The organism is Taklimakanibacter albus (assembly GCF_016595235.1).
GTDB lineage: Bacteria > Pseudomonadota > Alphaproteobacteria > Rhizobiales > Aestuariivirgaceae > Taklimakanibacter > Taklimakanibacter albus.
In genome coordinates, this window is the sequence record NZ_JAENHL010000004.1 from 598,560 (window position 1) to 655,012 (window position 56,453).

Annotated in this window: 53 protein-coding genes (2 of these 53 cut by a window edge); 19 read left to right on the forward strand and 34 right to left on the reverse strand. The window is 62.5% G+C overall.

Annotation, left to right across the window (positions count from 1 at the left end; all coding sequences use genetic code 11):
• Positions 1–936: the 3' portion of an ornithine cyclodeaminase gene (locus tag JHL16_RS04210; protein WP_200183623.1), read on the forward strand. It extends 18 nt beyond the left edge of the window; only the last 936 of its 954 coding nucleotides appear in the window; the start codon falls outside the window, past its left edge; it ends in the stop codon at positions 934–936.
• Between the two features lie 7 nt (positions 937–943).
• Here JHL16_RS04210 and JHL16_RS04215 read toward each other — a convergent pair whose 3' ends face one another.
• From JHL16_RS04215 to JHL16_RS04235, 5 genes are read right to left on the reverse strand one after another with little or no spacing between them, the layout of a single operon-like run.
• The gene (locus tag JHL16_RS04215; protein WP_200183624.1) at positions 944–1,900 is read right to left on the reverse strand and encodes an ABC transporter ATP-binding protein; all 957 of its coding nucleotides are present in this window, start codon (positions 1,898–1,900) and stop codon (positions 944–946) included.
• A complete protein-coding gene (locus JHL16_RS04220; RefSeq protein WP_200183625.1) occupies positions 1,897–2,853 on the reverse strand; it encodes an ABC transporter ATP-binding protein in 957 nt (318 codons plus the stop codon). The genes JHL16_RS04215 and JHL16_RS04220 overlap by 4 nt, the downstream gene beginning before the upstream one ends.
• The gene (locus tag JHL16_RS04225) at positions 2,850–3,734 is read right to left on the reverse strand and encodes an ABC transporter permease (RefSeq protein WP_200183626.1); all 885 of its coding nucleotides are present in this window, start codon (positions 3,732–3,734) and stop codon (positions 2,850–2,852) included. The genes JHL16_RS04220 and JHL16_RS04225 overlap by 4 nt, the downstream gene beginning before the upstream one ends.
• Complete coding sequence (locus JHL16_RS04230; RefSeq protein ID WP_200183627.1) at positions 3,724–4,680, reverse strand: ABC transporter permease; 957 nt, start codon at positions 4,678–4,680, stop codon at positions 3,724–3,726. Before JHL16_RS04230 ends, JHL16_RS04225 begins: the two co-directional genes overlap by 11 nt.
• A 32-nt stretch (positions 4,681–4,712) precedes the next feature.
• Positions 4,713–6,380, reverse strand: coding sequence for a peptide ABC transporter substrate-binding protein (locus tag JHL16_RS04235; protein WP_200183628.1), 1,668 nt, complete (start codon positions 6,378–6,380; stop codon positions 4,713–4,715).
• Positions 6,381–6,564: 184 nt separating this feature from the next.
• On the opposite strand from JHL16_RS04235, the gene JHL16_RS04240 reads away from it, so the two are divergent.
• Genes JHL16_RS04240 through JHL16_RS04265 form a run of 6 tightly spaced genes read left to right on the forward strand, consistent with a single transcriptional unit; the run spans position 6,565 to position 14,614 of the window.
• Positions 6,565–8,979 (forward strand): GcvT family protein, encoded by a 2,415-nt coding sequence (locus JHL16_RS04240; protein WP_200183629.1) that lies wholly within the window; start codon positions 6,565–6,567, stop codon positions 8,977–8,979.
• Positions 8,980–9,022: 43 nt separating this feature from the next.
• Positions 9,023–10,276, forward strand: a complete 1,254-nt coding sequence (locus JHL16_RS04245) for a sarcosine oxidase subunit beta family protein (protein ID WP_200183630.1) — start codon at positions 9,023–9,025, stop codon at positions 10,274–10,276.
• 18 nt (positions 10,277–10,294) lie between these two features.
• A complete protein-coding gene (locus tag JHL16_RS04250; protein WP_200183631.1) occupies positions 10,295–10,564 on the forward strand; it encodes a sarcosine oxidase subunit delta in 270 nt (89 codons plus the stop codon).
• Complete coding sequence (locus tag JHL16_RS04255; RefSeq protein WP_200183632.1) at positions 10,561–13,422, forward strand: sarcosine oxidase subunit alpha family protein; 2,862 nt, start codon at positions 10,561–10,563, stop codon at positions 13,420–13,422. The genes JHL16_RS04250 and JHL16_RS04255 overlap by 4 nt, the downstream gene beginning before the upstream one ends.
• Positions 13,415–13,939 carry an aminomethyltransferase family protein gene (locus JHL16_RS04260; RefSeq protein ID WP_200183633.1) on the forward strand — a complete coding sequence of 175 codons (525 nt, stop codon included), beginning with the start codon at positions 13,415–13,417 and terminating at the stop codon, positions 13,937–13,939. Before JHL16_RS04255 ends, JHL16_RS04260 begins: the two co-directional genes overlap by 8 nt.
• Positions 13,940–13,945: 6 nt before the next feature.
• Positions 13,946–14,614 (forward strand): TetR/AcrR family transcriptional regulator, encoded by a 669-nt coding sequence (locus JHL16_RS04265; protein ID WP_246770758.1) that lies wholly within the window; start codon positions 13,946–13,948, stop codon positions 14,612–14,614.
• Positions 14,615–14,633: 19 nt separating this feature from the next.
• On the opposite strand, the gene JHL16_RS04270 is transcribed toward JHL16_RS04265, so the two are convergent.
• From JHL16_RS04270 to JHL16_RS04280, 3 genes are all read right to left on the reverse strand, one after another.
• On the reverse strand, positions 14,634–15,041 hold the full coding sequence (locus JHL16_RS04270) for a DUF930 domain-containing protein (RefSeq protein ID WP_246770759.1): 408 nt from the start codon (positions 15,039–15,041) through the stop codon (positions 14,634–14,636).
• A 132-nt stretch (positions 15,042–15,173) separates the two neighbouring features.
• Positions 15,174–15,668 (reverse strand): YybH family protein, encoded by a 495-nt coding sequence (locus tag JHL16_RS04275; RefSeq protein WP_200183634.1) that lies wholly within the window; start codon positions 15,666–15,668, stop codon positions 15,174–15,176.
• 15 nt (positions 15,669–15,683) lie between these two features.
• Positions 15,684–16,061, reverse strand: coding sequence for a YybH family protein (locus tag JHL16_RS04280; protein WP_200183635.1), 378 nt, complete (start codon positions 16,059–16,061; stop codon positions 15,684–15,686).
• 120 nt (positions 16,062–16,181) lie between these two features.
• On the opposite strand from JHL16_RS04280, the gene JHL16_RS04285 reads away from it, so the two are divergent.
• Positions 16,182–17,072, forward strand: coding sequence for a LysR family transcriptional regulator (locus tag JHL16_RS04285; RefSeq protein ID WP_200183636.1), 891 nt, complete (start codon positions 16,182–16,184; stop codon positions 17,070–17,072).
• A 15-nt stretch (positions 17,073–17,087) separates the two neighbouring features.
• Here JHL16_RS04285 and JHL16_RS04290 read toward each other — a convergent pair whose 3' ends face one another.
• Positions 17,088–18,767, reverse strand: coding sequence for a M4 family metallopeptidase (locus JHL16_RS04290; protein WP_200183637.1), 1,680 nt, complete (start codon positions 18,765–18,767; stop codon positions 17,088–17,090).
• Between the two features lie 503 nt (positions 18,768–19,270).
• Between JHL16_RS04290 and JHL16_RS04295 the strand changes: the two genes are divergently transcribed.
• Both JHL16_RS04295 and JHL16_RS04300 read left to right on the forward strand, forming a co-directional pair.
• On the forward strand, positions 19,271–20,140 hold the full coding sequence (locus JHL16_RS04295; protein ID WP_200183638.1) for an NAD-dependent epimerase/dehydratase family protein: 870 nt from the start codon (positions 19,271–19,273) through the stop codon (positions 20,138–20,140).
• Position 20,141: 1 nt separating this feature from the next.
• Positions 20,142–20,435 (forward strand): hypothetical protein, encoded by a 294-nt coding sequence (locus JHL16_RS04300; protein WP_200183639.1) that lies wholly within the window; start codon positions 20,142–20,144, stop codon positions 20,433–20,435.
• Here JHL16_RS04300 and JHL16_RS04305 read toward each other — a convergent pair.
• From JHL16_RS04305 to JHL16_RS04335, 7 genes are read right to left on the reverse strand one after another with little or no spacing between them, the layout of a single operon-like run.
• A complete protein-coding gene (locus JHL16_RS04305; protein ID WP_200183640.1) occupies positions 20,425–21,342 on the reverse strand; it encodes an ABC transporter permease in 918 nt (305 codons plus the stop codon). The two genes, JHL16_RS04300 and JHL16_RS04305, sit on opposite strands and share 11 nt — an antisense overlap.
• 12 nt (positions 21,343–21,354) lie before the next feature.
• The gene (locus JHL16_RS04310) at positions 21,355–22,602 is read right to left on the reverse strand and encodes an ABC transporter permease (RefSeq protein WP_200183641.1); all 1,248 of its coding nucleotides are present in this window, start codon (positions 22,600–22,602) and stop codon (positions 21,355–21,357) included.
• A 6-nt stretch (positions 22,603–22,608) separates the two neighbouring features.
• Positions 22,609–23,703, reverse strand: a complete 1,095-nt coding sequence (locus JHL16_RS04315) for a polyamine ABC transporter ATP-binding protein (protein WP_200183642.1) — start codon at positions 23,701–23,703, stop codon at positions 22,609–22,611.
• Positions 23,704–23,737: 34 nt separating this feature from the next.
• Entirely contained in the window at positions 23,738–24,544 is an 807-nt protein-coding gene (locus JHL16_RS04320; protein WP_200183643.1) for a PhzF family phenazine biosynthesis protein, read from the reverse strand.
• A 16-nt stretch (positions 24,545–24,560) separates the two neighbouring features.
• Positions 24,561–25,346 (reverse strand): carbon-nitrogen hydrolase family protein, encoded by a 786-nt coding sequence (locus JHL16_RS04325; protein ID WP_200183644.1) that lies wholly within the window; start codon positions 25,344–25,346, stop codon positions 24,561–24,563.
• Between the two features lie 14 nt (positions 25,347–25,360).
• Positions 25,361–26,512 carry a M24 family metallopeptidase gene (locus tag JHL16_RS04330; RefSeq protein WP_200183645.1) on the reverse strand — a complete coding sequence of 384 codons (1,152 nt, stop codon included), beginning with the start codon at positions 26,510–26,512 and terminating at the stop codon, positions 25,361–25,363.
• A 38-nt stretch (positions 26,513–26,550) separates the two neighbouring features.
• Entirely contained in the window at positions 26,551–27,627 is a 1,077-nt protein-coding gene (locus JHL16_RS04335; protein ID WP_200183646.1) for an ABC transporter substrate-binding protein, read from the reverse strand.
• Between the two features lie 237 nt (positions 27,628–27,864).
• On the opposite strand from JHL16_RS04335, the gene JHL16_RS04340 reads away from it, so the two are divergent.
• Complete coding sequence (locus JHL16_RS04340) at positions 27,865–28,548, forward strand: GntR family transcriptional regulator (RefSeq protein ID WP_200183647.1); 684 nt, start codon at positions 27,865–27,867, stop codon at positions 28,546–28,548.
• 98 nt (positions 28,549–28,646) lie between these two features.
• Here JHL16_RS04340 and JHL16_RS04345 read toward each other — a convergent pair whose 3' ends face one another.
• Entirely contained in the window at positions 28,647–29,471 is an 825-nt protein-coding gene (locus tag JHL16_RS04345; protein WP_200183648.1) for an alpha/beta fold hydrolase, read from the reverse strand.
• A 116-nt stretch (positions 29,472–29,587) separates the two neighbouring features.
• Between JHL16_RS04345 and JHL16_RS04350 the strand changes: the two genes are divergently transcribed.
• The gene (locus tag JHL16_RS04350; protein ID WP_200183649.1) at positions 29,588–30,583 is read left to right on the forward strand and encodes a GlxA family transcriptional regulator; all 996 of its coding nucleotides are present in this window, start codon (positions 29,588–29,590) and stop codon (positions 30,581–30,583) included.
• Here JHL16_RS04350 and JHL16_RS04355 read toward each other — a convergent pair.
• From JHL16_RS04355 to JHL16_RS04390, 8 genes are all read right to left on the reverse strand, one after another.
• Complete coding sequence (locus tag JHL16_RS04355; protein WP_200183650.1) at positions 30,580–32,757, reverse strand: alpha-ketoacid dehydrogenase subunit alpha/beta; 2,178 nt, start codon at positions 32,755–32,757, stop codon at positions 30,580–30,582. The genes JHL16_RS04350 and JHL16_RS04355 overlap by 4 nt on opposite strands.
• Positions 32,758–32,773: 16 nt before the next feature.
• Entirely contained in the window at positions 32,774–33,526 is a 753-nt protein-coding gene (locus JHL16_RS04360; protein ID WP_200183711.1) for an SDR family oxidoreductase, read from the reverse strand.
• A gap of 27 nt (positions 33,527–33,553) precedes the next feature.
• Positions 33,554–34,636 carry an ABC transporter ATP-binding protein gene (locus tag JHL16_RS04365; protein WP_200183651.1) on the reverse strand — a complete coding sequence of 361 codons (1,083 nt, stop codon included), beginning with the start codon at positions 34,634–34,636 and terminating at the stop codon, positions 33,554–33,556.
• The gene (locus tag JHL16_RS04370) at positions 34,633–36,264 is read right to left on the reverse strand and encodes an ABC transporter permease subunit (RefSeq protein WP_200183652.1); all 1,632 of its coding nucleotides are present in this window, start codon (positions 36,262–36,264) and stop codon (positions 34,633–34,635) included. Before JHL16_RS04370 ends, JHL16_RS04365 begins: the two co-directional genes overlap by 4 nt.
• Positions 36,265–36,366: 102 nt before the next feature.
• Entirely contained in the window at positions 36,367–37,593 is a 1,227-nt protein-coding gene (locus JHL16_RS04375; RefSeq protein ID WP_200183653.1) for an ABC transporter substrate-binding protein, read from the reverse strand.
• Complete coding sequence (locus tag JHL16_RS04380) at positions 37,496–38,215, reverse strand: FadR/GntR family transcriptional regulator (protein WP_200183654.1); 720 nt, start codon at positions 38,213–38,215, stop codon at positions 37,496–37,498. The genes JHL16_RS04375 and JHL16_RS04380 overlap by 98 nt, the downstream gene beginning before the upstream one ends.
• Before the next feature lie 25 nt (positions 38,216–38,240).
• A complete protein-coding gene (locus JHL16_RS04385) occupies positions 38,241–38,972 on the reverse strand; it encodes an SDR family NAD(P)-dependent oxidoreductase (protein WP_200183655.1) in 732 nt (243 codons plus the stop codon).
• A gap of 9 nt (positions 38,973–38,981) precedes the next feature.
• On the reverse strand, positions 38,982–41,069 hold the full coding sequence (locus tag JHL16_RS04390) for an oxidoreductase (RefSeq protein WP_200183656.1): 2,088 nt from the start codon (positions 41,067–41,069) through the stop codon (positions 38,982–38,984).
• A gap of 88 nt (positions 41,070–41,157) precedes the next feature.
• On the opposite strand from JHL16_RS04390, the gene JHL16_RS04395 reads away from it, so the two are divergent.
• Positions 41,158–41,532, forward strand: coding sequence for a hypothetical protein (locus JHL16_RS04395; RefSeq protein WP_200183657.1), 375 nt, complete (start codon positions 41,158–41,160; stop codon positions 41,530–41,532).
• Here JHL16_RS04395 and JHL16_RS04400 read toward each other — a convergent pair.
• Positions 41,510–42,220, reverse strand: coding sequence for a TetR/AcrR family transcriptional regulator (locus JHL16_RS04400; RefSeq protein WP_200183658.1), 711 nt, complete (start codon positions 42,218–42,220; stop codon positions 41,510–41,512). The genes JHL16_RS04395 and JHL16_RS04400 overlap by 23 nt on opposite strands.
• Before the next feature lie 97 nt (positions 42,221–42,317).
• Here JHL16_RS04400 and JHL16_RS04405 point away from each other — a divergent pair, with 97 nt between their 5' ends.
• On the forward strand, positions 42,318–43,118 hold the full coding sequence (locus tag JHL16_RS04405; protein WP_200183659.1) for a shikimate dehydrogenase family protein: 801 nt from the start codon (positions 42,318–42,320) through the stop codon (positions 43,116–43,118).
• On the opposite strand, the gene JHL16_RS04410 is transcribed toward JHL16_RS04405, so the two are convergent.
• Positions 43,115–43,864 (reverse strand): SDR family NAD(P)-dependent oxidoreductase, encoded by a 750-nt coding sequence (locus JHL16_RS04410; RefSeq protein WP_200183660.1) that lies wholly within the window; start codon positions 43,862–43,864, stop codon positions 43,115–43,117. The genes JHL16_RS04405 and JHL16_RS04410 overlap by 4 nt on opposite strands.
• 133 nt (positions 43,865–43,997) lie before the next feature.
• On the opposite strand from JHL16_RS04410, the gene JHL16_RS04415 reads away from it, so the two are divergent.
• Positions 43,998–44,750 (forward strand): DJ-1/PfpI family protein, encoded by a 753-nt coding sequence (locus tag JHL16_RS04415; RefSeq protein ID WP_200183661.1) that lies wholly within the window; start codon positions 43,998–44,000, stop codon positions 44,748–44,750.
• A 32-nt stretch (positions 44,751–44,782) separates the two neighbouring features.
• Here JHL16_RS04415 and JHL16_RS04420 read toward each other — a convergent pair whose 3' ends face one another.
• The 7 genes from JHL16_RS04420 to JHL16_RS04450 form a co-directional block, all read right to left on the reverse strand.
• Complete coding sequence (locus JHL16_RS04420; protein ID WP_200183662.1) at positions 44,783–45,727, reverse strand: carbohydrate kinase family protein; 945 nt, start codon at positions 45,725–45,727, stop codon at positions 44,783–44,785.
• A gap of 16 nt (positions 45,728–45,743) precedes the next feature.
• On the reverse strand, positions 45,744–46,181 hold the full coding sequence (locus JHL16_RS04425; RefSeq protein WP_200183663.1) for a hypothetical protein: 438 nt from the start codon (positions 46,179–46,181) through the stop codon (positions 45,744–45,746).
• Positions 46,178–47,266, reverse strand: coding sequence for an ABC transporter ATP-binding protein (locus JHL16_RS04430; protein ID WP_200183664.1), 1,089 nt, complete (start codon positions 47,264–47,266; stop codon positions 46,178–46,180). Before JHL16_RS04430 ends, JHL16_RS04425 begins: the two co-directional genes overlap by 4 nt.
• Position 47,267: 1 nt before the next feature.
• Positions 47,268–48,212, reverse strand: a complete 945-nt coding sequence (locus tag JHL16_RS04435; RefSeq protein ID WP_200183665.1) for a carbohydrate ABC transporter permease — start codon at positions 48,210–48,212, stop codon at positions 47,268–47,270.
• 3 nt (positions 48,213–48,215) lie between these two features.
• A complete protein-coding gene (locus tag JHL16_RS04440; RefSeq protein ID WP_200183666.1) occupies positions 48,216–49,277 on the reverse strand; it encodes a carbohydrate ABC transporter permease in 1,062 nt (353 codons plus the stop codon).
• 173 nt (positions 49,278–49,450) lie between these two features.
• Entirely contained in the window at positions 49,451–50,887 is a 1,437-nt protein-coding gene (locus JHL16_RS04445; RefSeq protein ID WP_200183667.1) for an ABC transporter substrate-binding protein, read from the reverse strand.
• Positions 50,888–50,987: 100 nt separating this feature from the next.
• Complete coding sequence (locus JHL16_RS04450) at positions 50,988–52,082, reverse strand: ABC transporter ATP-binding protein (RefSeq protein WP_348647167.1); 1,095 nt, start codon at positions 52,080–52,082, stop codon at positions 50,988–50,990.
• A 276-nt stretch (positions 52,083–52,358) separates the two neighbouring features.
• On the opposite strand from JHL16_RS04450, the gene JHL16_RS04455 reads away from it, so the two are divergent.
• From JHL16_RS04455 to JHL16_RS04470, 4 genes are all read left to right on the forward strand, one after another.
• On the forward strand, positions 52,359–53,246 hold the full coding sequence (locus JHL16_RS04455; protein WP_200183669.1) for a sugar phosphate isomerase/epimerase family protein: 888 nt from the start codon (positions 52,359–52,361) through the stop codon (positions 53,244–53,246).
• Positions 53,247–53,301: 55 nt separating this feature from the next.
• On the forward strand, positions 53,302–54,474 hold the full coding sequence (locus tag JHL16_RS04460) for a mandelate racemase/muconate lactonizing enzyme family protein (RefSeq protein ID WP_200183670.1): 1,173 nt from the start codon (positions 53,302–53,304) through the stop codon (positions 54,472–54,474).
• Positions 54,471–55,208 carry a FadR/GntR family transcriptional regulator gene (locus JHL16_RS04465; RefSeq protein ID WP_210345940.1) on the forward strand — a complete coding sequence of 246 codons (738 nt, stop codon included), beginning with the start codon at positions 54,471–54,473 and terminating at the stop codon, positions 55,206–55,208. Before JHL16_RS04460 ends, JHL16_RS04465 begins: the two co-directional genes overlap by 4 nt.
• Positions 55,209–55,494: 286 nt before the next feature.
• A protein-coding gene (locus JHL16_RS04470) for a hydroxyacid dehydrogenase (protein ID WP_200183671.1) crosses the window boundary here: on the forward strand, positions 55,495–56,453 show its 5' portion. The gene runs 13 nt beyond the window's last position; the window shows 959 of its 972 coding nt (coding positions 1–959); the start codon lies at positions 55,495–55,497; its stop codon lies off the right edge, out of view.

Consider the following 56,453-nt stretch of genomic DNA (forward strand, 5'->3'; position numbering starts at 1 on the left):
GAAACCGTCGACCGCCTGCTCGATTATCCAGGCCTGATCGAGGCGCTGCGCGCCGCCCATCGCGCAGATCTGATGCCGCAGAGCCGTGTCGAGGTGATGAGCGACGATCATGACGACGCCAACAAATTCGTCTCGCTCATCGCCTGGGCGGGCGGCGATCTCATCGCCGTCAAGCTCGTCGGGGTCTTTCCGGGCAATCTGGCGCTCAATCCTCCGCAACCCTCGGTGCAAGGAATGGTCGCGCTGATGAGTGGCAGGACGGGCGCGCCGCTTCTCACGGCAGACGGTGCGGCGCTCACCTTTCGCAAGACCGCAGCGGATTCGGCCCTGGCCGCCGATTTCCTGGCGCGAAGCGATGCGAGAACACTGCTCGTGATCGGTGCCGGTGGGCTGGCGCCGCATGTCATCGCCGCGCATCTGGCGGTCCGGCCGTCCATCACACGGGTCCTCGTCTGGAACCGTACTCTCGCGAGAGCCGAGAACCTGGTCCAAAGCCTGCGCCATCTGCCGGCCGAGCTCGCGGTCGTTTCCGATCTGCGCGCGGCCCTGCCCGAGGCCGATATTATCTCCTGCGTGACCATGGCGACCGAGCCCCTGGTGCTGGGCCGGCAGCTCAAGCCTGGAGCCCATGTCGACCTGATCGGCGCGTATCTGCCCGAGATGCGCGAGGCCGATGACGACGTCGTCCGCCGCGCCCGTCTAATTTTTGTCGACACCCGGACGAACTGCGAAGGATCGGGGGAGATTGCGGCGCCCCTGGCCCACGGGCTCGTCACGCGGGAAGACATCATCGCCGATCTTTTCGATCTATGCACTGGCCGGCATTCCGGGCGCTCGTCGGACGAGCAGGTCACGATGTACAAGAATGTCGGCGGCAGCCATCTCGATCTCTTCACCGCACGCCATTTGCTGGCGCGTTTGTCGCCGGTTACCTGATGGTCTCCTACTCCAAGGGATGATGGCAGGCGATCTGATGCTCGGTGCCGATGGATCGCAGCGGCGGATCGACACGGTGGCACAGCTCGGTGGCGCGCGGACACCTCGTATGGAAGCTGCAGCCGCTCGGCTTGTTGGCTGGATTGGGCACCTCACCCTTGAGAATGATGCGCATGCGCTGGCGCTCGCGTACCGGATCGGGGATCGGGATCGCCGACAGCAAGGCGCCGGTATAGGGATGGCGCGGTGTCTTGAACAGTGCCGCGCGGGGCGCCCGCTCGACGATGCGGCCCAGATGCATGACCGCTACGTCGCTGCACATATGCGCGACGACGCTCAGATCGTGGCTGATGAACAGCATCGTGAGCCCGCGCTCTCGCTGCAGCTGGTGCAGCAGGTTCATGATCTGCGCCCGGATCGAAACGTCGAGCGCCGAGACCGGCTCGTCGGCCACGATGAAGGCCGGATCGGTGCTGATGGCGCGCGCGATGACGGCGCGCTGGCGCTGGCCGCCTGATATCTCATGCGGATAACGTGACAGGAAGCTGGTGGCGAGGCCCGCCTGCTCGATCGCCGCCGCGGCCTGGCTTTGGGCATCGGCGCGCGACCAGCCCTGGACGCGCAGATGTTCCATCACCGTGGCACCGATCGTCATGCGCGGATTGAGGGCGCCGGACGGATCCTGGAAAATGATCTGCCGCTCCCGCCGCAGACGCGCCATGAAGGACGGCTCGGGCGTCGCCGTATCCTTGCCTTCGAACAGGACCTGGCCCAGGCTCGGCTTCTGCAGCCCGACCAGCGTGCGCCCGAGCGTGCTCTTGCCGCTGCCCGATTCACCGACAAGGCCCAGCGTCGCGCCGCGCGCCACGCCGAGATCGACGCCGTCGAGCGCACGCAGAACGCGATGGCGGCCGACCAGATAATGGCGCGCCAGGCCCTTCGCTTCGATCAGCATCTCGGTCATGGCGTATTCCAGCACGAGACGAAGTGGTTTTCACCGATCTCGCGCAGCGCCGGTGGCGTACGGCAGGCATCGCTCGCTTTGGCGCAACGCGGCGCGAAGCGGCAGCCCGTCTGCAGCTCCGCCCCTTGCACGCTGCCGGGAATGGTCGGCACCGGCTCGTCCCAGCCGCTGTCGAGCTGCGGGATCGAGCGCAGCAGTCCATGCGTGTAAGGATGCAGAGGCGTCGCGAACAGCTCTTCGGTCGCCGCCATCTCGACGATCGCCCCCGCATACATGACGGCGACGCGGTCGGTCATGCCGGCGACCACGCCCAGATCATGCGTGATCAGGATGACGCCCATCCCCTCTTCGCGCACGAGCCCCTGGAGTAATTCGAGGATCTGCGCCTGCACCGTGACGTCGAGCGCCGTCGTCGGCTCGTCCGCCAGGAGCAGCCGTGGCGCGCAGGCCATCGCCATGGCGATCACCACACGCTGGCACATGCCGCCCGACATTTCATGCGGATAGACGGAAAAACGCTCCTCGGGCGCGGCAATGCCGACCTTGCGCAGGAGATCGATGGCCCGCTTACGCGCTTCCCGGCGCGAGATATTGAGATGCGCCGTCAGCGCCTCGACGATCTGGTCGCCGACCCGGATCATCGGATGCAGCGCCGTCCCCGGATCCTGGAAGATCATGGCGACGTCGGCGCCGCGCCGTGCCCGCATCGCCGCTTCGTCGAGCCCGAGAAGCTCGACGCCGTTGAGATGCGCGGTTCCGCCGATCTCGGCATCGCGGAGGAGCCGCATCAGCGCCAGCGCCGTCGTCGACTTGCCGCAGCCCGACTCCCCGACGAGGCCCAGCATCTCGCCCGGCGCGACGTCGAAGGAAATGCCATCTACCGCCTTGGCCCGGCCGAACGCCACCAGGAGGTTCTCGACCTTGAGCAGCGGCGTGGACGCTTCACCCGTCATTTGTCGCGGATCCGCGGATCGAGCGCATCGCGCAGCCCGTCGCCGAGGAAGTTGAAGCTGGTCACCGCCAGCGTGATGGCGAGGCCGGGAAAGACGGCGAGCCACGGATCGACCTGGAAATCGCTCTGCGCGTTGGTCAGCATGTTGCCCCAGCTCGCCTCAGGCGGCTGGATGCCGTAGCCGAGAAAGCTGATATAGCTTTCGAGCAGAATGGCGTTCGCCGTGTTGAGCGTCGCGGCGACCAGAACCGGCGCCAGCGTATTGGGCAGGATCTGGCGCAGGATGATGCGCCAGGACGGCGTGCCGATCATGCGTGCCGCGGCGATGAAGTCGGCCGATTTCAACACCAGGATCTGCGAATAGACGATGCGCGCGATCTCCATCCAGCAGGTGAGCCCGATCATCAGCGCCATCGAAGCGAGGCTCGGCGTCACGAAGGCGGCGACGAACAGCAGCAGGAACACGCTCGGAAAACACAGCATGATGTCGGTGAGCCGCATCAGGATGGTGCCGATCCAGCCGCCGTAATAAGCGGCGAAGGCGCCGACCGAAAAGCCGACGATCACCGTCACCAGCATCGCCGCGATGCCGACCGACAGCGAGATCTGGCCGGCATACATGAGCCTGGTCAGCACATCGCGGCCGAGATCGTCGCTGCCGAGAATGTGGCCTTCGCTCAAAGGCGGCGCGTAGCGGTTGGCGATGTCGAGCTCTTCCGGATCATGCGGCGCCAGCCACGGCGCCCCGGCCGAGCCGATGACCAGGACGGCGAGCACGATCAGCGCCAGCAGCGCCAGGCGATGGCGCAGGAGCCGCCGGAAGGCGCTTGTACGGCGCGGCGGTGCGGCGGCCTGGATATCGAGGACGGCTTCACTCGTCATGAAGCTTCACCCTGGGATCGACAAGAGCGACGACGATGTCGGCCAGGAGATTGCCCAGCACGACGACGACGGCGCCCACCATCAGGATCGCCATGAGGACCGGATAGTCGCGGGTGCTGAGCACAGAGATGAACAGAAGCCCCATGCCGGGCCAGCTGAATACCGTCTCCGTCACCAGGGCGCCGCCGACGAGGAGCGGCAATTGCAGGCCGGCCAGCGCCACCAGCGGCACCAGCGCCGCCCTGAGCCCGTGATTGACCAGCACGCGCGACGGACTGATGCCCTTGGCGCGCGCCGTGCGCACGAAATCCTGGTCGAGAATGTCGATCATCGAGGAGCGCGTATAACGGCTCCATTGCGCCACCAGCACCAGCGCCAGCACGACGACCGGCAGCACCAGGTGATGCAGCCGGTCGAGCAGACTGCCATCGCCGATGCTCACCATGCCACCGGCCGGAAACCAGCCGAGCGTCTGCGCGAAGAAGAAAATGGCGAGAAGGCCGAACCAGAAGGTCGGCAGCGACAGAGCGATCATGGCGCCGATCGCGGTCGCATAGTCGAAGACCGAATTGCGTCTCACCGCCGCCAGCGTGCCGATGGCGACGCCGATGACGAGCGCCAGCGCGAGGCTCGTCCCCATCAGCAGGAATGTGGCCGGCAAGCGATCGAGCACGATCTCGCGCACCTGCTGCCCGCCGAAGAAGCTGTAGCCCCAATTGCCGCTGACGAGCCCGCCGGCCCATTTGAAATACTGGACATAGACAGGCTGATCGAGGCCGAACAGCACCTTGATCCGTTCGATGTCCTGGGCGGTGACGGTCGGGTTCAAAGTATAGATGGCCAGCGGTCCTCCCGGCGCCAGATGCATCAGCGCGAAGCCGACGATCGAGACGCCGAAGAGGAGGACCGCCGACTGGAGGAGCCGGTTGATCAGGAAACGGGCCATTCCCCGGATAATCTGGTTTCGTTCGGCTCAGGTCAACTCGTCGTCCAATCCGCCGGATTCCAGGTATTGATCGGCGTATAGGGATTGAGCACGAAACCACCGACCCGGTCCCTCACCCCGACGATCGTCTGATAGGCGAAGATCGGCGCGAAGGGCATCTCGTCCAGGAGGATCTCCTGGATACGGTCATAGATCGCCTTGCGCTCCTCCTGGCCGACCGTCTTCGCCCCCTTGGCGGAAAGCTCGTCGATCTCCGGGTTCTGGTACTGGACATAGTTGGAGCCGCTGCCGCCCTTGGCCGGGATCGCCGTCGAGACGATGCGGTCGCCGTAGTCGGGATCCGGATAAAGCAGCGTATCCCAGCCGACCATGAGCGTGTCGAACTCGCTCCTCACCGTGTAGTCGCCCCACACCACCGAGGCCGGCATGTTCTTGATGGTCATCTCGACGCCGACCTTCTTGAGGTTCTGCTGGACGAGCTGCTGCGCCTGCTCGCGCGCCTTGTTACCGGCGGTCGTCGACATGGTGAAGGAGAGACGCACGCCGTCCTTGGCCCGGACGCCGTCGTCGCCGGCCTTCCAGCCGGCCTCATCCAGCAGCGCCGCCGCTTTCGCCGGGTCGAAACCCGGATCGACCAACTTGCTGTTGTAGGCCCAGTGATTGGGCGGCAGGTAGCTCAAGGTCGGAATCGGCACGCCATAATAGACGGCATCGATCCAGCCCTTCTTGTCGATCGCCATATAGATCGCCTTGCGTACCCGTTTGTCCTGGAATTGCGGCTTGCCGCAGTTGAAATAGATGAACTCGACAAAGGGCGAAGCGCTCGGCTCGACCTTGCAATTGGGCAGCGCCTTGGCCTTGGCGTAGAGCAAGGGCGGAATGCCCTGCAGCTCATAGATATCGACCTCGCCGGTCTGAAACTGGGCATAGAGCGTCTGCTGGTCCGGCACATATTTCTGCACCAGCGTGGTGAGCTTCGGCGCGCCGCCGTGATAGTCCGGATTGGGCTCGAACTCGATATGGCTGCCGGCCACCCGGCTCTTGAACTTGAACGGCCCGGTGCCGATGGGCGACGTGTTGAAAGGCGCCGTGTTGATGTCGATGCCGCTCAATATGTGCTTGGGGATGATGCTGGTCTTCTGCCACGACACGACATAGGGCGCGTAGCTCTCCTTGAGCTTGACGCGCACGGTGTGGTCATCGACCGCTTCATAACTTTCGGCATGATCATGGCCATTGCGGCTGCGCACCACCACCTTCGGATCGCGCAGCACGTCGAGCGTGAAAACCACATCGGCGGAGGTGAAGGGCTTGCCGTCATGCCATTTCACGTCAGGCCTGAGCTTGATCGTCCAGGTGAGGCCGTCAGCCGAAATACCGCCATTCTCCGCTGACGGAATTTCAGCGGCGAGATTGGCGATGAGCTTGCCGGCGGGATCGAATTTCCACAGCGCGTCGAAGACGATGTATTCGACCGAGGTTTCGACGCCGGTATTGACATAGAGGAGCGGGTTGAAATTCACCGCCTCCTGGGTGACGCCGATCACCAGCTGGCCGGCGGCGGCCGCCGCTTGCGGGGCGCCAAGCCCCGTCAGGGCGCCGGCGAAGGGCAGAGTAAGACCAAGCAGGCTGCCGGTGCGCAGAAGATCCCGGCGATTGAGCGAAGCTGCTGGCATGTCATCGGCGACGTCACTCATCATTCACTCCCTTTGTTTTGCGGTCTTGCCGACCGGTGGCGCCGTCGAGGCTAACGCAACAATCGGAACTAGACAAGAATGTACATTAAATTCCTCTGACTCTGCATTGTATATTGCAGGTGCGAAGGAGGCTACTGGACATATATGTACATTAGTTTAATTTGACCCTCCGGTGAAGGAGAGCGGCATGAAATCGCATTATCGGGCAGTGGTGATCGGCGGCGGCGTGGTGGGAGCCTCCGTCCTCTATCATCTGGTGAAATTCGGCTGGACCGACGTGGTCCTGATCGAGCGCGAAGTATTGACCGCGGGCTCGAGCTGGCATGCCGCCGGCGGTTTTCACGCCCTCAATGCCGATCCCAATATAGCGGCGCTCCAGTCCTATACGATCGACCTCCTCTCGGAAGTCGAGAAGGAATCCGGCCAGAATATCGGCATGCATATGACCGGCGGCATCTCGATCGCCTCGGCGCCCGAGCGCTGGGAATGGCTCAAGGCTTCCTACCGCATCTTCCAGACCATGGGGATCGACGACGTCCATCTGGTCGGCGTCGACGAGATCCGCAAGAGCTGCCCCATCCTCAACACCGATGGCGTGCTCGGCGGCCTTTATGCCGAACGCGAGGGCCATATCGATCCGTCGGGAACCGTGCACGCTTATGCAAAAGCGGCGCGGCGCCGCGGCGCCGAAGTGATCGAGCACAATCGTGTGATCGAACTCAAAGCCAGGCCCGATGGCCAGTGGGACGTGGTGACGGAACAGGGAACCATCGTCGCCGAGCATGTGGTCAATGCTGGCGGCCTGTGGGCCAAGCAGGTCGGCCGCATGGCCGGCATCGAGCTGCCCGTCTCGCCGATGGAGCATCATTATCTCGTCACCGAGGCCCTCCCCGAGATCAAGGCGCTCGACCGGGAGCTGCCGCTCATCGTCGATCTCGAGGGCTTCACCTATATGCGCCAGGAGCAGAAAGGCATGCTGCTCGGCATCTATGAGATCAACTACAAGCATTGGAACATGGATGGCGCGCCCTGGGATTACGGCATCGAGCTGATCCAGGAAGACAAGGACCGCATCGCCGACGAGCTGGCGCTCGGCTTCAGCCGTTATCCCTGCCTCGAAACGGCGGGCATCAAGCGCTGGGTCAATGGCGCCTTCACCTTCTCACCCGATGGCAATCCGCTGGTCGGCCCGGTGCGCGGCGTGCCCAATTACTGGGTCGCCTGCGGTGTCATGGCGGGCTTCCTGCAAGGCGGCGGCGTCGGCAAATCGCTCGCCGAATGGATGATCCATGGCGAGCCGGAAGCCGATGTCTACGGCATGGACATCGCGCGTTATGGCGACTTTGCCGCCAACCGCGAATATATCCGTCAGACCACCGGCCAGTTCTATTCGCGCCGCTTCGTCATGAGTTATCCCAATGAGCAGCTGCCGGCCGGTCGCCCGCTCAAGACCGCCGGCGCCTATGACGCGATGACCGAGGCCGGCGCCCGCTGGGGCAATTCCTGGGGCATCGAGGTGCCGCTCTATTTCGCGCCGAAAACCTTTGAGGAACCGCCGACGCTCAAGCGTTCCGCCGCCTTCGCCATTGTCGGCGAGGAATGCCGCAAGGTGCGTTCGGGCGTGGGCCTTCTCGATATCAGCGCCTTCTCCCGCTACGAGGTGTCGGGCAAAGGCGCCGAGCGCTGGCTCGACCGTCTTGTCGCCTGCGCCCTCCCCAAACCCGGCCGCGCGCGGCTGGCGCCGATGCTCGGCGACAACGGTAAGCTCAAGGGCGATCTCACTCTCTTCAACTGGGGCGACGGCATCTGGTGGATCATGGGCTCCTATTATCTCCGGCAATGGCATATGCGCTGGTTCGAGCGCGAGCTGCCGGCCGATGTCGCGGTGCGCGACATCTCCGACGACGTCGTCGGCTTCTCGCTGGCCGGGCCTGCCGCGCGCCAGGTGCTCGAACGCGTGACGCAGGCGGACGTCTCGCACAAATCCTTCGGCTTCCTCGCCTGCCGCCCGCTCGATGTCGGGCTCATCCGCGCCAGGGTCGGCCGACTTTCGGTCGTGGGCGAGCTCGGGTTTGAGATCAATTGCCGGGCCAATGAGCACGCGACGCTGCGCCGGACCCTCCTCGACGCCGGCCGCGACCTGGGCCTCACCGAATATGGCTTCGGCGCCGTCAATGCGCTCCGGCTCGAAAAGAGCTTCGGCATCTGGTCGCGCGAATTCACCCAAGGCTACACCGCCGCCGAAACCGGCATGGACCGCTGGATCGCCTTCGACAAGGGCGATTTTGCCGGCCGCGCCACCGCGCTGAAGGAGAAGGATGAGGGCGGACCGCGCCGGACCCTCGTCACGCTCGCGATCGACGCCGCGGATGCCGATGCCGGCGGCTATGAGCCGGTCTGGCACCAGGGCCGGCGGGTCGGCTTCATCACCTCCGGCGGCTTCGGTCACACGATCGGCAAAAGCCTCGCTTTGGCGCTCATCGATCGCGACGTTGCCGAAGCCGGCACCGAGCTTTCCACGCATATCGTCGGTGTCGAAAGACCGGCGCGCATCATTCCCGCCTCCCCTTACGATCCGGATGGAAGGAAGATGCGCGGATGAGCATCTTGTCTTTCATGACACGGCCCGGCTATAGCGGCCGAACATGACACGCCGCTATTCCGCTTTCTCGCTGTTCAAGGAAGGGCTTGCCGGCCAGACGGGCTGGGAGCCCGCCTGGCGTTCGCCCTCGCCCAAGAAATCCTACGATGCGATCATCATCGGTGGCGGCGGCCACGGTCTCGCCACCGCTTATTATCTCGCCAAGACCCATGGCGTGACCAATGTCGCGGTGCTGGAGAAGGGCTGGATCGGCGGCGGCAATACCGGCCGCAACACCACCGTGGTGCGCTCCAACTACTACTACCCTGAAAGCGTCGCGCTCTATGGCCTGGCGCACCGGCTCTATGAAGGCCTGGGCCAGGACCTGAACTACAATGTCATGCTGTCACAGCGCGGCATGATCTCGCTCTGCCACAGCGCGATTGAGATGGAGATCGCCGCCCGCACCGTCAATGCCATGCAGATCAGCGGCATCGATGCCGAGCTTTATTCGGTGGACGATGTGCGCCGGGTGGCGCCGATCTACAATTTCTCAGCCGATGCGCGCTATCCGGTCTTCGGCGGCGTCTGGCAAGGCCGGGCCGGCACCGCGCGTCATGACGCTGTCGCCTGGGGTTATGCCCGCGCCGCGAGCGGGCTTGGCGTCGACATCATCCAGAATTGCGAGGTCACCGATTTCATCATCGCCGACGGGCGCTGCCGCGGTGTCGTGACCACCCGCGGCGAGATGCGGGCCGATCGCATCGGCATGGCGGTCGCCGGGCATTCCTCGGTGCTCGCCGCGAAGGCCGGCTTTCACTTGCCGATCAACTCCTATGCCTTGCAGGCTTGCGTGTCGGAGCCGGTGAAGCCGATCCTCGATACGGTCGTGCTGTCGCCCGGCACCGGCGTCTATGTCAGCCAGTCCGACAAGGGCGAGATGGTCATCGGCGGCGCACTCGATCGCATCCCTTCTTACGGCCAGCGCGGCAATCTGCCGACGCTCGAAGGCGTGATCTCAGGCCTTCTCGAAATGTTTCCCGCCTTCGGCCAGCTCAAGCTGATGCGGCAATGGGCCGGCATCGTCGATGTGGTGCCAGATTCTTCGCCCATCATCGGTGAATCACCCTTGCCCGGCCTGTTCCTCAATTGCGGCTGGGGCACCGGCGGCTTCAAGGCGATACCGGCGGGCGGCACGCTGCTGGCGCATCTGCTTGCCACCGGCAAGCACAATGACATCAGCCGCCCCTTCGATCTCGACCGTTTCGTCACCGGCCGGCTCATCGACGAGGCGGCGGGTTCGGGCATCGCACATTAGGGATTGAGCAAGCAAACCATGCAGATCTTCACTTGTCCCTTCTGTGGCCCACGCGATGAAAGCGAATTCCATTTTGGCGGCGAGGCCGGCAATACGCGCCCCGACGGCGCCGGCGTGCCGGCCGAGCGTTGGGCTCAATATCTCTACATGCGCGCCAATCCGAAAGGCGCCACACGCGAAGTCTGGGTCCACCTGACCTGCGGCGAGTTCTTCGTCATGGAGCGCGACAGCGTCGGCCACAAGGTCGCGGCGTCACAGGCACTCGGCGGCGCGGAGAAATCCGAATGAGCGCTGAACGCCTCAGCACCGGCGGCAGCGCCATCGACCGCGCCCGCCCCCTCTCCTTTAGCTTCGATGGCCGCAAGGTCGACGCCTTCGCCGGCGACACAATCGCCGCGGCGCTGCTCGCCAACGACGTCGCAATCGTCGGCCGCAGCTTCAAATATCACCGGCCGCGCGGTGTGTGGGGATCTGGTGTCGAGGAACCGAATGCCCTGGTCGATATCGCCGGCCGCGGCCCTAACACACGCGCCACGACGGAGGCGGCACGGCAAGGACTCGTCGCGGTGAGCGTCAATGCCTCACCCGACGCCGCGCGCGATCGCAGCGCCTTTCTCGATCGCTTCGCGCGCTTCATCCCGGCCGCCTTCTACTACAAGACCTTCATGTGGCCGGACTGGCACCGTTTCGAGCCACGCATCCGCGCCATGGCGGGCCTCGGCAAGGTCGATCCCACCTGGACCGCGCCCGAAGCAGCCGACCAGATCAACCATCATTGCGATGTGCTGGTCGTCGGTGCCGGCCCGGCGGGTCTTGCCGCCGCGCGCCTCGCCGCGCACGAAGGCAAGTCGGTGCTCCTGGTCGATGAGCAGATGGTGCCCGGCGGATCGCTCCGCCATCGCGACGGTGAGATCGACGGCAAGTCGACCGCCCAATGGATCACCGAAAGCCTGTCGGCCGTCACCGGCGCCGGTCAATTGTTCCTTCCCGCGACGACCGCCTTCGGCATCTATGACCATAATCTGGTGGCCCTGAACCAGCGTCATCAGGACGGCCGCCCCGACACGCTGTGGCGGGTCAGGCCGCGACGGATCATTCTCGCTACCGGCGCGCTCGAACGGCCCTTGCCTTTCGCCGACAACGACCTGCCCGGCATCATGGCGGCCGATGCGGCGCTCGTTTATTTGCGTTGTTATGCGGTGCGCGTCGGCCGCCGCATCGTCATCGCCACCAATAATGACAGCGCCTATGAGGTGGCGGAAGCGCTCATCGAAGCCGGCGCCGCAGTTACCTTGATCGACATGCGCCAGGATGGCCTTCCTTCTGCGCCGAAGGGCGTCACGGTTTTACGCGGTCGTATGATCGCGTCGGCGCAAGGCAAATCAAGCGTCGAAAGCGTGACGCTCGACGACGGTACAAGGCTCACCGTTGACAGCGTTCTCGTTTCCGGCGGCTGGACGCCGACCCTCCATCTCTTCTGCCAGGCGCGCAGCAAGCTCGCCTGGAGCGAGAAACGCGCTGCCTTCCTGCCGGGCGATCCGGTCGAGGGAATAGCAGTCGCCGGCGCCGCCAATGGCGCGGTCTCGCTCTCCGAGGTCTTCACCGATGCGGTGCGCGCGACGCAGTCGCCATCGCCGGCACCCGCCAGCACCGGTCGCGAAGCATCGGGGGGCGTCGTTCCGGCATGGCCCATTGCCGGCGCCAAGGGCCGCATCTGGATCGATTATCAAAGCGACGTGACGGCCAAGGATGTCGAGCTCGCGGCGCGTGAAAACTTCGTCTCGGTCGAGCATCTCAAGCGCTACACCACGCTCGGCATGGCGACCGATCAGGGCAAGACCTCGAATCTCTTGGGCCTCGCATTGCTGGCCGGCATCTCCGGCCGTTCTATCGCCGAGACCGGCACCACCACCTATCGTCCACCTTTCACACCGGTTCCTCTGACGAGCTTTGCAGGCCCGCGCAGTGGCGAGCTGATGGCGCCGGTACGCCGGCTGCCGCTTGAAAATACGCATCGCGCGCAAGGCGCGGTGTTCCAGGAATATGGTGGCTGGCTGCGCCCGGCATTTTATGGCGGCACCGATGCCGAAGCCGCGATCCAGGACGAGGCGCGGCGCGCCCGCCAGTCGGCCGCCCTTTTCGACGGATCGACGCTGGGCAAGATCGAAGTGATCGGACCTCAGGCTGCCGCCTTCGTCGACTTCATCTATTACAACACCATGTCGACCTTGAAACCCGGCCGCTGCCGTTATGGCTTCATGCTGTCGGAAAACGGCGTCGTCTTCGATGACGGCATTCTCGTCCGCCTCGATGAGCATCGCTTCATCGTCTCCTGCTCGACCTCGCATGTCGGCGCGGTGCATGTGCGTCTCGAAGAATGGCGGCAGGACCGTTTCGGGCGCGACGCGGTCTATATCCACAACGCCACCTCCGAGATGGCGACCCTGACCGTCTCAGGTCCAGCCTCGAAACAGCTCCTCGCGACGCTCGATCTCGGCCTCTCGCTCGCCGATGCCGATCTTCCGCATATGGCGATCGGCGAAGGCCGTTTCGCCGGTGATCTCTTGCGCGTCGCGCGTGTCAGCTTCACCGGCGACCGCAGCTATGAATTGTCGATCCGCGCCGACCGGGCCGAAATCCTGTGGCGGAGCCTGCAGGAGGCCGGCAAGGCCTTCGACGCGGTGACGCTCGGCCTCGAGGCCTTGATGATCCTGCGCGCCGAGAAAGGGTACATCGTCATCAGCAAGGATACCGACGGCACGACCATGCCGCAGGATCTGGGCGTCGACGGCCCACGCACCAAACGGCAGACCGATTATGTCGGCCGCCGCTCGCTCTTCACCGAGGTCGCGCAGGCCCCCAATCGCCTCCAGCTCGTAGGCCTTGCCGTCCCGGACGGCGAGCCGCCGCTTGCCCCCGGCGCTCACGGAATCCTGCAGGACGGCCTCAAGCTCCGCAGCCAGGGTTTCGTGACCTCGAGCTATCTGAGCCCGGTTCTGGGGCGGCCCATTGCGCTCGCCCTCATCGAGCGGGGCGCCGCCCGCCACGGCGAGACGATCGACATGCAGCATCTGGGGCAGAAGCGGCACGCGACGATCACCGCGCCCTGCGTCTTCGATCCTTCGGGAGCACGGTTCAATGCGTAATCTCGCCGAAAAATGGTCGCCGGCACCCGACTGGCGGACCGCCACCTTGCAGACGCCGGGCCTCGTGATCCGCTCGTTGACCGGCTTCACCCAATATCTGGTGAGCGGCGACCTCGCCGCCTGGTCCAGGCGGACGGATATGGACGCCGCTGCAGTCGGCGCCCTCTCCGTCGCGCAGGGCGAACGTTATGCCTTGCGCGTCGCCCGTGACCGCATTCTGGCGGTATCGGAAACACCCTTCGGCATCGAGCCGGGCTGGCACGCGTCGGGATTTGCCGTCAGCACCTTCGATGCCGGCCTGCATATGTTCGAGATCGAGGGTCCGGACATGCCCTCCCTGTTCGCGCGGGCGACGACGCTCGATCCCATGGGTGAGACCGCCAGCGCCGCCCTCCTCTTCGCCGGCGCCAATGCTTTGTGCTACCGTCACGGCCATGCCGACCGCCTGCGAGTACATGTCGACCGCGCTTTGGCGTCCTATCTCTGGAAATGGCTTGAACAGGCGATTGTGGCGTAGGAGCGAATGGCCAGGCAAACTCACCGCAGCATGACGAAACCGGAAGCGCCGCGCTCAGGCCCGGCCGGCAATATCAAGGTCACGCGCGAGGACTGGCTCGATCTCGCCCTCGAGACCCTCATTTCCGACGGCGTGGAGGGCGTGCGTATCCTGGCGCTTGGCCAGAAGCTCGGCGTGTCGCGCTCGAGCTTCTATTGGTATTTCGAAAGCCGCCAGGATCTGCTCGACCAGCTGCTGGAATATTGGCGCAACAAGAACACCCGCTTCATCATCGAGCGCGCCAAGCGCCCGGCCCCCACGATCACGCAGGCCGTGCTCAATGTCTTCGAATGTTGGGTGGACACGAACCTGTTCAATCCGCGGCTCGATTTCGCCATCCGCACCTGGGCGAGAAGCTCGACCTTCGTGCACGAGATCATCGATGCCGCCGATAATGAGCGCGTCCTGGCCATAGGCGACATGTTCGCCCGTTATGGCTACAGCCAGGAAGACGCCTTCGTCCGGGCCCGTGTCCTCTATTTCATGCAGATCGGCTATTATTCGCTCGAGATCATCGAGCCGATGTCCAGCCGCCTCTCGCTGGTGCCGGCCTATTTGCGCAGCTTCACCGGGCGCGAGCCGCTCGACAGCGAGATCGAGGCTTTCGCCCGTTATGTCGAGGCGACTGGGGCCTGAATTGATGGTGATCTAAGCATCAATCATAGAGATCGTATGTCGCCCAGTCGGCTTTCGGAATCTTGGCGCCGATCTCGTAATGCAGCTCATGCGCATCGAGATGCCGGGGGCCTGTCACGCAGTCATAGGACAGATGATACCAGTTGCCGCCGCTGCGGAATGCGGCGCCATGCGCTGCTATCGAGTTCTCTCCAACGACCGGCTCATCGAACGTATAAGCGACGACCTTCTCCACATTGAAGGAGGCCCGGTCCCGATTGATGCGCAGCAGGACTTCGGCATCGCAGGTCTGCTCGAGCCGGGTCTGTGGATCGAGCTTCATCAACTGTCCCTTGAGGCGGCCGTCATCCAGCGCCAGGACAGATGCGGACGACACACTAACGGCGATCGTGGCGACGGAAGTCAGTCCGACAATTCTCGAATACAATGAAGCCTCCCGCGTCGAATCCGAAATGGGCGCGGTCACTACTATTATCCGTATCCGTGATAGGCAAGCAGGTTCAGGACGGCGATCAATCCGCGGTTGCGCAGGCGACGGCGGACAAGTCAGACCATGCGTTCATTTGGACGGATTTGACGTGGCGAAGATGTAGCGGGCGAGGCGCCACTGACCATCGGGCTCGCGATGCAGGAGAAAGAGTTCCTGGTTGGCCTCCGGCGCGGACGTCTTGTCGCCGGCCAGGAGTTTCACCGTTCCGGTGGAGCGCGTGCGTGCATAGGCCCAATCGCGCGACAACGGCTTGACCTCATCGATCGCGAAGCGGACATCGAGCTTGACCGTCGCGAAAACACGCCGATAGGCGGCACGCACCGCATCGCGGCCTTCCACGGGCGGGCTGTTCTGCGGCATGAACACCACGTCCGTGGCATAGAGCTTCATGACTGCATCGACATCGGAGGCATTCAAGGCCCGCTCATAGGCGCCAAGCTGCCGGGCGATCGCGGCCTTGGCGCCTTCCGCCGCATGAGCGGGCGCCACGGGCGAAATGAAGTGAAGCGCGGCGGCAGCCATGACCACCGCCAGATTGCTTCGAAGCGAATGGGACATATGCATCTGTCATCTCCCCGTTCAGGCGCGTGGGCGCGTGGTGGCGAACAGATAGCGGTGGATCTTCCACACACCGCTTTCGCGCCGCAGGATGAAGAGCTCATTGTTCCCCTCCTCGACATCCACACCGGCGGCGAGGATGCGGGTCCGTCCGGACGAGCTGGTGCGTGCCCAGGCCCAATCGCCGGCCACTTCGATCTCATGGATCTCGAAGCGGATAGCGAGCTTGATCGTGGCGAAGACCTGCGCATAGCCGGCGCAGACTGCCGCTCTGCCGACCAATGCCGGCGCATGCTGCGGCATGAAAACCGGCTCGCTGCCATAAAGGCCGAGGATGGTTTCGAGGTCATTGGCGTTGAGGGCCTGCTCGTAAGTCTTGAAGATGGCGTCGATCGTCATGGCTGGCTCCGATCTTTGGTTGAGCTACCGGGGTAGCGACGACCTCAAGCTAAGATGATCATTTCTGGTATAAAACTGACAGAAATGGCATTCTCCCTCTCATAATCGAGAGGATTAGCCATGGATCTCAATGCCGTGCGGATGTTCGTGGCCGTGGTTCAGGCCGGCAGCCTGTCGGCCGGCGCGGCTCGCTTGAACATGCCTCTGCCGACCCTCAGCCGGCGCTTGCGCCAGCTCGAGCGGGAATTGAAGGTTCAGTTGCTCGAGCGCTCCGTACACGGCACAAGGCTTACCGATGCCGGCACACATCTTTTTGAACATGCCGCGCGCGGCCTCGAGACTCTCGCCGAGGGCGAGGAAGCGTTACGAAGCGATCAGGCCCGTCTCAAAGGCCGCTTGCGCCTGTCACTTCCGACCGGTTTCGAGCCTTGGTGGGAGTTACTCGGCGCGTTCCAGCGCCAATATCCCGATATTCAGCTCAGCGTCTACGCGACCGATCGGCGGGTCGACCTGATTCAGGACGGGATCGATGTCGCCTTGCGCGTTGGCATCATCCAGCATGAAGCGATGGTGGCCCGCCATCTCCTCACCTACCGCCATGTCCTGGTCGCCAGTCCCAAGCTCCTGCGCCGGCTGGGCAAGCCGCGGGCACCTCAAGATCTCCTGCGTTTTCCCTGCGCTCTATGGACCCGCGATGCCAACACGTCCGGGAGTTGGCAACTCGGCAAAGAAGTCATCCAGCCGCGAGCGGTGTTCGCCGCGAACGATTATTTGCATTTGCGCGATCGCGCGATCGCCGCCGAGGTGGTGACGGAGCTGCCGCCCTTCCTTGTCGCGCGCGCCCTGAGCGAGGGAAGTCTTCAGGCGCTGCTGCCCCGCTCGCTTATGCCGGAGCAGCAGATCAACCTGCTCTATCCGTCTCACCGCCATCCCTCGACCATCGTGCGGACTTATCTGAGCTTTTGCCAGAAGCACATGGCCGAGGTCTTGGCTGCCAACACGACACCGTGACGGTGCCCCCAGATCTCAATTGATCCCCGCCGCGGTGAAGCCGTCCTCGATCGCCTTGATCTTTCGCGCCAACACGGCGGCACTCTGGCCGCGGAACAGCGAGCGCGCCGCCTGGATGACGCCGCGGCGGCTGTCCGAGAAGTCGGAGGTGCGGGAGAGCTGCGTCGTCAGCGCGAGAAAAAACATGCCGGCGATATCGTTCTTGCCGAATACATAGCGGCTGCCCGTTTTCGCCGTCATGATCTTGTAAGCGGCGAAATTATGGATGCCGCTATTGTCATGCACCCAGCCATAGTCGTTGCGTTCATAGGTATAAGGCGGCGTGGCGGTGCGGAAGTCGCGCATGTGCTTGGGCTGGTCGTGCCGTGTCGGATCGGCCAGGTCGCGCAGGGCCTTGCCGGGGCCTTCGAAGCCGACGCCGATCTGCCACGACCATCTGCCGATCGGCTTGGCGAAATTGGCAATGATCACGCCGAAGATGTCCGAATAGGATTCGTTCAGGGCGCCCGGCTGCGTGCGGTATTCCAGACGCGACGTATAGTCGGTGACGCCATGGAACATCTCATGGCCGACGACGTCGAGCATCGCCGCTACCGAATAGAAGGTCTGATTGGGAAACTTGATCTGCCCATAGACCATCTGGTCGCCATTCCAATAGGCGTTCTTCCATTCACGCGCCGGGGTCACCCCGTCGCCGCGATCCCAGCAATTCACCGTCGAGATCATCTCGCCGCCACGCCCGTCGATATTGCTGCGCTTGACGACGTCGCGCAGGAAGCGGGCGACTTCCGCGCCATTGGCATGGGCATCGACCGCTTCTGACGGCCACGGATTGGGCGGGTTGGTGTAGAGCGCGCCGGGCAACAGCGCCGACTGCCGACTCGGATCCTTGAAATCGAAGCCATAGGTCGTGACATTGAGGTCGAGATCGCGCATCGACCGCTTGCCGCCGGACGAGTCGACCACGATCTGCCTGACCTTGTCATTACTGTCCCGCGCCTGGTCGACCTTGCGGGCCATGGTCGCGATCCGCGGCAGCTCGGCCAGGAGCTTGCCCGTCTGCGCGTCGACGACATAGTCCTTGAGCGCCGCATCGCTGTGGCCAGCCTCGCTGGCGCGCGGCCGCTTCACCGCGACATTCTCGATGATGTAAGCCAGTCGCCATTTGCTGGCGTTCTGGTCGAAGTAATAATAAAGGCGCGGCGTCTGCTCCAGGGAGCTTGCCTTGACGCCGGCCGCTTTCGCGGTCACTCCCAGGGCCTCGGCGGGTGAAATCTTGGCGACATGATCAACCTCGCTCGGCGAGCCCATTGTCGAATTGATCCCGAGGAGGCCGTTGTTCTTGTCGAGTTCGACCGTCACCAGCGATCCATAGACTGGAATCTTGTGAAATCTCTGACAGAACTTCACCATGACCGTACCGGTGAGCGGCACCGCTTCGGTGCCGAGGCTCTTGAATTCGCTGTCCGCACTTTCGGTCCGCGGACGCGAAAACGCCGCGAGCTCGTTGCTTGCCAGCGCCTGGTCGAGATGGGTCCTGGCCGCCGTCTCGGGATCGAGCTTCTTCAGATCGACGCCGAGTGTCGACGCGACCGATCTGGCGCCGCCGGGTGCCGCTTCGACGCGCGCCAGGGCCTTCTGGCCGGATTTTTCCGAAACATCGATGGCGAAGCCACGCAAGCCGGTATTCTTCATGAGTCCCCGGGACGCTTCCGTCCGGCGCCTCGATGTGGGCTTGCTGCTCTTTTTGGCCTTGGTCGATTTGGGTCGCATGTGATCACCCTGAATGGCATCGCGGCGCGTCCCGTTTCGGCTCATTGTCTGATGACCGAGCGGCGCGCCGGCGCTTCCTGTGAAGCGCGCTCGTGCATTTCGCACGCGCTTTCTGCGCAACATCGCCCTCTGACGAGAGTTAAATCCAAGTCTCGCGCCACGTCAAGCGAATGCGGCCGAATGGGCGCGGAACCACGACCAGGCACGGACGTTGTTCCATTATGGCTACCGTTCCCACACCCGATCCACCCGCCCCTCCCGGTCCGCAGCCGCCCGGCCCCTTGCCGCGCCCCGCGCCGCCGCATGATCCCTTGCCCGATCCCCTCCCGCCTTTGCCGACACCACGCGCATGAAGGGCGACGATTGATTCCAGCGGGTACCAGCCGCTAACATCGGTTTCCTTCATCACTCGACAGGGAAATCGCATGATCATCGTCACCGGCGGCAGCGGCAAGGTCGGACGCGCTTGCGTCAGGGACCTCATGGAGCATGGCTACAAGGTCGCCTCCATCGACATGGTGAGGCCCGCCGGCCTGTCCAATCCGCCGAAGCCGACGGATGTGAATTTCACCCGTGCCGACATCACCGATTTCGGCGAGGTCATGGCGGCTTTCTCCGGCATCAATACGCGCGTCGAGGAAGCGGTGACCGGCGTCGTCCATCTTGGCGCCATTGCGTCCCCGGGCGAAGCGGCCGATCACGTGATCTTCGAGGTCAACACGGTTTCGACCTACAATGTATTCGAGGCGGCCCGCCGTCTCGGGATCCGCAACATCGTCTGGGCATCGAGCGAGACGGTCTATGGCATCCCCTATCCCGGCGGCCCGCAATATGTGCCTGTCGATGAGGAGATCGAATTGCCGCAATGGTCCTATTCGCTCTCCAAGCTGATGGGCGAGAAAATGGCCGAACAGTTCGCCCGCTGGGATGCGCAGGCGAAGATCGTCGGCCTGCGCTTCTCCAATGTCCAGGAACCGCAGGACTACGCGAACTTCCCCGCCTATCAGAAGGACCCGCGGTCGCGTCACTTCAATCTGTGGACCTATATCGACGCCCGCGACGCCGCCCAGGCGATCCGCCTGTCGCTCGAGTCGAAATTGACCGGCGCCCATGTCTTCGGCATCGCCAACAGCGACGGGGTGATGACGCAGACCAATGACGAGCTGCTCGACGAAGTATTTCCGGGAACGAAGCGCAAGCGCCCGCTTGAGCCGCATGAATCCCTGATCTCGATCGAAAAGGCGCAGCGCATGCTCGGCTACAAGCCGCAATTTGACTGGCGCAAGGCGAAATAGAATGGACCTGTCGGCATTCAAGGAAACACTGGCGCAGCCGGCGCCGCCCGAGGGCCTGAGTCTCGCTTTGCAGGCCTTGTGGTGGGACGCCAAAGGCGACTGGGACAAGGCCCATGAATGCGCCCAGGAGCGCGACGACAGGGACGGCGCCCGCGTCCATGCTTATCTCCACCGCAAGGAAGGCGACCCGTCCAATGCCGGTTACTGGTATCGCCGCGCCGGTACGAAGGCCTTTGCCGGAAGCCTTGCCGAGGAATGGGAGGAACTGGCGCGCTCTTTCCTCATCACGCCGTAAGACCCCGCAGCCTCTCGGATCGGCGTCTGAGCAGCTCGACGACCGTCAGCAGCAGGATCGACATCGCCACGAGAATGGTCGCGACCGCCAGGATCGTCGGCGATATCTGCTCGCGCAGTCCCGACCACATCTGCCGCGGGATTGTGCGCTGATCATAGTCGGCGAGGAAGATCACCGCGACCACTTCGTCGAACGACGTTCCGAAGGCGAAGAGCGCGCCCGAGAGAATGCCGGGCAGGATCAGCGGCATGATGACCCGCTGAAACACCACCAAAGGCGATGCGCCGAGACTCTGCCCGGCGCGTATCAGGCTGCGGTCAAAGCCCGACAATGTCGCCGTGACCGTAATGACGACGAAGGGCGTCCCCAGAATCGCATGGGCGACGATCAGGCCCAGATAGGTATTGGCGAGCCCGATCTCCGAGAACAGAAAATAGAGGCTGGTCGAGGTCACGATGATCGGCACGATCATCGGCGATATCAGCAGCGCCATGATCAGCCGGCGCCCGGGCAGGATGCTCTGCGACAGGCCGAGCGCGGCGACGGTTCCCAGGAGCGTGGACAGGATGGTGGCGCCGATGGCGATCACGATACTGTTCTTGGCGGCGTGGATCCACTGGCTGTTCGCCCACGCATCGCCTATCCACGACCAGCCTGAAAAGAGCTGCGTCGGATCCGCCATGCCGTTCTGCAGGATGTCGCGGTACCAGCGCAGCGAATAGGCGGCGGGATCGAGCGTCAACATGCCTTCGGTGAAGCTGAAATAGGGTTCGGCATTGAACGACAAGGGGACGACGACCAGCACCGGCAGAAGCAGGAACAGGAACAGGAAGACGAGCGCACAGAAGGTGAGATAGACCCAGTGCCAGATACGTTCCCATCTATCCACATAAGCGGGCAATGCCATGTCCGTCTCCCCTCACCCCAGTCCGATGATGTCGATTTTGGTCAGCCGGTTGAAGGTCCAGTAAAGCGCCAGGATCGCGGTCAGCAGGATTGCGCCCAAAGCGGCGGCAAGGCCCCAGTTGAGCGACTTCTGGATATGATAGGCAATCATGTTGGAGATGAGCGTGCCGGACTCGCCCCCGACCAGGGCCGGTGTAATGTAGTAGCCGACTGCCAGGATGAACACGAGCAGGCAGCCCGCCGCCACGCCGGCAAAGGTCTGCGGCACATAGACCTTGGTGAAGGCCACGAACTGATTGGCGCCCAGGGACCGCGCGGCTTTCATATAGACGGGAGAAACCGTCTTCATCACCGAATAGAGCGGCAGGATCATGAAAGGCAGCAGGATATGCGTCATCGCCAGGATCGTCCCGGTCCTGTTGAAGATGAGCTCGGCTCGCGTCTCGTCCGTCAGCACATGGCTCCAGACCAGCAGCGAGTTGACCACCCCCTGCTTCTGCAGAAGCACGATCCACGCCGTCGTCCGCACCAGCAGCGACGTCCAGAACGGCAGCAGGACGAAAATCATCAGGATATTGGATATTCGCAAGGGCAGATTGGCCAGGAGATGAGCCACCGGATAGCCGAGGATGAGACAGCACAAGGTGACCACCCCGCTGATCAGCAGCGTGCGCAGGAAAAGCGAGCGATAGATCTGCCGGTCTTCCGGCTGGCTCACGATGCTGCCCGCTTCGTCCACTTTCATGTCCACGGCCGCCAGGTAGAAGCGCGGCGTCACCGGGCTCGACAGCCGCTTGATCGCCTGCCATATCCTCGCATCGTTCCACATCGGGTCGAGTGTGACCATCGCCTCCCGATAGGGTGCCGTCAGTTTTCCGGCATTGCGCGCGGTCTTGAGCACGAGGCTGCGGGCGCCCGACATCTCGACATTGAGCGCGGCGGCCACCGGCCCTGCCTCATTGCGCTGCTGCAGCGCCAGCATGTCGCGCGCGACCCCTGCCCACACCGTTTCAGGCGGTGTCCCGCTTCCCGGCCACTCTGCGATCGCGGCCACCGTCGCCGGCATGGCACGCGCGAAATCGGGGCTGTAGACGCTGCGCAGGAGCATGCCGCCGATCGGATAGATGAACATGAAGAGAATGAAGAGCAGGAGCGGTGCCACCAGCACAAAGGCTTGCAGCTTCCGGCGCCGCAACGATCTGGTCAGCTCGCGTTTGATCGAGCGACTGTCGTCCGGCGAGGTAATGGCTGTCACCGTCATGGCCGGCTAGACCGGGAGCGCGCGGCAATCCTGCGCGCTCCAGCCGAATGTCAGCATTCCGCCCTTGGTGAGGCCGTGATGGGGCTCCTTGTTTGCGGCCTTGATCAGAAAACGCACCTGGTTTGCCGTCCTGACGAATATCCGCATGTGATCGCCAAGATAGACGATCTCCTCGATGACACCCTTGAGGCGTGACGAAGTCCCCGCACCTGCATCCGGATCGAGCCGAAGGCGTTCCGGTCTCACCGACAGCATCACCTTCTGGCCCGGCATGAGCTCGTCCGTCGCCACCGCAATGACTTTAGCTCCGCCCTCCAGCACGACGGAGCAAAGATGATCGCTCCTGAGCGTGTCGACCTCGGCCGCCATCAGATTATTGTCGCCGACGAAGTTCGCCACGAAGGACGTCCGGGGCTTCTCATAGAGCTCGGTCGGCGACGCCAGTTGCTGGATCTTGCCCTGGTCGAAGACGGCGATCCGGTCCGACATGGTCAGGGCCTCCGCCTGGTCATGCGTGACATAGACGATGGTGACCCCGAGCCGCTGATGCAGCTCCCGGATCTCGTATTGCATGCCCTCGCGCAGTTGCTTGTCGAGCGCCCCCAAGGGTTCGTCCATCAGGACGAGCTCCGGTTCGAAGATGAGCGCGCGCGCCACGGCGATCCGCTGCTGCTGCCCGCCCGACAATTGCGCCGGACGGCGCGCCGCAAACCCGCCGAGCTTGACGAGGTCGAGGGCGCGTATCACGCGCGCTTCCACCTCCGCCTTGCCGAGCGCTCTGACATTCAGCGGAAAAGCGAGATTCTCGGCGACCGTCATATGTGGAAAGAGAGCGTAATTCTGGAACACCATGCCGATACCGCGACGATGCGGCGCCAGGCGGTTGATCTCCTGTCCATTGAGCAGAATCTGGCCGCGGGTCGGCGTTTCGAACCCGGCCAGCATCATCAAGGTGGTTGTCTTGCCCGACCCGGAAGGCCCGAGCAGCGTCAGGAACTCGCCCCGCGCGATCTCCAGAGAGAGATCATCGACGATAAGGCGCTCCCCGTCATATGTTTTCCCGACATTCACGAAGTGGACAATCGATCGTCCCTGCTCCACCTTCCTGCGCCTCCTCGGTCCATCTATCTCTTTGTCAGATGTGGATCGTCCCTTCCAGGAACGTCCGCGCCGCACCGCTCAGCAGTACCCTGTCCCGGTGGTATTCGCATTTGATCGTCCCGCCGCGCGGTGAAATCTGGCGCCCCACGGTACCCGAGCGCCCCAATCGCTCAGACCAGTAAGGCGCCAGACAGCAATGCGCCACACCCGACACCGGATCCTCATCGACGCCATTGGCCGGGGCGAAGAAGCGCGACACGAAATCGAAGCCGTCCCGGCTAGGCGCGGTCACGATGACGGCCGGAAGCGGGAGTTTGGCCAGCGCCGCAAAATCGGGCCGCAGCGCCGCGACATCCTCCGATCGCTCGAAGACCGCGAGATAATGCTTCGCCGCCAGAAGCGCTGCGGGTTTCGCTCCCAATGCCTCGGTGAGACCAGCCGGTGACGGTACATCTTTGGGAATGAGAGCCGGCATGTCGAGCTCCAGGGCATCGCCCCGCGCAGCGACCGTCATGACGGCACCGGATGAAATGAAATTGATCTTGTCGGGGCGCGGTTTCAGGCTTTCCACCAGATGGAAGCCCGCCGCCAGGGTCGCATGCCCGATCATGTCCACTTCCTTGATGGGAGTGAACCATCGGATCTCGAAATTCGCCTCCCCGTGACGGCCTTCCGCTGCGCGGGCCGGCACCGTGAACACCGTTTCCGACAGATTGATCTCGCCGGCGATCGCTTGCATGGTGGTCACATCGAGCCACGTCTCCAGCGGGACGACGGCCGCCGGATTGCCGGTCATGGGCCCTGTGGCGAAGGCGTCGATGATATAGATCGGCAACTTCATTCCCGCCTCCTCCTCTTCACGCAAACCGCGCGAGACTTTGCGAATCCGCGAGATATTTGAGCTTCTCGCGTGCGGCGACAATATCTGCGGGCAGCAATCGCGCCGCATGCAGCCCTTCTTCACGGCCGGCCCTGACGCGGTCACGGCCGTCGGGGCCGATTATGCAGCTGCCGCCGTGATAGCAAAAATCGCCGTCACGGCCGGCATGATTGGCATAGGCGACGAAGACGCCATTCTCGAATGCCCGGGTGGGCACGATTTTTTCCGACACGACCGACCAGTTTTCGGAGAGAGCCGTGGGCGCGATCACCAGATGCGCGCCCCGCCGCGTGCAGGCACGCACCAGTTCGGGAAACTCGATGTCATAACAAATGAGGACAGCCACACGCCAACCGCGAAGCGTGAAATCCGTCAGCTGGTCGCCGCAGGTGAACCAGGTATTTTCATACTCCCCGGGCAGACGCAGCTTGCGATGATTGGCAACCACTTGGCCATCGCCGGCGATGACGCGAGCGGAATTGTAGAGCCGTCCCTCCTCTGCCTCCGGATAGCCATAGGCGATGGCGCAGTGATGGGCGGTCGCGATGTCGGCAACGCCCCGGGCGAAGTCGGCCGCCACTTCCGCCAGTTCCGGCAGGCGATGCCCCGCCCGATAGTCCGACTGGAAGAGCTCCGGGCAGACCACCAGATCCGTATGTGGCCCATGCGCGATCACATCGGCGAGCCTGTCGAGCTTTTCGGCGGGCGAAGCACCCGCCAGACCCGCCTGATAGACGGCCACCGTGATCGCTTCGCCGGGCATCGCCTGATCGCCCATTACGCGTAGAGCACTTTTCTGGGATATTCGGTCAGATAGTCGAAGCCGGTTTCAGTGACGACAATCGAATCGCCGATCCTTCCGCCGCATTTTCCATCGACACTTATGCCGCCATCCACGGCGAAGGTCATGCCCGCCCGCAGGATCGTCTTGTCGCCGACCTTGAGCTCCGGCGCTTCGAGATAGGCGACGCCGATCGAGCGGCCTGTCCGATAGCTGGTCGAATAGCCGGCGGCCCCGTAGGCTTCATTGGCCGCCAAAGCGACGGCCTCGGCCGTAACCCCGGCGCGCACCGTCTTCAGCGCGGCCTGCTGGGCATCGATGGCGGCCTGCTGCACCTTGATGGCTTCCGCGCTTGCCTCCTTCACGAAAAACATGCGGTCGAAGCCGAGCTTGTATTGCTTGAACTGCGCCATGTTGCAGAAGCAGAAATAGACCGGGTCGCCGCGCTTCAGTTTCTTGACGCTGGCCCGGCGATGCACCATCGACGTGTCCCGTCCCGACTGCATGATCTGCAGATTATGGATCAGCGGCGACACGAAGGCTTCCCATCCCTTGTCGGTCAGGAAACCCGCCGCCTTGCGCGTTCCGGCATTCATGACGGCGAGGGCCGCTTCATATTCGGGCACGTCCTCCTGCAAGGCTTCATGCGCCGCCGACATCATGGCACCGGCAACCTGCCCGGCCTGTTTCATCACATCGATCTCGAGCGGTGACTTGATCATCCGCATCTCGCCGAGGAGAGGTGCGACGTCGTGCAAGGCAACATCGGGAAGGTTGCGATCGAGCAGATTGCGCACGATGGCGGGAATGGCCTGGAGCTCGACCCAAATCCGGCGTGGCGCGGCGCCGATCGCCTCGAGCAATACGTTTTCCCAGCGGCGCGCTCCGGCGTCCTCCCAGGAACTGATGCGGGTGACCCACGTCATCCTGGAAACCATTTCCGTTTCCATGAGCGGCGTGACCACGACCGGCTCCTCATCCGGCCGCACCAGGAGGAAGGTCGGACGGCCGAACTCGATCGACAGATAACCCCAGAAGCCGGCCAGATAGGCGATCGATGCTTCGTCGGTGAACAAGGCGACCTCTATGCCCTGCTCACGCATGCGGTCCTGCAGGACGCGCGTTCTCTTTCGTGCTTCTTCAAGCATCGCTCAACACCTCTATGATTGTGGACGGAAGCGCCTGGCTAGCGGTTGAGCCAGACGTTGAATTTCTCGTTTATTTCGTCGCCATGATCGGCCCAGAACTGAACGTCGTTGGCAATCGCGGTGACGAAGTTCGACGGTTCGGTGGGGAGATAGGGCTTCATCGCGTCGCTCACGACCGCGACGGCGGATTTCCGGGCCGGACCATAGGAGATAAGACCGGCTTGAACCGCCATCTGCTCAGGCTTCGACGCGAAGGAAATGAAACGCCGGGCTGCTTCCAGGTTCTTGGCGCCCTTCGGGATCGCCCAATATTCGCGGAACCAGATCTGATGATCCCAGATGATCTTGAACGGCTTCTTCTCGACGACCGCCGCCGTGTAGATCCGGCCATTGGCGGCCATGGTCATCGCCACTTCCTTGTCCGCCAGCAGCTGCGGCGCCTGCGCATGCGCGTCCCACCACAGGATATCCTTGCGGATCGTGTCGAGCTTGGCGAAGGCCCTGTCCAGTCCTTCGGGTGTCGCCAGGACCGAATAGACGTCCTTCGCCTCGACGCCATCGGCGATCAGCGCCCATTCCAGGAACGCCTGCGGTTTCTTGATCAGGCCGCGTTTGCCCGGGAAGCGCTTTGTGTCGAAGAAGTCGGCAGCCTTGCTGGGCTTCTCCGACGCAAACATCTCGTCATTATAGGCGATGACCGTCGACCAGATGATCGTGCCGATCCCGCAATCGGCGAGCGTGCCGTCAATGAAATCATCCTCGGGCTTCGACCCGTCGATTCCCGGCGGCAGGTCTATGCCCGCCACCGGCTCGAACAGCCCGTCATCACAACCGCGCGACAGATCCTGCATTTCGACATCGACGACATCCCAGGTGACATTGCCGGTCGATACCTGCGCACGCAGCTCGCCCAGCCCGCCATTGTAGTCGACCATGTTGGTCTTGATGCCGCTCTCTTTTTGGAAGGGCTCGAGAAACGCCTTCTTCTGGCTGTCGGCATAGCTCCCGCCAAAGGACGTCACCGTCACAGCCCCGTCCGCCAATGCGGGCTGGGCGAAGAGACCCGACAGCGCCACGGCGCCGATCGCGATAAGACCTGGAATTTGCAAGCGCATTTCGATTTCCTTCCCTGATGGCCGGCATATCGGCTCTTGTTAGCTATATACAGCTTATAAAAATAGGAGCGGAAATCAACTTATTTCTTACGTATATCGTTAGAAAACATAACTTGTAGACACCAAGCTATATGCATGTCGGGTGCTTTTCGAGTATCCAGGCATGAAGTAAGCCTAGATGAGAGCGTCAGGATTCGGCTCCGGCGCCCAACTGGACAGAAACGGGATGATGTCGACGTGAGCGATCTCGAGACTGAGGCTACGGCCCCGAAACGGGTCCAGGCGCACACTATTCATGAGCAGCTCAGGCTCAGGATCTGCCTGCTCGACTATCAGCCGGGCAGCATGCTGCGGGAGAACGACCTCGCGGCCGAATTCGGCGTCAGCCGGACGCCCATTCGCGAGGCGCTGCAGCGTCTCGCCATCGAAGGCCTGGTCGAGATCAGAAATGGCGTGGGCACCTTCGTCACCCTGCTGAGCCCGGCCGACCTCCATGACATGTATAGAGCCAGGATCGAAATATCCGCTCTCCTCGGCCGGATCGGCTTGCGCCCCTGCACGCCGGCCGATCTCGAGGAAGTCGACAGGCTGATCGTCCGCACCGAGCAGCTCAAACACTCATTCGGCATCCGTGAATACTGGGACATCAATCACCAGCTTCATTTCGTCGTCAGCGATCTCATCACCAACATCGCCTTCCGCGATGTCTGGGACAGTTTCTATTTCAAGAGCACCCGGGTCTGGTACGGCCTCGCTCAGACGATGACGGATGACGCGACCAATCTGCTCACCATGGAAATTTCGGATCTCCGCCTCGCCATGCAGGAGAACGATGCGGAAGCCATCGGCCTCATCAAGCGCAATTATATAAGCTACAGCTTCCAGCGCGTCCTGCGACAAGCAGCTGCGTCGAACAGCTAAATGCTGGCCTCATCCATCCACACGACATCTGTATGGCAAGCCCACTTGTCGGCAATGCGGCCCCCTCTCGGGAGCCGCATGTCCTCGTCGTCTTGAGATCAGCCCTTGATGAAGCTCAACAGATCGGCATTGATCGTGGCGGCTTCGGTCGTCGGCATGCCATGCGGAAAGCCCTTATAGGTCTTGAGCGTGCCGTTCTTCAGAAGCTTGGCCGACAACGGCGCGGAGTCGGCATAGGGCACGATCTGGTCGTCGTCGCCGTGCATCACCAGCACCGGCACGTTGATCTTCTTGAGGTCCTCGGTGAAGTCGGTCTGCGAGAAGGCGACGATGCCGTCATAATGCGCCTTGGCGCCGCCCATCATGCCCTGCCGCCACCAGTTCCAGATGACGCCCGGCTGCGGCTTGGCGCCCGGCCTGTTGTAACCGTAGAAGGGTCCGGCCGGCACGTCGTAATAGAACTGCGCGCGGTTGGTGGCGACCTGCTCCTGGAAGCCGTCGAACACTTCCTTGGGCAGCCCGCCCGGATTGCTGGCGGTCTTCACCATCAAAGGCGGCACCGCGGCGATGATCGCCGCCTTGGCGACACGCGCCTCGCCGTGACGGGCAATGTAATGCACCACTTCGCCGCCGCCGGTCGAATGGCCAACATGGATCGCTTCGTTGAGATCGAGATGGGCGGTGAGCGCGGCGAGATCGTCGGCATAATGGTCCATGTCATGACCATCGGCCACCTGGCTTGAGCGGCCATGGCCGCGCCGGTCATGGGCGATGACGCGGAAGCCCTTGTTGAGGAAGAACATCATCTGGGCATCCCAGTCATCGGCGGAGAGTGGCCAGCCGTGGCTGAACACGATGGGCTGTCCCTTGCCCCAGTCCTTGTAGAAGATTTCGACGCCATCCTTGGTCTTGACGGTCGGCATTTGCGTGGTCCTTTCGTTGAATTTTGCGAGGCTAAGCGGTTTTGACGTGGCAAAGATAGCTAGACCGAGGCATCATACGGATTGGCAAAACTGACATTCTTCAGGGCAAAACTGACATGAGCGCTGGGGGCCACCCGACCGAAATCGCCATCCTGGCTTATCCCCGTGCCCAGTCCGCCGCGATCCATGGCCTGACCGACCTGTTTGTCGAGGCGAGCCGCATCTCGCGCCGTCTTGCCGGGGACGCCAAGGCGCCACCGGCTCTGCGCGTCACCCATTGGCGCCCATCGAGCGACGGATCAGACCTGGAGCTGAGCTTCGATACCCATCCCGGCCGGCCGAGCCGTCCCGCCGTCGTCATCGCCCCCCCGACCCTCGCCGGACCGCCGATCCCTGAAACGATCCGCCCCTTCGCCCGATGGATGCGCGAGCGTCATGACAAGGGCGCGACGCTCTGCTCGATCTGCGGCGGCACCTTCGTGCTCGCCGAAAGCGGCCTCTTGAACAACCGCGCGGCCACCACCCATTGGGGTTATGCCGAGGAGCTGGCGCGGCTTTATCCTGAAATCCATGTCGATGGCGACAAGCTCATCGTGGAGGACGGCGACATCATCTCGAGCGGCGGCATCATGTCCTGGACCGATGTCGGTTTGAAGCTGATCGACCGCTTTCTGGGCTCAGCCGTGATGCTCGCCACCGCGCGGTTTTTCCTCATCGATACGGCCGGGCGCGAGCAGCGTTTCTACAGCACCTTTTCACCCAAGCTCGACCATGGCGACGAGGCGGTGCTGAAGGTCCAGCATTGGCTGCAGAAGGAAGACGGCCACCAGGCGACGCTTGCGGCGATGGCGCTTCATGCCGGGCTCGAGGAGCGCACCTTCCTGCGCCGCTTCCGCAAGGCGACCGGCCTCAATCCCACTGAATACAGCCAGCGCCTGCGCATCGGCAAAGCGCGCGAGCTTCTGGAGCTCACCAACCGCACGATCGACCAGGTGGCCTGGGCCGTCGGTTATGACGACCCGGGCTCCTTCCGCAAGACCTTCCACAAGCTGATCGGGCTGAAGCCCGGCGACTATCGCAAGCGTTTTTCGGTGACGCCCTCGGCTTCCTAGCTATACCCGCTTTCGAGCAGCACCCGCTGCAAGCCCGAAATGATCTCTCCCCGCCCCGCAATGGCAGCCGTCTCCAGGGCTTTTGATATGGTGGGAGACGCCTCGCCACCATGTACCCTTTGCACCGGCTGATCGAGCCAATCGAAGAACCGCCGGTGAATCTCGTCGGCGAGAAAGCCGCCATAGGAAGTTCCCAGCACGCCCTGTTCGACGATGAGAACCTTGTTCGTCTTCCGGATCGAAGCACCAAGAGTGTCCCAATCGATGCCGGCCCGGTCGAGAGATCTGAGATCGATCACTTCCGCGGCGATGTTCATTTCCCGGACGATGTCGACCGTCTCCTGGACCATGGCCGAGTAAGTGAGGACGGTCATCAGATCGCCCTCGACGACCACCTTGGCGCGCCCAAAGGGAATGAAATAATCGAAATCCTCGGTGGGGGCCGGCCCCTTGCGGCCATATAGATTGACATGTTCGATCACCAGCACCGGATCCTTACTGAAAATGGCCGTGTTCATCAGGCCGACATAGTCGAACGGCGTCGACGGCGCGACGATGCGCCATCCGGGCGCGGTTGCGAATATTCCGGCCGGGTCCATCGAATGTTGTGAACCATAACCGGTTCCCATCGCGATTTTCGTCCGCAACACGAGCGGTACATCGATGTCGCCGCCGAACATGTGGCGGGCCTTGCCGATCTGATTGAAGACCTGGTCCGCCGCGACCCAGAGAAAGTCGGGATACATGAATTCGACAATGGGCTTGAAGCGCCCATCCATGGCCATTCCTCCCGCCAGGCCCGCAAACGCGGCTTCGCAGATGGGTGTGCCGAGCACGCGATCCGGAAATTCCTCCGCTAGCCCCTTCGTTGCGCCGTTGGTGCCTCCTCTGAGCCGGTGAATGTCTTCGCCCATCAGCACGAGGCCCGGGTCGGCTTTCATGCGATGCGCAAGGCACCGCGCGATCACGTCGACAAACTTGGTCTCGTCGAGCGCTCCTTCGAAGCTCTCCAGCTCTTCCGTGCGGACATCGCGAAATTCGCTTTGATCGCTTCTGATGCCGACATCGCGGAGCGCTTCATCCGGCCACAGCACCACGCGAATACCGCGCTTGCCTTCATTTTCCTCGGTCAGCTCGTTGGCGATTTCGCTCATGAGGGCCTGACATTGCAAGCGCAGCGTCTCGATTGCGGCCTCGCCGACGAGTTGCCGCGTCTGCATCTCGAGCGCGACCCTGTCCAATGGATCGCGGGCGCGCCAGTGCGCCTCCTCCTCCTTGCTGCGATAGCCGAAGGCGCTTCCCGGCAAGGGACCGTTCTGGTGAAAAAAGCGGTAGACTTCGACTTCGATGATCGTCGGCGTCTTGTCCCTCCGCATGATTTCGGTCGCCTCCTGCGTCGCGAGATAGACCGCCAGGGGATCCATGCCGTCCACGCGCCATGCCGGCACCGCGAAGGCCGCGCCGCGCGACGAGAGCCTGGACTCCGCCGTCACTTCGTCGACCTTGGTGGCAACGGCATATCCGTTGTTCTCGATGAAGAAGCAGACCGGAAGTTTCCAGGCAGCCGCCAGGTTCATCGATTCGAGCACCGACCCGATATTGACGGCGCCGTCGCCGAAATGCGTGAAGACCACATTGTCGCTCCCCGCTTGCTTGTGCGCCCAGGCAGCCCCCAGCGCCAGGGGCGCGCCACCGCCGACGATCGCATTGGTGCCCAGATTGCCGGCCTGTTCCCAGCGCAGATGCATCGAGCCGCCACGGCCACCGCCGAACCCGACTGACAGGCCCAGGATTTCGCCGAGCGTCTTTCTGGCAAGACCTCGCACCTCGTCTGAAAAGCCGTTCCCGACCGCAAAGCCGTCAGGCTGCAGATACTGCAGTGATTTGAGCAGGAATTGATGGTGCCCGCGATGCGAGCCATTGATCTGGTCGCCCGGCCGCATGGCCCAGATGGCGCCCGCCGCCCCGCCCTCCTGTCCGACCGCGGAATGCGCCGGCCCATGAACCAGCCCAAGCCCGGCGAGATCGAGCACTTTCTCTTCGAACGCCCTGACCAGATGCATGGAGACCAGCATGCTGGCGAGCAATTCGGGGGACGCTGCCGACCAGTCGGAGGGTTCGGAGCGCAGCTCCTTCCACGCACTCTTCGGATGCAAGATGTCAAGGATTGCCATGGCTGATGATCACGTCCTAAGCCGCAAGGAAACCGCCATCGACGGGCAAAACCGCACCGGTAATGAAACTGGACATATCGGACGACAGGAAAACGACAGGCCCGACGATTTCGCTCGCCTCACCGATGCGCTTCATCATGACCCGGTTGAGGAACCAGTCTGCGCCATTGGGGCGCGCCAGCTGGGCTCTGGCCATCTCGGTCATCATGATCCCCGGTGCGACGGCATTAACCCGTACCCCATGTTCGGCCAGATCGCGCGCCAGAACCTGCGTCAAGGATCGGATCGCGCCCTTCGAGACCACATAGCCGGCTGTCGAGGCGCCGCTCACGAATGCAACCACCGATGCGATGTTGACGACGACCCCCTTCGAGGCCTTCAAAGCCGGCACGAAGGCCCGCACCACGTTGAACGTGCCGTTCAGATTGACCGCCATGATCCGGTCCCAGACGTCGTCCATGGCAGGATCATCGAACATTGCCCGTCCGGCCACACCGGCATTGTTGACGAGGATGTCGAGATTGCCGTGCTTCGCCGTGATTTCCGCAGCAGCAGCATAGGCAGCACCGCGATCCGTCACGTCGATCTGCACGGCATCGGCCTGTCCGCCCTTTTCTCTGATCCTCGTGACGACATCCTCCGCGCCCTCGATATCGCGGTCACAGCAGATCACCGTCGCGCCTTCGGTCGCGAGGCCGAGCGCTATCGAGGCGCCTAACCCGCCTGCCGCTCCCGTCACAAGCGCCAGCTTTTCCTTCAGCAGCCCCATGGTCATCCAGTTCCTTCTTGCAGGTTGTCAGGTCGCTCGAATGAGCTTCGCATCACGCCTGTTCCATCCGACGAGCACTTCCCCGCCCCGGCGAATGTCGCTGTATTGGCCAGAAGTCTCGCGGACGATGAGATCATCGCCGCCGACGCTTGCCTTCAGGATGATTTTTCGGGACGCCCCCAGATAGACGATGTCGGTGACCGTCGCCGAAAGGCTGCTCTCGACCGCGAGCTTCCCATCGCCGGATATCCGCATGCTCTCGGGTCGGATCAGCAACGCGGACTCGTTCTCCATGGCTGAAGGCGCCGGCTCAATCGCAAACGCCTGCTTGTGCCGGGAGACAAAGGCATCCGCGTCCCGACGTCCGAGGATGATGTTCGATTCGCCCAGAAAGCGCGCCACGAAGAGGCAGGCGGGATCCGCATAGAGATCTTGCGGCGTGCCGACCTGCTCTATTCTGCCATCGCGAAACACCGCGATCCGATCAGAGAGCGCCAGCGCCTCTTCCTGGTCGTGCGTCACATAGATGAAGGTGCTGCCCACATCGCGATGCAGGCGGCTCAATTCGAGTTGGAGCTCCTCGCGCAGCTTCCGGTCGAGCGCCCCCAAGGGCTCGTCCATGAGCAGGACCGGCGGCTGATAGACGATGGCCCTCGCCACCGCGACCCGCTGCTGCTGTCCGCCGCTGAGCTGGCTCGGATATTTGACCGCGAGCCCCTCGAGATGCACACGTTTGAGTGTTTCGCCGACCTGCCGCCTCACCAGCTCCTCGCTTATCCGCCGGCGCCGCAGCGGATAGGCGACATTCTCGAAGACGGTGAGATGCGGGAACAGCGCATATTGCTGAAAGACCATGCCAAGCTGCCGCTTGTTGGGCGGCAGGCCCGAAACCTCCTGACCATCGATCCGGACCGATCCCTCGGTCGGCTGGATGAAGCCGGCGATCATGTTCAGGGTGGTCGTCTTGCCCGAGCCGCTGGGCCCCAGGAAGGTCATGAAACACCCGGCGCCGATCGCCAGATTGACGTCATGCACGGCGGCCTGCTCGCCGAGAAAACGTTTTGTCAGTTTGCTCAGATCGACCCGAGCTCCATGGTGAGCGGATGTCATCTCGAACGCCTCAGAAGATAGGTGGAACAGAACAGCACCGTCGTCACCAGGACGACCACCGTCGATGCCGCGGCGATCGTGGGGTCGACCTCGGCGGTCACCGAAAGATACATCTGCACCGGCAGCGTTCTCGTATCGGGCCCCTGCAAAAACAGCGTGTAGACGATCTCGTCGAATGACGTGACGAAGGCGAACACCATGCCGGTGATCACACCCGGCAGGATCAGCGGCAGGGTCACGGTGCGGATGGTCTCGGGCACCGAGGCACCGAGCGACGCGGCGGCCATTTCGAGCCTTCTGTCGAACGTCTTGAGCACCGAGCTGACCGTGATCAGAACGAAGGGAAGGCCAAGCACCGAATGGGCGAGCACCAGTCCGACGAAAGTCTCCGAAAGATTGAGCCTGAGGAAGAATACATAGGCGGCGACGGCACCGACGATGCCAGGCAGCACGATCGGGGTCAGCAATATCGCATAGATCGCCTGGCACCAGCGCGAGCCCGAGCGGGTCAGCCCATAGGCCGCTGCGCTACCGACAACGGTTGCCAGCGCAGCCGAGCAGACGCCAATGAGAAGGGAATTTCGCAGGCTCCCCGACCAGACCGTATCGGTGAAGAAGTGAACGAAGTAGCGCAGTGAATACTCGCTTGGCGGGAACTCGAAGCTCGGCCGGCCGGCAAAGGCCAGCAAGATGACGACCGGCACCGGCAGAAACAGGATGAATCCGACCACGGTGCAATGCAGCCGCAACGACCATGGCAGGCGGCGCGCCGAAGCGCCGCCGGTTTCGCCACTATAGCCGCCGATCATGTTGCCTGAATTGAGGAAGCGCGCCGTGAAGACCAGGATGATGCCGACTGCAAAGGCCAGGATGAAGCTTCCAGCACCCGCCATATTGAAGGCGAGCAGCCGATTGACCTGCACGCCGATATAGGGCGCGATCATGGCTTCCCGCGGTGAGCCCAGCAGCATGGGGGTGACGTAGAAGCCGAGCGACATGATGAAGACGATGGTCGCTCCGCCGACAATGCCGGGCAGCGTCAGCGGCAGATAGACCGATCGTAACGCCGTCAGACGGGACGCACCGAGGGACTGTGCTGCAAGCACCAGCCGGCGGTCGACGCCGATCATCGAATTGTACAAGGGCAGTACCATGAAAGGCAGAAGCAGCTGCGCCATGCCGATCGTCACGCCGATCTCGGTCCGGATCAGGGGAAGCCGACCCAGGCCCAGTGCATCGAGGCCGTTGTTTATGACGCCGTTGTCGGAGAGGAGAATGACCCAGGCGAAGCTGCGCGCCATCAGGCTGGTCCACAAAGGCAGGAGAACCAGCAAGGTCAGCAGCAGCCAGGTTTTCCGCCCTGCAATCGTCATCGCATAGGCGTAAGGATACCCGAAGACCAAGGTCACCGCAGTAACGATCGCCGCCATCTTGAGGGTCCGCAGGAAGGCGCGCTGAAATCCGGCCCGTGACAAGAGGTCGACATAGTTGCCAAAACCGGGAACCGGATCGAGGACGCTGATGGCGAACAGCCATGTCAGCGGCAGCACCGTCACCAGCAGGAGGAGCACGAGAGCCGGAATGGCCAGGGCCGCAGGTCTGCCAAACGCCCTCTTCCTGGTCGTCACCTGGCGACTGGACAAATAATTGCTTGCCAATAAACTCCGCTCCACGATCGACCTCTGTCAACGCCACCGGCGATCTGCGCCGGTGGCGTCTCTTGCATTTTTTTACTTGGAGGAGATCCAGTCGGTGAAGCGCTTGGTCGCCTCTTCCTGGTTCTTGGCGTACCAGGCCTGATCGACCACGATCAGCTCGTCCGCATGCCCGGGCGTCGTAATCAGGAATTGCTTGAGGACATCGTCGACCTTAGGGGCAGCTTGATCATTGACCGGAGCGTAGCCGACGAAGTCCGGTATCCGGCTCTGCGCGGCCGGGCTCACCGCCTCGGCAATCAACTTCATTGCGTTATCCCGGTTCTTGCTGCCCTTGGGCACCATCAGAACATCATAGGTCGCCAAGGGCTGCTTCCATACCGGAACGAACTTCGCGCCATTCTTGACCGCGTTATAGGCGCGCCCCGACCATGAGACCACCATGTCGACTTCGGCTCTTTCCATCATTTCCTGCATTTGGGCGCCCGTGTCGAAGAAGACCAGATTGTCCCCGAGCGTATCCAGCTTCTTGAAGGCCCGGTCATAGTCGAGCGGAAAAAGCTTGTCGGCAGCAACACCGTCGGCGAGCAACGGAACCTCGAGCGTGCCGGCCCAGGCGGCGTTGTACATCGCCCGCTTGCCCGGAAACTTCTCGGTATCAAAGAAGTCCACCCAGGTCTTCGGTGGATTGGCGCCATACTTGTCCTTGTTATAGACCAGCAGGAACGCATACTGGAAAATCGGAACCGCGCATTCGGAGACCATCTTCTGCGGCAAATGACTTACATCCACCACGCTGGTGTCGATCTTCTCAGCATAGGTGCCGCATGAGCCGACCGGAAAGAACGGATCGGAATGGAACACGTCCCAGGTCACCCTGTCGGCATCGACCATCGCCTTGATCTTCGCATAGTTGCCATCCATGACGTCCTGCTTCACGGCGACACCGGTGCGTTGAGAGAACGGCTCGATCACCGCTTTCGTGAACATCTCCTGGCTGGCTCCGCCCCAGCCGACGAAGGTGAGTTCATTCGCCGTCGCTACTCTCGCCTGCATTCCGTTCATCGCCATGAACGAAATGGCCGCCACCGTCAGAAATTTCCTCATCGATAAATCCTCCCATTCGTTGTCGTTCTTTTTCATACTTCCGAGTATCATGAAAGCATCGCAGCCATCGGCTGTCAATAATTTCGCGTCTTTCACCTCAGCCTTTTTGTGGTTTTCCCGCGCCTCTGTAGAGCTTGAGGCGATCGCCGGCGTTACGCAGGTGAACCGCGGCGGCGCTTCGCGCGGCTTCGACATCGCGGCGTTCGATCGCATCATAGATCGCTTGATGCTCGGCCAGGACATCGACCATCAGGCCGGCATAACGCGCCGTATTGGTGCGCGCGGTTCGCACCAACCGGCGGACTTCATCCTCCAGAAATCTGCCGAATCGTATCACGTGCCGATTGTGACTGGCGCGCAGGATCTCGTAATGGAACTGCATGTCCTCATCGGTGCCCGTCCGATTCTCGGCAACGGCGACCTTGAGATCATCCAGCGACATCTTGATCCGCCTGAGCTCGGGCTGCGTCCGGCGGCTTGCCGCCAAGGCCGTGTATTCACTTTCGACGGAGATCATGAACTCAATCAGTTGAGCGAGATCATCACGGTCTTCGAAGTCCGGATGCAGCTTGAAGCCCGGATGATCGCGCGTCGCGAGACGGCCGTTGCGGCCGCTGACGATCAGTCCCTCGGAGCGTAGAATGCCGAGCCCGTCGCGAACCGCCTTCAGCCCCACGCCGAACCTGGCGGCGAGCTCGCGCTCCTGCGGCAGCAGGCTTCCGGGCTGCAATTTTCCTGATTCGACATCACGGCGCAGCGCCACCGCGATCTGATCGGGAAGCGTGCTTGATTTTGGAGCGGCAGACCGTCGAACCAACTTCAGAACTCCTTCAATGGAACAATCAACCTGCCATATGAAGACCGCCATTTACATGCAAAATTTCGCCGGTGACGAATCCGGCGCCCGGACCGCTCAGATACAGAACGGCATCGGCAACCTCATACGCTCTGCCCAGGCGGCCGAGCGGTGTGTCTGCAATCAGGCGAGCCAATTGCTCGCCGGGCAACTCCCGCATCATGGCGGTGTCGATCAATCCCGGCGAAACGGCGTTCACCCGGATTCGCGGTGCGAGTTCCCTCGCCAGACTTCGTGTGAGCCCCAATACCCCGCTTTTGGCGGCGGCATATTGCGAGTGCTCACGGCTTCCCCTGTGCGCGGCCATGGACGCGATGTTGACGATGCTGCCGCCATCTCTCAGATGCGGAAGAACGGCCCGCAGAATGAGGAAGACCCCATCGAGATTCACTGAAATTCCAGCTCTCCAGGTTTCTTCGCTCATCTCGCCGAATGACGCATGCCGATAGAGCCCCGCGGAAGTCACGACGATATCGAAGCCGCCAAATTTATCGACACCAAGGGCGACGACGTTCATTGCCGCAGCGAAGTCCGTCACGTCATGCTGGACCGCCAGGACCTTTGCGGGATCTCTTGCCGCCATGGCGGCGAGAGCGCCCACGTCCAGATCCGTCAGCACCAGATTGGCGCCCTTCTCCGCAAAGCGATGCGCGACAGCGGCGCCGATTCCCCCTGCGGCGCCGGTGATCAGAACGACCTTGCCGTTGAAGTCCGTCATGGGTTTCGCTCAGCCATCGATCATCTGCAGCTCGCGCCTCGCCACAATGCTGTCAGGGTTCTCCTCGAGCTGACGGGCATATTTGTGGCCGGAATAGATCGACTGCGCGATGGTCGCGGGCGAAAGGCAATCGCCGATCCGGACCAGTGACTTCAAGCCGGCCGGCAATACATCTTCTGGCCCGGCAAGGTCGTGATAAAGGTGGTCATTGCAGATGCGCGACGTCACGGGGATGAAGCTTCGCGCCTCGATCTGAGTTTGCCGACCGGTAAAGACGCATTCACAAGTCACATGCCCGCCGTCGACCGCGACGATGTCGGTATTCGCGACGATGGTCACACCGAGCTTCAACAACCGCTCTTGAATGAAGGTCTGGTCGCCGGTGTAGACGGTCCAGCTGGACGCCAGCGCCGTCGTGGTCACCAGGGTGACGGCGCGCCCCTGCTTCGCCAGGAGCTCCGCCAGCGTGCCTCCCATGAAGTAATGATCGTCGTCGAATATGACGATCGGGCCGTCGATGACCTGACCATTCATGACGTCATCGGGCGATAGCACTATACTGTGATCGTTGCGCGGAATCGGGCGGGCGTGACTCCTTCCAACGCCGTCATGGCGCCAATGCGCTCCGGTGGCCAGCGCGACATGGTCATAGCCGAATTCGAGTATCTGCTCGGCCGTCAGATCGCTTTCCGGGTAAAGCTCCACATTGGGGAGCTTGTTCAGCTGGGTCAGCCGGTAGTCGCGGACCCTGATCCACTCACCGAGCCCCGGCAGCCGGGTAACCTTGAGCAAATGCCCGCCCAGATCGCGCGATGACTCGGCCAGGGCAACCGCATAGCCGCGTTTGCCGAGAGCGTGCGCGGCTTCAAGTCCGGCCGGTCCAGACCCCACGACCAGAACTCTGCTCTGCGACCGGCTGATGTTCAGTCTTTCCGGATGCCAGCCACGCCGCCACTCTTCCATCATGGTCGGATTCTGCGTGCAGCGCGCCGGGGTCACCATGAACTGGCTGGCAATGCAGATATTGCAGCCGATGCACTCGCGAATATCCTCGGGCCTGCCCTCCTTGATTTTGTTGGGCAGGAAGGGATCGGCGATCGAGGGTCGCGCCGCGCCGATGAAATCGACTAGGCCGCGCTTGACCAACGACACCATCGTGTCGGGCGAGGTCAGCCTGCCGACCGACACCACGGGCTTGGTCGAGACTTTCCTGACATGTTCGAGCCAGGGCTCCATCCAGTTTTCCCGGGAGAAGCGCGATGTCGGCCAGTCGATATAGCCGACGGTGAGGTCCCAGAGATCGGGAAGCTCGGCAAGCAGCTCCATGGCGTCGCGCGCTTCTTCCCTCCCCATTCCGTGATCGGCAACCGCGTCATCCAGGGAAAACCGGATGGCGACAGCGCGCTGGCTGCCGATTTCTTCCCGCGTTTCCTCGAGTATCTCGCGGATGAGCCGAGTCCGGTTCTCCAGACTGCCGCCATATTCGTCGGTTCTCTGGTTGATACGGGGAGACAGGAAGTCGTGCAGGATGCTGACACCATGAGCGACATAGAGATAGACGAGATCGAAACCGGCCTGCCTGGCCCGGCGCACACCCTGCCGGTGCCACAAGCGCAGATCCTTGATGTCGGATTTCGACATGGCGCGGGAATGCGAAGGGAAGTCGCCCAAGGGCGAGGGCCGCGGCGACGGGCTGTAGGCCACCTCGCGGCTGTCGCGATTATGAGAATAGGCGCCGGTCAAAACGGTTTCGCACCCGGCCAGCGATCCATGCTTATGAACCGCATCGACCATCAAGGCGTTGGCGGCGATATCATCGTCATTCCACAGCCGCGCATGGCCCGTCGGAGATGGGTCACCTGAGGGGTGAACCGAACAAAACTCCGTGCAGACGACCGCCCAGCCCCCCTCGGCCTTGGTGCCGCGCATGCCGGCCACCGTATTGGGATAGCGGTAACCGGCGCCATTGCAGTGCGGCACCTGATAAAACCGGTTCCTGGCCACCAGCGGGCCGATCTTCACCGGTTCGAACAATATATCGTATCGAGGGTCACGCTCGATTTCGCGCTCGGATTTGACCGTGATGTCGAAGTCCATTCCCGCGGCTCCCAGCTTAGGTTGACTGAGATCATACTCGGTAGTATGAAGATACTGCAAGATGTAATTTCGCTGAAGGGGAATCTCGATGAGCGTCAGGCTATTTCGCCGGTCGGAAGTGGACTTTGTTCCGGTGGATCCGTCGGCGACGCCCGACGGCGAATACGCGCTGGCCCGCCTGATCGGCGTGAAGCAAAGCTCGACGCTGGGCGGCGGCCTCGTCAAATTCGACAATTGCTCGATCGAGTGGACACTTCTCTACGATGAAATTCTGGTCGTCCTGTCCGGCAATTTCAGATTGAGATATGGCGAACAGCTCGAAAACAGCTTGGACGCCGGACCGGGTGACGTCCTCTGGCTGCCTGAGAAGACCCACCTCGCTTATGAGGGGGAGAAGGCCGAGCTGTTCTTCGCCGTCTATCCCGGCAATTGGCGGACGCTCAACGGCTTTCCTGAAGTCTGACATAGCCGGCTTCACTCTTCGGCAGGCCCGCCTTCGAGTCCAATCCAAAGATCACCTGGTTGGCGACCGCCTCCGCGATGAAGAGGCGATCGACATCCATTTCATTCGCCTTCGGGCGATACCAGTTCGAGACGGAATCCAACCCGCCCATGAGGGTCTTCGTGCATATATCCAGATTGGGGACGAGCAAGCTCCCCTCCCGCGCGCATTCTTCGATGACATGAGCAAACAGTCGCTCGTAGCCGGCGCGCAGGCTGGTCAGCTGCCGCAAGGCACCGCGTTGTTGCGGCGTGAGCGCCCGGTCGACATGTACATCGACGGCCTGCTTGATCACATGGTGGTAGGACAGCGTTCGCATCAGCAGGAGCGTGTGCGCAATGGCCATTGCCTTGAGTCGGGCGAGCGGCTCCAGGCCGCTGCGCGCATGCGGTTGAACCGTGTCGCGCGCCAGCTCGATGCCCCTCTGATAGACGGCGAAGAAGAGATCGATCTTCGATTTGAATTTGTAGTAGATGAGCCCCTTGGTGGAGTCCAAACGATCGGCGATGTCATCGATTGTCGCCGCATCAAAGCCGGATTCCATGAAGCAGTCGGCCGCCGCATCCAGAATCTCGATGGTTCGGTCAGCCCCTTCTTCACGGCCTCCCGCTCCTGCCGTCTGCCTGCCAGAACTTCTGCGTGCCCGCATTTTGCCTCGCCAGCCGTAAATCGGTATTCATACGACTCCGTATCACTATACTAAATCCATGAAAAGCCATTCGTCCTCCTTGGCCAGCACGGCCCCGATGATAACCGGCAAGACCGCACTTGTTGGCATCCTCGCCGACCCGATTGCCCATGTCCAAACCCCGCAGCGGCTGAATGCCTGGTTCAGGGACCACGGCCATGACGCCATCCTTGTCCCTATGCATGTGGGGGCGGACGATCTGGCGTCGCTCGTTCAAAGCCTGCGCCGGCTCAGGAATCTCACCGGCCTTGTCGTGACCGTGCCACATAAGGAGGCTTTCGCCCTGCTCTGCGATCAGTTGGGCGAGGGAGCGTCAATGGTCGGCGCGGTCAATGCCGTCAAACGTCTATCAGACGGCCGCTTGCTTGGCGAAAATTTCGACGGTGCGGGATTTGTGGGCGGGTTGCGGGCGGCCGGGATCAATCCCGCTGGTCACGACGTTCTTATGGCCGGCGCCGGCGGCGCGGCACGGGCGATCGGATTCGCCCTCGCTCGCGCTGATGTCGCCTCCCTTTCGATCTTCAATCGCAACCATGCCAAGGCTGATGCGCTCGCTCGGGCAATTCAGTCGCACTTCCCGAAACTGCCGATCGCGGCCGTTGCGGATCCGCCAACAGAGAAATTTTCCCTCATTGTGAACGCCACGAGTCTCGGCCTCTCGGAAGCCGATCCTCTCCCGGTTCCGGCGGCCTTGCTGCGACCCGGGACCACTGTGGCCGAGGTCATCATGAAGCCGGAACGGACGAAGCTCCTCGATGTGGCCGCCGGGCATGGTTGCCGGATTCATCCCGGCCGCCATATGCTCGAGGCGCAGATCGAGCTGCTCGGCAGCTTCGTGCTCGCCGGTATCGACTCTTAATACGTCGCGCGTCCGCCCGACACGTCGAACACGGCACCCGTCGAGAATGAGCATTCCTCGCTGGCGAGGAAGGTGACGAGGCTCGCCACTTCATCGACCTCACCGAAACGCCCCATCGGAATCTTCGACAGCATGAAGTCGATATGGGCCTGCGTCATCTGATCGAATATCGGCGTCTTGACCGCTGCCGGCGTCACGCAATTGACGGTGATCCGGCTTTTGGCGAGCTCCTTGCCCAGCGACTTGGTGAGGCCGATGACCGCCGCCTTGGAGGTCGAATAGGCCGAGGCATTCGGATTGCCTTCCTTGCCCGCGATCGAGGCGATATTGACGATGCGGCCATAGTCGTTCTTCTGCATCACCGGCACGATAGTGCGGCAGCAATAGAAGACGCCGTTCACATTGATGTCGATCACCTGGCGCCATTTGTCCGACGGATAATCCCAGGTCGTGGCATTGGGACCGGTGATGGCGGCACTCGTCACCAGCACGTCGATGCGGCCGAACTTCTTTACCGTCTCGGCGACCGCGGCCGTGACACTCTCTTCTCGGGCGACATCGACGGCGACGCCAAACGCCTGAGCGCCGATCTTGCCCGCGGCCTTGCTTCCGGCCCCCGCATCGACGTCCCAGATCGCGACCGAACCGCCCTCCGCGACAATGCGCTCCGATATGGCGAAGCCGATCCCCGAGGCTCCCCCGGTGACCACCGCGACGCGTCCTTTGAACCTTCCGGCAAACTGCATATTATCCCTCTGTCTTAAGTCGAAATCGGCCGGACCATTTCACGCGAAAGGCTTAAGTGCAAGCCATTAAACGCGTGACCGCCATTTCGGAATATGCGACACTCTTGAAAAGTATGACAATTGGGAGAAACGCATGAACAAGCCTGTCCATCCAGCCCCCGCCGGCGACGCCGGCGTCGTCCGCATCCAGCAATTCGAAAGCCCGGCCGGCGTGCCGCTGCTCTCGACTCAGATGCTCGCCACCGCCGACGGCGACCTCAATCGCGAGCTCAACAGCTTTCTGTTCGACCCGCCGTCCAACCCCAATCTGCTCAAAGGCAAGAAGATCGCCATCTGCTGCACCAATGGCGTGGAAGAGGTGGAAATCCTCGGCGCCCACCGCTGGTTGAGCGAGCATGGCGCCACCGTCCATGTCGTTGCGCCCAAGGCCGGCCCGTTGCCGCCCTCCTATGGCGTGAAGATGCCGCCCATCGCCGAGACCCATGTGCTGGCGATCCGCCTGATGGAGAATGGCGGCTGGCTCAAGATCGACCAATATCTCGAGACCGCGAAGGCGTCCGACTATGATGCCATCATTCTGCCGGGCGGCTGCTGGAATCCGGATTTCCTGCGCGCCGACAAGAACGCCATCGCCTTCGTGCAGGAGATGTACAAGGCGGGCAAGCCGGTCTGCGGCATCTGCCACGGCCCCTGGGTGCTGATCAGCGCCAGGCTGCTGAAAGGCAAGAAAGCCACCGCCGTCTGGAACATCCACATCGATCTCGAAAATGCCGGCGCCACCGTCATCGACGAGCCGGTGGTGGTCGACGGCAATCTCATCACCGCGCGTTTCCCCTACGACCTGCCGCGCATGGTCGAGGCACTGGTGAAGCAGCTGGTGAAATAGTGGTCGGAGGGTAGTGGGGAAGGAAGCTCCCCCTACCCCTTGATCTTCCACTCCTTCATCACCTTCAGCGTATCCGCGAAGGATCTGATCCCCGCATCCGAGCCGAGGCCGGTCGCCACGAGCCCCGCCGAGGCCTGAGCGAACCGCAATGACGTCTCGACATCCATCTTGTGATGGAGCGCCGCGATGAAACCCGCGTCGAAGGCGTCGCCGCAACCCGTCGTGTCCACCACCTTGACCTCATAGGCCGGCGACTTCAGCCGCGTGCCATCCTTATGCGCATAGAAAGCGCCCTCGCCGCCCAGCGTGAAGACGCAACAAGCAGCGCCCCGGTCGAGATAGAACTTGGCACAGTCATCCGGCGACGACTGCCCCGACATGTCGCGCGCCTCCTCGATCGACGGCATGAAATAATCGATATAGGGCAGCAGCGGCTCGACGATGCCGAGCGTCTCAGGCGATGCCGCGATGAGATCGAAGGTAACGGTGCGCCCGCGCTTCTTGGCCTCCTTCAGCAATATCGCGCTCGCCGGCCCATCGAGCCGCTTGAGCAGTCCGGTGCCACCCAGATGAATGATCGGCGCATCGAAGACCTGATCATAGGCCGAGGCCGGCACGTCGAAATAATCGGAGGCGCCGCGCACATGCAGCGCCGGCCGGTCGCCATTGGGCCTGACATTGAGGATAGTCGCCGAGGTCGGCACGCCTTTGAGGCGCTGCATCGCCGAGGTGTCGATGCCGTGCTTCTCGAGCGTCAGCAGCACCCAGTCGGCCTTCTCGTCATCACCGACCGCGCCCACCGCGAGGCTCCTGAGACCGAGCTTCGCCGTATCGACGACGGTACCGCCCGCCGTGCCGGCGACGGTGAGCCTGATCTCCTCGATGAAGTCGACATTGCCGCGCTCAGGGATGCGGGTGACGGGCCGGCCCAGCACGTCAAGGATATAGAGGCCGATGACGGAGACGTCGTAGCGCATGGGGAGAAAGTTCTGTCTATTTCTTGGAAAGATAAGTGACGGCCGCGGCGAATCCGGCAGCCGCGACGGCGAGCGCCCAGACTAAGGGCTGCAGATAGAAGGCCGGCGTGCCGAGCTGCACCTTGCCGGCCGTGGTGGCCGGATCGGGGGCTTTAAGGAAGAAGACGCCATAGAGATGCGCGGCGGCGATCGAGATCAACAGCACGCAGCAGAAGATCATCGCCACGACGAGCGCCACCGTGACGATGCTGCGGACACTCACGCCCGGCCGCGCCAAAGGCAGCAGGTTGTTGACGAGGCCGGCCAGCACCACGAGACCGGAGCCCACGGCGAAAAGCGTCAGGCTGAAAGGCTGGAAGATCAGCAGCAGCGCCAATATGCCGAGCCCGATGATGAAAGCTTCGAGGCGGAGCGCGCCCTGCGGCGTCAAACCCTTTGCCGGCCCCTCGCTCATGCCCGCACCGCCTTTCCGTCTTCGCCGAATATATGCGTCTGGGTGGGATCGGCGCGCAGATGCAGCTTCTCGCCGATCTTGAATTTGACGTCGCGCGGCACCACCACGCGGATGTCGGACTCGTCCGGGGTGCGCGCATGCACCAGCGTCTCCGCCCCCATCGGCTCGATGAGCTCGGCGGTCGCGAGGATCGTATCCTTGGCCCCGGCGCTGACCGGTGTGAACGCGCGGGGACGTATACCGAGCGTGACCTCTGAGGGCTTGAGGCTGCCGACGGCCGGATTGACCTCGAGTTCCACTCTTTCGCCGCCGAACTGGATCGTCGCCTTGGCGCCGCTCACTTTTTCGAGCTTGCCCTTGACCAGGTTCATCTGCGGCGTGCCGATGAAGCTCGCCACGAAGACATTGGCGGGTTTGGCGAAGACCTGATGCGGGGTGCCGATCTGCTCGATGATGCCGTCGCGCATGATGGCGATGCGGTCCGCCATGGTCAGCGCCTCGAGCTGGTCATGCGTCACGATCACCGTCGCCTTGGAGAGATTGGACAGCACTTCCTTGATCTGGCCGCGCATCGAATGACGCAGCTCGACATCGAGGCGCGACAGAGGCTCGTCGAACAGGAAACAATTGGGCTCGCGCACGATGGCGCGGGCAACGGCGATGCGCTGTTTCTCGCCTTCCGACACCTGCCCCGGCATGCGGTCGAGCACCTCGGTCAGATGCAGGATTTCCGCCACCCGCCGCACCCGTTTGTCGCGGTCGGGCTTGGAGATCTTCTCGTAATGCAGCGGCATGGCGATATTTTCGCCGACGCTCAACGCCGGATAGAGCGCATAGAACTGGAACACCATGGCGATGTCGCGCTTCTCCGGGCTCAGATCATTCATGCGCTTGCCGCCGATGACGATGTCGCCCGATGTCACCCGTTCGAGCCCGGCGATCATGCGTAGCGTCGTCGTCTTGCCGCAGCCCGAGGGCCCCAGGAGACAGACGACTTCGCCGGCAGCGACCGACAAATCGGCATCCTTCACGGCGACGAAATCGCCGAACCTCTTGGTGATCTTGCGGGCTTCGATGGTCGACATATTATCTCTTCACGGTGCCGAAGGTGACGCCGCGCAGCAGATGGTTCTGCAGGAAGAAGGTCACCAGGAAAACGGGGATCAGGAACAGGGTTTCGATAGCCGCCAGCAGACCCCAGAGCACGCCGATGCCGCCGCCGGCAACCGCCTGGTTCATGGCGACCGGCACGGTGCGGGTGTCGACGCCGGTGAGCAGCAGCGCGAACAGGAACTCGTTCCAGGTGAGGATGAGGCCGAAGACGAAGGTGGCGGCGAGACCGGCCAGCACCTGCGGCAGGCAGATCTTGAAGAACACCTTCGCATCGCTCGATCCGTCGAGGCGCGCCGCGTCCTCGACATCGGGTGACAATTCATCGAAGAAGCTCTTCATCATCCAGATGGTGAAGGGAAGATTGAAAGCGGTGTAGAGAAAGATGATGCCGAGATAGGAACCGGCGAGCCCCGAGATGCGGAACATCAGGATGACCGGGATGATCACCACGATGGCCGGCAGCATGCGGGTGGTGAGGATGATGAAGAGATAGGTGTCATTGCCCTTGAGCGGATACCGCGAGAAGCCATAGGCGGCGAGCGTGCCGATCACGAGGGCGAGCAGCACCGAGGTGCTGGCGATGAAGATCGAGTTGAAGAAGAAGCGGTCGAAGCCGGTGCTCTCCGCAGCACCACCTGCGACATAAGCGCGGGAGAACACCGAGGTGAAGTTCTCCAATGTCGGCGAAAAGACATATTGCTCGGGGATGAGCCCGAACAAGGTTGTCGGCAAGAGCTTCGGCGGGACCGCCAGCGCTTCCGTCTGCAGCTTGAACGAGGTCAGGATGATGATCAGGACGGGCAGAAAGTAGATGAGGCTGATGATGGCGGCGAAGAGCGTATGGCCCCAGCCCGCCTCGCCCACACCCGACGCCTTGCGGAAGCCCAGTCTTTCCCAGATGGATATCGTGTTGGCCATCGCTCAGGCCCCCTGGCTGCGCCGGTTGGCGATGTAGAGATAAAGATTGGTGAGCACGATCACCACGAAGAGCAGAAGATAGGAGAGTGCGGCACCCTCGCTCGTCTTGTTCTGCTCATTGGCGATGCGGATGACGTGATAGGAGATGGTCATCGTGTCATTGCCGCCCTTGGTCAGCAGGATCACGAGATCGGCCATCTTGAAGGCCTCGATGGTGCGGAACAGCAGCGCCAGCATCAGAAGGCCGCGAATATAGGGGAAGGTGATGGTCCAGAAGCGCCGCCAGCCCGAGACCCGGTCGATCGCCGCCGCCTCATAAAGATATTTCGGCACCGAGACGAGGCCCGCCAGCACCAGCAGCATGACGAAGGGCGACCACATCCAGGCATCGGCGAAGACGATGCCGGCGACGGCGCCGGTCTTGTTCGACATCAGGATGAATTGCTCGCCGCCCCAGGCCTTGATCACCTGGCTGATGAGCCCGAAGGTCGGGTCGTAATAATAAGAGAAGAACACGCCCACCGCGACCACCGACAGCATCATCGGCGTCAGCACCAGGATAAGCAGGTATTTGCGCAACGGGAACTGCTTGGCGAACAGCACCGCCAGCAGGAAGCCGACGATCATCTGCGCGGCGACGGTCAGCACCACGAACATCGCGGTGTTGGTGAGATTGGCCCACAGCTCGGGCGCCTTGAGGTCGTTGGTCAGCAGCTGCTGATAATTCCTGAGGCCCACGAAGCGGATATTCTGCTGGTTGCTCTGATAGGCGAAGAAGGAAAGGCCCAGCGACCAGACCAGCGGAAAGATGTTCATCACGAACAGCACCGCGATCGCCGGCGAAACGAGCAGCCCGCCATAATAGTGGCGGCGATAGGCATTGACGACGAAGCTGGCCGCCACCATGGCCGCCATGGCGCCGACCACCCAGAACGCGGCGTTGGCCGGCAGGATCAGCGTGGCGAGGACCGACACGACGAGGCCGACGACGATGGCGAGCTTCCAGTTGTCGGGCGCAATGGTCTTGAAGTCGGGCGCCGGCGGCGAAAGAGCAACGCTCGTCATGTCAGCGCCCTGCCCGTGTCGCGCGAATTTAGTGGGCCCCGACTTTCGTCGGGATGACGGAGATTGGATTGGGAGGCCACCAGGAGTTCCGGCACGAGAACGAAATCCTCAAACGATCATCGGAGACAAAGAGGACGCCCGCTTTGTGTCGGGCGTCCTCAGCTTTCTGTCTGTTACGGCGCGATCAGGCCGGCTTCGGTGAGCAGGTTCTGCTGGAACTTCGCCACATTATCGAGCGTCGTCTTGGCATCCTGCTTGCCGGTGATGGCGAGGTCGAACTGGTCCTGCTGCTGGGTGAGCAGCTCGAAGAACTGCGGCACGTGCCACACGTCCTTCTGCCAGTCGAGGCTCGGCGCCCAGGCGCGGTTCCACGGCCGGTAGGTTACATAGTTCGGATCGCTATAGACCGACTTCATCGCCGACTGGCCACCCTTCGAAGCATATTCGGTCTGCACCGGCTTCGACAGCCACCACTTGACGAAATCGACCGCTTCCTTGTTCTGCGTGTCGGTGTTCCAGGTCATCAGCACGAAGGGCTGACCGCCGATATTGTTCCAGCGGATCATCTTGCCGTCCGCGCCGCGGGTGCCCGGCGCCTGGCCGAAGACCAGCTTGTCGGAGACCTTTGACGTTTCCGGGCTGAGCGAGGCTTCGCCGAGACCGATCCAGTCCACGTTCAGAGCCACCTTGCCTTCACGGAACAGCTCGTCGGACTTGAAGATGTCCATCGTGCCGGTCTTGGCGACGGGCGGCATATATTGGATGAGCTTCAGATAGTGATCGAGAGCGGCGACCGCTTCCGGCGAGTTGACCACGCCTTCCGCCTGGCCTTTCGGCGCCTGGGTTTCATCCCAGGTGTTGCCGCCATTCTGCCAGATGAAGCCGTTGATCTGCATCGAGGAGAAGTCGTAGCCTTTGCCGGCCTGATAGGCGATGCCGTAGAAATCGTCATCGGCCGGCTTGCCGGCGAGGTTTTCACCCTTCTTGCGCTGGAAGAACTGGCCGATATTCTCGAACATCTCCCAGTCGAGATCGTCGAGCTCTTCGCCGGTGCAGGGCAGCTTCTTGTTGAACTTCGCCTGGAAGTTCTTCTGCTCTTCCTCGTTGCACAGAATGTCCTTGCGCGCGAAGGTCACGAGCACGTCGGGGAATTGCGGGAAGCCGTAGAAATTGGCCGTCTTGTGCGGATAGGTCGAATAGGCGTTGCGCACGTTCTCATGCATGTCGTCCATCGCCGCCTTCAGCGCCGGATCGGCATCGATCAGGTCGTTGATCTTGCGGAAATAGCCGCCCTCCACGAAGGCGCCGAGCCACTGCGAATCCGACACCGCCATATTGTATTTCTGCTCGCCCGAGGTGAGCGAGGCATTGACGCGCGTGTAGAAATCCGGCCACGGGATGAAGTCGATCTCGAGCTTCACCGTGTTGCCCGACGGCGCTTTATATTGCTTGTCGAACATGTCCTTCATGATGCGGGTCGGCGGCCAGTCCGGCACCGCCATCTTGAGCACGATTTCCTCAGCCGTCGCCGGCGTGAGGAACGTGCCACTCATCATGGTCGCGACCGCGGCCGCGCCTGCGAAGGACGTCAACTTATACTGCCAACTCATGTCCTGTTTCTCCTCCCTAAAGCATGGTCCGGAAAGAGGCGTTGCGACCTTCCGGAAAGACGTGTCTAGGCACTTCAACTTCCTTCGCGCCGCAGGCGTATCATCGCAAAGCGAGACCATCCGCGGCGCTGAAGACATGGATCTTGTGAGTATCGATCTTGATCGGCAGCCGGTCGCCGAGCTTGATCTCGCTGGCGCGCGATTCCGGCAGCACGATGCGTAGGTTGTCGGACTTTTCGCCGAGCGAAACGACGGTGACGTCGCCCAGGGGCTCCAGCAGTTGCACCGGCGCGGAAAGATCGGCGGATGAGGCCGAAGCGATTTCGAGATCGGCCGGGCGCACGCCCATGAAGACCTTGTCGCCCGCTTTGGCGCCGAGCTTGCGGTCGAGCGCGAAACTGCCGAAGCCGGTCTTCAGGCTCTGGCCGTTCTCGGCGACGGTCGCCTGCAGCAGATTGATATGCGGCGCCCCGATCTTGCCCGCCACATAGACATCGACCGGCCGTTCATAGAGCTCGTCCGGCGTCCCCTTCTGCACCACGGCGCCATCGCGCATCACCGCGATCTCCTCGCCCATCGACAGCGCTTCGAGCTCGTCGGGCGTCGCATAGATGATGGTCATGCCGAACTGGCGGTGCAGGCGCTTGAGCTCGGCCCGCATGTCATGGCGCAATTTGGCGTCGAGATTGGTCAGAGGTTCGTCGAGCAAAAGGATATTGGGCCGCCTGATCAGCGAGCGGCCGAGCGCCACACGCTGCTGCTCGCCGCCCGACAGCGTGTTGGGCTTGCGCTCGAGCCGGTGGCCGAGCTTCAGCATCGAGGCGGTTTCCTTGACCCGCTTGTCGATTTCGGCCGAGGCGACCTTCGCCTCGCGCAGCGGATAGGCGAAGTTTTCATAGACGGTGAGATGCGGATAAAGCGCAAAGGACTGGAACACCATCGACACGCCGCGCGACTTGATCGGCGCATGGGTCACATCCGCCCCATGCAGCGCCACGCGCCCGTCATCCGGGATCACCAGGCCGGAGATCATCCGCAAGGTGGTCGTCTTGCCGACCGAGCTAGGGCCGAACAAAGCGAAGAACTGGCCTTCGCCGACCGAAAAACTCAAATTCTTCAGGGCCTGCACGCGGCCATAGGCCTTCGAGACATTCTCGAGGCTGACGGCCGACGGCTTGTTATTGGATGATGCCACGTGCCCCCTCACAAAGAGAGTGTCGCACTGAGCCAATGATGCTTCATCGACGCTTATTCCTCCCGGTTACACGCATTTTCCGCGTTTTATTCTTGATCAAACTGGTAGTACCAAATTGATCCGAGCGCAAGACTTTCTGTTGGACCTGCATTGCAAAAGTGGTGCTGCACGTGCGAATTGCGCCTCTTGCGGGGAAAATCTCTCTGTTCTATGCGTAAAGAAACAGAAATTGGTCGGACCAAAATGGTCGGCCCAGAAACATCAGGGAGGAACCACATGCATCTTTCGACACATAACTGGATGCGCGCCGAGCCGCTCGAGACGACTTTGGCCCGCATCAAGAAGTTCGGCTATGAGAGCATCGAGATTTCCGGCGAACCGACCCAATATAATGTCAACGACACCCGCAAGCTGCTGAAGCAATACGGCATCCGCTGCTGGGGTTCGGTCACCCTCACCCTCGCCGACCGCAACCTCGCCTCCAAGGACGAAGGCCAGCGCGCCAAGACCATCGATTACATGAAGAGCGTCATCACCATGGTGAACGAGCTCGACGGCGAGATCATCACCCTCGTCCCCGTCACCGTCGGCAAGATCCATCCCGACGGTACGCCCGAGGAAGAATGGCAGTGGCTCATCGAGGGCGTCACCGAATGCTACAATCACGGCAAGAAAAAAGGCGTGCGCATCGCCATCGAGCCGCTGAACCGCTTCGAAACCTATCTCTTGAACCGCGCCGATCAGGCGTTGGCACTTGCCGAAGCCATCGCGCCCGATTGCGGCGTCTGCATCGACGCCTTCCATCTCAATATCGAGGATGCCGACATGTATGCCTCGATCAAAAAGGCCGGCAAGCGCCTCTATGACTTCCATGTCGCCGACAACAACCGCATGGCCGCCGGCCAGGGCGCGCTCGACTGGAAGAAGATCGTCCAGACGCTGAAGGAAGCGGGCTATGACGGCGCGCTCACCGTCGAATTCGTGGCGCCGGTCGACCGCACGCCGGCCTCGCAATATCCCAACGCCATCGAAAAGAACCCGGTCGATATTTCGCCCGAGCAATTGAAGTTCATTCAGGATCACGGCTCGAGCCTCCTGAGCGAGGAATTCTATTCGATGCTCGTGAAGAAATCGGCCGATACCATCCTGCCGTTGATCAAGTGACCGGCCGGGCGGGCCGTCACCCGACGGCCCTGCCCGTTCTGGCCGGGAGAACACAATGAAGATCGAACGGATCGAAGCCACCTGGGTATCCATCCCCATTGCCGCCGAACGCCAGCATAAGAGCGACTTCGGCCAGATCCGGACATTCGATGCGGCCATCGTCCGTATCGACACCGATGCGGGGATCACCGGCTGGGGCGAAGGCAAGAACGCCGCCGGCAGCGCCGGCACCTATGCCGCCCTCGTCACCCTCATCAACAAGGAGTTCGCGCCGCGCCTGATCGGCAAGGACGCGCGCGACATCTCCGTCATCTGGGACTCGCTTTATAACGGCGTGCGCGCTCATCACGCGACGACGCGTGGCCACGCAATGCCCGACATGGCGCGCCGCGGCCAGACCATCGCCGCGATCAGCGCCATCGACATCGCGCTCTGGGACATCGCCGGCAAGTCCTTGGGCGTGCCGGTCTGGCGCCTGCTCGGCGGCCGCAAGGCCGAACGCATGCCGGCCTATGCCTCGGGCGGCTGGGCCGATGCGAAGACGATCGGCGATCAGCTATCAGGTTACGTGAAGCAAGGCGGCTTCAAGGCGGTGAAGATGCGGGTCGGCGCCATGGACGGCGCGCCGCATGTCAGCGCCGAGCGGGTCAAGGCGGCACGCGCGGCACTCGGGCCCGACATCGAGATCATGGTCGATTCGCACGGCACCTTCACCGTCGCCGAGGCCAAACGTTTCGCCCATCTGGTCCGCGACTGCAATCTCGCCTGGTTCGAGGAGCCGGTCACCGCCGACGACAAGGTCGGCATCGCCGAAGTGCGCGCCTCGGCGATGATCCCGATCGCCGCCGGCGAGAGCGAGTTCACCCGCTTCGACTTCCGCGATCTCATCACCCAGCGCGCCGTCGACATCCTGCAGCCGGATCTCGCGATCTGCGGCGGCATCACCGAGGCCCGCCGCATCGATGCGCTCGCCGCCTCCTTCAATCTGCGCCTTGCCCCGCATCTGTGGGCCGGGGCCCCTGCCTTCTTCGCCGGCCTGCATGTCGCCGCCGCCAGCCCGTCGAGCTATATTCTCGAATATTCGCTGGGCGCCAATCCGATGCTGCATGATCTCATCGAAGAGGATGTGAGCGTCAGCGACGGCATGATCGCCATTCCCGACCGGCCCGGCCTCGGCATCACGGTGCGCGAGGACATGCTGGCCTCTCATGCGGTGAAACTGCAATGATCGAGCACCGCGACCTCGTCTCCGAATTGGCGCTGTTTTTCCTGCAGCGCAAATACGAGCCGGGCGAGCGCGTGCCCTCCGAGCGTGAGCTGGCCGAACGGTTCAAGGCCGGCCGCGGTCTCATCCGCGAGGCTTTGGCCTATCTCGAAGCCTTGCGCGTCATCGACCGCAAGGCCAAGTCCGGCATCTATATGTCGAATGATACGGCGAGCGTCGAGGCGCTGGCCCTCTTCGCCCAGATCGGCGTGCCGCTGCAGGCCGAGGAAGTGCGCCAGTCAAACGAGATGCGCCGCATCCATGAGATCACCGCCGTGCGCCTCGCCTGCGAGCGCGCCACGCTCGAAAATTTCGACCGCATGCGCGCCGTGCTCGCCACCTCGATGAAACGCATCGATGCCGGCGAGCCGATCGACCTCGAGGACCGCGACTTCCATCTCGAGATCATCAACGCCACGCAGAACAATATCTTCTACCGCATCGTGCGCATCTTCTATCTGATGACGGCGGAACGCCGGCGCATCTATTTCCAGCGCCCCGACCGCTGCCGCGAATCCCACAACGAGCATATCCGCATCTTCGAGGCGATCGCGCGCCGCGACGCGGTCGAGGCCATGGGCCTGATGGACGCGCATCTGAAGGGCGTCGAAAGCTACTGGACCGGCCTCCTCGACAAACCGCAGACGCTCGAGAAGCAGCAGCCGGAAGCCGCATGGCTCAGGCATATTTCGAGCTGATGGTTCAAACTGTCATCCCTGGATGTACCTCGCCCCGCGTAGCGGGGAGAGGGAGGGGCCCATTGCAAAGCAATGGGAGGGTGAGGGGCGCCCGATCTCTTGGTACAGTAATGATGAACGAATTTATTGCGAGTGCCGCATTGATCAGAACGAGGAGGTAACAGGGATGCCTCTCACCCTCCCAACGCTGGCGCGTTGGGCCCCTCCCTCTCCCCGCTTGCGCGGGGCGAGGGTAAGTGCGCGCATGTCAACGGCTTTCGCTGCGAAGACGAAAACGGAATAAACCATGCCCATCGTCTACTCGACCCATCCGCTCCACCCCAATGCCGCCCGCCTGCTCGACGGCCATGCTGATCTCGTCGTCGCCTCCGACCTGACACCCGGTACCCTCGCCCGCGAGGCTCAGACCGCGGACATCGTCATCGTGCGCGCCAATCTGCCGGACGCTCTCTTCGCCGGCGCACCGAAACTCAAGGCCGCCATCCGTCATGGCGCCGGCCTCGACATGATCCCGGTCGAAGCGGCGACCGCCGCCGGCGTGCTCGTCGCCAATGTGCCGGGCGTCAATGCCCGTTCCGTCGCCGAGCATGTGATATTCGTGGCGCTGGCCCTCGCCCGACGTTTCCGCGCCATCGATCGTGATCTGCGCCACAAGGGCTGGCTCGCCGGCCGCGCCCACTCCCTGAGCGCCCGCGAGCTCGACGGCGCCACGCTGGGCATCATCGGCATGGGCCATCTGGGCAAAGCCATCGCCGCCATTGCCATGGGCGGCTTCGGCATGCGCGTGCTCGGCCACACTCGGCGCAATAAAGGCTTCCCTGACGGTGTCGAAGCGGTCGCCCGCGACGAGCTCCTGAAACAGAGCGACTATGTCGTGCTCGCCTGCCCGCTCTCACCTGAAACCCGCGGCTCGATCGGTGCCCGCGAGCTGGCGCTGATGCCGAAAGGGTCTTTCCTCATCAATGTCGCGCGCGGCGCCGTGACGGTGGAGGACGATGTTGTCGCCGCGCTCGAGAGCGGACATCTGGGCGGTGCCGCCATCGACGTCTTCGCCGAGCAGCCGCTCCCCGCCGATCATCCGTTTTTCAGCTTCGACAATGTGATCCTCACCCCGCATCTCGCCGGCATCACCGAGGAGAGCATGGAGCGCATGGGCGTCGGCGCCGTCGAAGAGACCTTGCGCGTGCTGAAGGGCGATCTGCCGGTCAACCTCGTCAATCCGTCGGTCGTCGCGCAATACCGGCG

Coding starts and splice junctions, on each gene's coding strand:
- JHL16_RS04345 (WP_200183648.1), bottom strand. CDS start 29,471: ATGCCGACCGTCAAGACCAAGGATGGCGTCGAAATCTTCTACAAGGAC.
- JHL16_RS04280 (WP_200183635.1), bottom strand. CDS start 16,061: ATGACGATCGACGCCATCTTCAAGACTTACGAGCAGGCCCTCAACGCC.
- JHL16_RS04435 (WP_200183665.1), bottom strand. CDS start 48,212: ATGGCCAACACGATATCCATCTGGGAAAGACTGGGCTTCCGCAAGGCG.
- JHL16_RS04305 (WP_200183640.1), bottom strand. CDS start 21,342: ATGGCATTGCCCGCTTATGTGGATAGATGGGAACGTATCTGGCACTGG.
- JHL16_RS04375 (WP_200183653.1), bottom strand. CDS start 37,593: ATGTCGAAGCCGCGCGAAGCGCCGCCGCGGTTCACCTGCGTAACGCCG.
- JHL16_RS04390 (WP_200183656.1), bottom strand. CDS start 41,069: ATGGACTTCGACATCACGGTCAAATCCGAGCGCGAAATCGAGCGTGAC.
- JHL16_RS04295 (WP_200183638.1), top strand. CDS start 19,271: ATGATCATCGTCACCGGCGGCAGCGGCAAGGTCGGACGCGCTTGCGTC.
- JHL16_RS04460 (WP_200183670.1), top strand. CDS start 53,302: ATGAAGATCGAACGGATCGAAGCCACCTGGGTATCCATCCCCATTGCC.
- JHL16_RS04230 (WP_200183627.1), bottom strand. CDS start 4,680: ATGGCCCGTTTCCTGATCAACCGGCTCCTCCAGTCGGCGGTCCTCCTC.
- JHL16_RS04385 (WP_200183655.1), bottom strand. CDS start 38,972: ATGACGGACTTCAACGGCAAGGTCGTTCTGATCACCGGCGCCGCAGGG.
- JHL16_RS04260 (WP_200183633.1), top strand. CDS start 13,415: ATGCGTAATCTCGCCGAAAAATGGTCGCCGGCACCCGACTGGCGGACC.
- JHL16_RS04425 (WP_200183663.1), bottom strand. CDS start 46,181: ATGAGCGAGGGGCCGGCAAAGGGTTTGACGCCGCAGGGCGCGCTCCGC.
- JHL16_RS04325 (WP_200183644.1), bottom strand. CDS start 25,346: ATGCCCGGCGAAGCGATCACGGTGGCCGTCTATCAGGCGGGTCTGGCG.
- JHL16_RS04440 (WP_200183666.1), bottom strand. CDS start 49,277: ATGACGAGCGTTGCTCTTTCGCCGCCGGCGCCCGACTTCAAGACCATT.
- JHL16_RS04250 (WP_200183631.1), top strand. CDS start 10,295: ATGCAGATCTTCACTTGTCCCTTCTGTGGCCCACGCGATGAAAGCGAA.
- JHL16_RS04445 (WP_200183667.1), bottom strand. CDS start 50,887: ATGAGTTGGCAGTATAAGTTGACGTCCTTCGCAGGCGCGGCCGCGGTC.
- JHL16_RS04310 (WP_200183641.1), bottom strand. CDS start 22,602: ATGACGGTGACAGCCATTACCTCGCCGGACGACAGTCGCTCGATCAAA.
- JHL16_RS04465 (WP_210345940.1), top strand. CDS start 54,471: ATGATCGAGCACCGCGACCTCGTCTCCGAATTGGCGCTGTTTTTCCTG.
- JHL16_RS04225 (WP_200183626.1), bottom strand. CDS start 3,734: ATGACGAGTGAAGCCGTCCTCGATATCCAGGCCGCCGCACCGCCGCGC.
- JHL16_RS04245 (WP_200183630.1), top strand. CDS start 9,023: ATGACACGCCGCTATTCCGCTTTCTCGCTGTTCAAGGAAGGGCTTGCC.
- JHL16_RS04330 (WP_200183645.1), bottom strand. CDS start 26,512: ATGCTTGAAGAAGCACGAAAGAGAACGCGCGTCCTGCAGGACCGCATG.
- JHL16_RS04420 (WP_200183662.1), bottom strand. CDS start 45,727: ATGCGCTACGACGTCTCCGTCATCGGCCTCTATATCCTTGACGTGCTG.
- JHL16_RS04355 (WP_200183650.1), bottom strand. CDS start 32,757: ATGGCAATCCTTGACATCTTGCATCCGAAGAGTGCGTGGAAGGAGCTG.
- JHL16_RS04430 (WP_200183664.1), bottom strand. CDS start 47,266: ATGTCGACCATCGAAGCCCGCAAGATCACCAAGAGGTTCGGCGATTTC.
- JHL16_RS04410 (WP_200183660.1), bottom strand. CDS start 43,864: ATGCAGTTTGCCGGAAGGTTCAAAGGACGCGTCGCGGTGGTCACCGGG.
- JHL16_RS04290 (WP_200183637.1), bottom strand. CDS start 18,767: ATGAAGAATACCGGCTTGCGTGGCTTCGCCATCGATGTTTCGGAAAAA.
- JHL16_RS04255 (WP_200183632.1), top strand. CDS start 10,561: ATGAGCGCTGAACGCCTCAGCACCGGCGGCAGCGCCATCGACCGCGCC.
- JHL16_RS04320 (WP_200183643.1), bottom strand. CDS start 24,544: ATGAAGTTGCCGATCTATATCATCGACGCCTTCGCCACAGGGCCCATG.
- JHL16_RS04365 (WP_200183651.1), bottom strand. CDS start 34,636: ATGACATCCGCTCACCATGGAGCTCGGGTCGATCTGAGCAAACTGACA.
- JHL16_RS04215 (WP_200183624.1), bottom strand. CDS start 1,900: ATGACCGAGATGCTGATCGAAGCGAAGGGCCTGGCGCGCCATTATCTG.
- JHL16_RS04360 (WP_200183711.1), bottom strand. CDS start 33,526: ATGGGGCTGCTGAAGGAAAAGCTGGCGCTTGTGACGGGAGCGGCAGGC.
- JHL16_RS04400 (WP_200183658.1), bottom strand. CDS start 42,220: ATGCGGGCACGCAGAAGTTCTGGCAGGCAGACGGCAGGAGCGGGAGGC.
- JHL16_RS04300 (WP_200183639.1), top strand. CDS start 20,142: ATGGACCTGTCGGCATTCAAGGAAACACTGGCGCAGCCGGCGCCGCCC.
- JHL16_RS04275 (WP_200183634.1), bottom strand. CDS start 15,668: ATGCATATGTCCCATTCGCTTCGAAGCAATCTGGCGGTGGTCATGGCT.
- JHL16_RS04335 (WP_200183646.1), bottom strand. CDS start 27,627: ATGCGCTTGCAAATTCCAGGTCTTATCGCGATCGGCGCCGTGGCGCTG.
- JHL16_RS04285 (WP_200183636.1), top strand. CDS start 16,182: ATGGATCTCAATGCCGTGCGGATGTTCGTGGCCGTGGTTCAGGCCGGC.
- JHL16_RS04350 (WP_200183649.1), top strand. CDS start 29,588: ATGAGCGCTGGGGGCCACCCGACCGAAATCGCCATCCTGGCTTATCCC.
- JHL16_RS04405 (WP_200183659.1), top strand. CDS start 42,318: ATGATAACCGGCAAGACCGCACTTGTTGGCATCCTCGCCGACCCGATT.
- JHL16_RS04240 (WP_200183629.1), top strand. CDS start 6,565: ATGAAATCGCATTATCGGGCAGTGGTGATCGGCGGCGGCGTGGTGGGA.
- JHL16_RS04455 (WP_200183669.1), top strand. CDS start 52,359: ATGCATCTTTCGACACATAACTGGATGCGCGCCGAGCCGCTCGAGACG.
- JHL16_RS04220 (WP_200183625.1), bottom strand. CDS start 2,853: ATGACGGGTGAAGCGTCCACGCCGCTGCTCAAGGTCGAGAACCTCCTG.
- JHL16_RS04395 (WP_200183657.1), top strand. CDS start 41,158: ATGAGCGTCAGGCTATTTCGCCGGTCGGAAGTGGACTTTGTTCCGGTG.
- JHL16_RS04235 (WP_200183628.1), bottom strand. CDS start 6,380: ATGATGAGTGACGTCGCCGATGACATGCCAGCAGCTTCGCTCAATCGC.
- JHL16_RS04415 (WP_200183661.1), top strand. CDS start 43,998: ATGAACAAGCCTGTCCATCCAGCCCCCGCCGGCGACGCCGGCGTCGTC.
- JHL16_RS04265 (WP_246770758.1), top strand. CDS start 13,946: ATGGCCAGGCAAACTCACCGCAGCATGACGAAACCGGAAGCGCCGCGC.